General features: G+C 68.5%; 51 protein-coding genes and 7 pseudogenes (2 of these 58 running past the window's edge). 33 read left to right on the top strand and 25 right to left on the bottom strand.

Features of this window, described 5'->3' with window-relative positions:
* Positions 1 to 57, bottom strand: the beginning of a protein-coding gene (locus FGL25_RS11945; protein ID WP_252970157.1) for a vWA domain-containing protein. The gene continues 1,758 nt to the left of window position 1, outside the view; 57 of the gene's 1,815 nt are visible here — the first part of the coding sequence; the start codon lies at positions 55 to 57; its stop codon lies off the left edge, out of view.
* 181 nt (positions 58 to 238) lie between these two features.
* Between FGL25_RS11945 and FGL25_RS11940 the strand changes: the two genes are divergently transcribed.
* From FGL25_RS11940 to FGL25_RS11930, 3 genes are all read left to right on the top strand, one after another.
* Positions 239 to 2,104, top strand: coding sequence for a monovalent cation:proton antiporter-2 (CPA2) family protein (locus tag FGL25_RS11940; RefSeq protein WP_138141782.1), 1,866 nt, complete (start codon positions 239 to 241; stop codon positions 2,102 to 2,104).
* A gap of 6 nt (positions 2,105 to 2,110) precedes the next feature.
* The gene (locus FGL25_RS11935) at positions 2,111 to 3,436 is read left to right on the top strand and encodes a nicotinate phosphoribosyltransferase (RefSeq protein ID WP_252970156.1); all 1,326 of its coding nucleotides are present in this window, start codon (positions 2,111 to 2,113) and stop codon (positions 3,434 to 3,436) included.
* Positions 3,437 to 3,503: 67 nt separating this feature from the next.
* Positions 3,504 to 4,076, top strand: a complete 573-nt coding sequence (locus FGL25_RS11930; RefSeq protein WP_003163623.1) for an NADPH-dependent FMN reductase — start codon at positions 3,504 to 3,506, stop codon at positions 4,074 to 4,076.
* A 7-nt stretch (positions 4,077 to 4,083) separates the two neighbouring features.
* Here the strand turns inward: FGL25_RS11930 and FGL25_RS11925 are convergent, their stop codons facing one another.
* A complete protein-coding gene (locus FGL25_RS11925; protein ID WP_095045988.1) occupies positions 4,084 to 4,749 on the bottom strand; it encodes a class I SAM-dependent methyltransferase in 666 nt (221 codons plus the stop codon).
* A complete protein-coding gene (locus tag FGL25_RS11920) occupies positions 4,736 to 5,311 on the bottom strand; it encodes a hypothetical protein (RefSeq protein ID WP_088411225.1) in 576 nt (191 codons plus the stop codon). Before FGL25_RS11920 ends, FGL25_RS11925 begins: the two co-directional genes overlap by 14 nt.
* A 124-nt stretch (positions 5,312 to 5,435) precedes the next feature.
* On the opposite strand from FGL25_RS11920, the gene FGL25_RS11915 reads away from it, so the two are divergent.
* From FGL25_RS11915 to FGL25_RS11905, 3 genes are all read left to right on the top strand, one after another.
* Positions 5,436 to 5,843, top strand: coding sequence for a hypothetical protein (locus FGL25_RS11915; protein WP_138141781.1), 408 nt, complete (start codon positions 5,436 to 5,438; stop codon positions 5,841 to 5,843).
* On the top strand, positions 5,843 to 6,040 hold the full coding sequence (locus FGL25_RS11910; protein ID WP_003163619.1) for a helix-turn-helix transcriptional regulator: 198 nt from the start codon (positions 5,843 to 5,845) through the stop codon (positions 6,038 to 6,040). Before FGL25_RS11915 ends, FGL25_RS11910 begins: the two co-directional genes overlap by 1 nt.
* Before the next feature lie 126 nt (positions 6,041 to 6,166).
* Entirely contained in the window at positions 6,167 to 7,096 is a 930-nt protein-coding gene (locus FGL25_RS11905) for an alpha/beta fold hydrolase (RefSeq protein WP_138141780.1), read from the top strand.
* Positions 7,097 to 7,103: 7 nt separating this feature from the next.
* On the opposite strand, the gene FGL25_RS11900 is transcribed toward FGL25_RS11905, so the two are convergent.
* Entirely contained in the window at positions 7,104 to 7,946 is an 843-nt protein-coding gene (locus tag FGL25_RS11900) for a DUF3298 and DUF4163 domain-containing protein (RefSeq protein ID WP_138141779.1), read from the bottom strand.
* Positions 7,947 to 7,971: 25 nt separating this feature from the next.
* Positions 7,972 to 8,991: a UbiA family prenyltransferase gene (locus FGL25_RS11895; RefSeq protein WP_138141778.1), complete on the bottom strand. Its 1,020-nt coding sequence runs from the start codon at positions 8,989 to 8,991 to the stop codon at positions 7,972 to 7,974.
* Between the two features lie 127 nt (positions 8,992 to 9,118).
* Here FGL25_RS11895 and FGL25_RS17615 point away from each other — a divergent pair, with 127 nt between their 5' ends.
* Together FGL25_RS17615 and FGL25_RS11890 are read left to right on the top strand one after the other, a co-directional pair.
* Positions 9,119 to 9,499, top strand: coding sequence for a hypothetical protein (locus FGL25_RS17615; RefSeq protein WP_252970155.1), 381 nt, complete (start codon positions 9,119 to 9,121; stop codon positions 9,497 to 9,499).
* Entirely contained in the window at positions 9,496 to 10,317 is an 822-nt protein-coding gene (locus FGL25_RS11890) for an MFS transporter (RefSeq protein WP_252970154.1), read from the top strand. The genes FGL25_RS17615 and FGL25_RS11890 overlap by 4 nt, the downstream gene beginning before the upstream one ends.
* Here FGL25_RS11890 and FGL25_RS11885 read toward each other — a convergent pair.
* Positions 10,281 to 11,207: a LytTR family DNA-binding domain-containing protein gene (locus tag FGL25_RS11885; RefSeq protein ID WP_252970153.1), complete on the bottom strand. Its 927-nt coding sequence runs from the start codon at positions 11,205 to 11,207 to the stop codon at positions 10,281 to 10,283. The two genes, FGL25_RS11890 and FGL25_RS11885, sit on opposite strands and share 37 nt — an antisense overlap.
* A gap of 51 nt (positions 11,208 to 11,258) precedes the next feature.
* On the opposite strand from FGL25_RS11885, the gene FGL25_RS11880 reads away from it, so the two are divergent.
* Both FGL25_RS11880 and FGL25_RS11875 read left to right on the top strand, forming a co-directional pair.
* Positions 11,259 to 12,500: an acyltransferase family protein gene (locus FGL25_RS11880; RefSeq protein WP_138141777.1), complete on the top strand. Its 1,242-nt coding sequence runs from the start codon at positions 11,259 to 11,261 to the stop codon at positions 12,498 to 12,500.
* On the top strand, positions 12,497 to 13,135 hold the full coding sequence (locus FGL25_RS11875) for a hypothetical protein (RefSeq protein WP_252970152.1): 639 nt from the start codon (positions 12,497 to 12,499) through the stop codon (positions 13,133 to 13,135). The genes FGL25_RS11880 and FGL25_RS11875 overlap by 4 nt, the downstream gene beginning before the upstream one ends.
* Positions 13,136 to 13,141: 6 nt before the next feature.
* Here the strand turns inward: FGL25_RS11875 and ppk2 are convergent, their stop codons facing one another.
* On the bottom strand, positions 13,142 to 13,885 hold the full coding sequence (ppk2, locus tag FGL25_RS11870) for a polyphosphate kinase 2 (RefSeq protein ID WP_138141776.1): 744 nt from the start codon (positions 13,883 to 13,885) through the stop codon (positions 13,142 to 13,144).
* A gap of 95 nt (positions 13,886 to 13,980) precedes the next feature.
* On the opposite strand from ppk2, the gene FGL25_RS11865 reads away from it, so the two are divergent.
* The 3 genes from FGL25_RS11865 (at position 13,981) to FGL25_RS11855 (ending at position 16,163) form a co-directional block, all read left to right on the top strand.
* Positions 13,981 to 15,078, top strand: a complete 1,098-nt coding sequence (locus FGL25_RS11865; RefSeq protein WP_138141775.1) for a serine hydrolase domain-containing protein — start codon at positions 13,981 to 13,983, stop codon at positions 15,076 to 15,078.
* A gap of 368 nt (positions 15,079 to 15,446) precedes the next feature.
* Entirely contained in the window at positions 15,447 to 15,650 is a 204-nt protein-coding gene (locus tag FGL25_RS11860; protein WP_003163611.1) for a cold-shock protein, read from the top strand.
* 129 nt (positions 15,651 to 15,779) lie between these two features.
* Positions 15,780 to 16,163, top strand: coding sequence for a VOC family protein (locus FGL25_RS11855; RefSeq protein WP_003163610.1), 384 nt, complete (start codon positions 15,780 to 15,782; stop codon positions 16,161 to 16,163).
* Here the strand turns inward: FGL25_RS11855 and FGL25_RS11850 are convergent.
* The 3 genes from FGL25_RS11850 to FGL25_RS11840 form a co-directional block, all read right to left on the bottom strand.
* Positions 16,160 to 17,260 (bottom strand): acyltransferase family protein, encoded by a 1,101-nt coding sequence (locus tag FGL25_RS11850; protein WP_252970151.1) that lies wholly within the window; start codon positions 17,258 to 17,260, stop codon positions 16,160 to 16,162. The genes FGL25_RS11855 and FGL25_RS11850 overlap by 4 nt on opposite strands.
* 127 nt (positions 17,261 to 17,387) lie before the next feature.
* Positions 17,388 to 17,978 carry a GTP cyclohydrolase I FolE gene (folE, locus tag FGL25_RS11845; protein ID WP_138141773.1) on the bottom strand — a complete coding sequence of 197 codons (591 nt, stop codon included), beginning with the start codon at positions 17,976 to 17,978 and terminating at the stop codon, positions 17,388 to 17,390.
* A gap of 70 nt (positions 17,979 to 18,048) precedes the next feature.
* Positions 18,049 to 19,041: an OmpA family protein gene (locus FGL25_RS11840; RefSeq protein WP_138141772.1), complete on the bottom strand. Its 993-nt coding sequence runs from the start codon at positions 19,039 to 19,041 to the stop codon at positions 18,049 to 18,051.
* Between the two features lie 192 nt (positions 19,042 to 19,233).
* On the opposite strand from FGL25_RS11840, the gene fliQ reads away from it, so the two are divergent.
* From fliQ to cckA, 4 genes are read left to right on the top strand one after another with little or no spacing between them, the layout of a single operon-like run.
* Complete coding sequence (gene fliQ / locus FGL25_RS11835) at positions 19,234 to 19,497, top strand: flagellar biosynthesis protein FliQ (protein ID WP_003163604.1); 264 nt, start codon at positions 19,234 to 19,236, stop codon at positions 19,495 to 19,497.
* Between the two features lie 22 nt (positions 19,498 to 19,519).
* A complete protein-coding gene (gene fliR / locus FGL25_RS11830) occupies positions 19,520 to 20,290 on the top strand; it encodes a flagellar biosynthetic protein FliR (protein WP_003163603.1) in 771 nt (256 codons plus the stop codon).
* The gene (flhB, locus tag FGL25_RS11825) at positions 20,283 to 21,359 is read left to right on the top strand and encodes a flagellar biosynthesis protein FlhB (RefSeq protein ID WP_003163602.1); all 1,077 of its coding nucleotides are present in this window, start codon (positions 20,283 to 20,285) and stop codon (positions 21,357 to 21,359) included. Before fliR ends, flhB begins: the two co-directional genes overlap by 8 nt.
* Before the next feature lie 59 nt (positions 21,360 to 21,418).
* A complete protein-coding gene (cckA, locus tag FGL25_RS11820; RefSeq protein WP_290125520.1) occupies positions 21,419 to 23,503 on the top strand; it encodes a cell cycle histidine kinase CckA in 2,085 nt (694 codons plus the stop codon).
* A 15-nt stretch (positions 23,504 to 23,518) separates the two neighbouring features.
* Here cckA and FGL25_RS11815 read toward each other — a convergent pair whose 3' ends face one another.
* Positions 23,519 to 23,707 carry a hypothetical protein gene (locus FGL25_RS11815; protein WP_138141771.1) on the bottom strand — a complete coding sequence of 63 codons (189 nt, stop codon included), beginning with the start codon at positions 23,705 to 23,707 and terminating at the stop codon, positions 23,519 to 23,521.
* A gap of 194 nt (positions 23,708 to 23,901) precedes the next feature.
* On the opposite strand from FGL25_RS11815, the gene FGL25_RS11810 reads away from it, so the two are divergent.
* Positions 23,902 to 24,516 carry a superoxide dismutase gene (locus tag FGL25_RS11810; RefSeq protein WP_003163596.1) on the top strand — a complete coding sequence of 205 codons (615 nt, stop codon included), beginning with the start codon at positions 23,902 to 23,904 and terminating at the stop codon, positions 24,514 to 24,516.
* Positions 24,517 to 24,584: 68 nt separating this feature from the next.
* Positions 24,585 to 25,529: an MBL fold metallo-hydrolase gene (locus FGL25_RS11805; protein ID WP_252970150.1), complete on the top strand. Its 945-nt coding sequence runs from the start codon at positions 24,585 to 24,587 to the stop codon at positions 25,527 to 25,529.
* A 7-nt stretch (positions 25,530 to 25,536) separates the two neighbouring features.
* Here FGL25_RS11805 and FGL25_RS11800 read toward each other — a convergent pair whose 3' ends face one another.
* Positions 25,537 to 27,006, bottom strand: a complete 1,470-nt coding sequence (locus FGL25_RS11800; RefSeq protein WP_138141769.1) for an amidohydrolase family protein — start codon at positions 27,004 to 27,006, stop codon at positions 25,537 to 25,539.
* Positions 27,007 to 27,265: 259 nt separating this feature from the next.
* Here FGL25_RS11800 and rpsD point away from each other — a divergent pair, with 259 nt between their 5' ends.
* From rpsD to FGL25_RS11780, 5 genes are all read left to right on the top strand, one after another.
* Complete coding sequence (gene rpsD, locus FGL25_RS11795; RefSeq protein WP_003163593.1) at positions 27,266 to 27,883, top strand: 30S ribosomal protein S4; 618 nt, start codon at positions 27,266 to 27,268, stop codon at positions 27,881 to 27,883.
* Positions 27,884 to 28,046: 163 nt separating this feature from the next.
* A complete protein-coding gene (locus FGL25_RS11790; protein WP_252970149.1) occupies positions 28,047 to 28,430 on the top strand; it encodes a hypothetical protein in 384 nt (127 codons plus the stop codon).
* Positions 28,431 to 28,546: 116 nt separating this feature from the next.
* Entirely contained in the window at positions 28,547 to 30,901 is a 2,355-nt protein-coding gene (locus FGL25_RS11785; RefSeq protein WP_138141767.1) for a bifunctional diguanylate cyclase/phosphodiesterase, read from the top strand.
* Positions 30,902 to 30,988: 87 nt separating this feature from the next.
* Complete coding sequence (locus FGL25_RS17810) at positions 30,989 to 31,117, top strand: hypothetical protein (RefSeq protein WP_003163590.1); 129 nt, start codon at positions 30,989 to 30,991, stop codon at positions 31,115 to 31,117.
* Entirely contained in the window at positions 31,117 to 31,497 is a 381-nt protein-coding gene (locus FGL25_RS11780) for a hypothetical protein (RefSeq protein ID WP_138141766.1), read from the top strand. Before FGL25_RS17810 ends, FGL25_RS11780 begins: the two co-directional genes overlap by 1 nt.
* A gap of 90 nt (positions 31,498 to 31,587) precedes the next feature.
* On the opposite strand, the gene FGL25_RS11775 is transcribed toward FGL25_RS11780, so the two are convergent.
* From FGL25_RS11775 to fliI, 3 genes and pseudogenes are all read right to left on the bottom strand, one after another.
* A complete protein-coding gene (locus FGL25_RS11775; protein ID WP_138141765.1) occupies positions 31,588 to 32,658 on the bottom strand; it encodes an endo-1,4-beta-xylanase in 1,071 nt (356 codons plus the stop codon).
* Between the two features lie 2 nt (positions 32,659 to 32,660).
* On the bottom strand, positions 32,661 to 33,074 hold the full coding sequence (locus tag FGL25_RS11770; RefSeq protein ID WP_046651652.1) for a flagellar FliJ family protein: 414 nt from the start codon (positions 33,072 to 33,074) through the stop codon (positions 32,661 to 32,663).
* Positions 33,075 to 33,090: 16 nt separating this feature from the next.
* Positions 33,091 to 34,435: pseudogene (gene fliI / locus FGL25_RS11765) on the bottom strand (flagellar protein export ATPase FliI).
* 210 nt (positions 34,436 to 34,645) lie between these two features.
* Between fliI and FGL25_RS11760 the strand changes: the two are divergent.
* On the top strand, positions 34,646 to 36,091 hold the full coding sequence (locus FGL25_RS11760; protein WP_252970148.1) for a methyl-accepting chemotaxis protein: 1,446 nt from the start codon (positions 34,646 to 34,648) through the stop codon (positions 36,089 to 36,091).
* 151 nt (positions 36,092 to 36,242) lie between these two features.
* Here FGL25_RS11760 and FGL25_RS11755 read toward each other — a convergent pair.
* Positions 36,243 to 37,150: pseudogene (locus FGL25_RS11755) on the bottom strand (EamA family transporter).
* A 200-nt stretch (positions 37,151 to 37,350) separates the two neighbouring features.
* On the opposite strand from FGL25_RS11755, the gene FGL25_RS11750 reads away from it, so the two are divergent.
* From FGL25_RS11750 to FGL25_RS11735, 4 genes are all read left to right on the top strand, one after another.
* On the top strand, positions 37,351 to 37,716 hold the full coding sequence (locus FGL25_RS11750; RefSeq protein ID WP_252970147.1) for an Lrp/AsnC family transcriptional regulator: 366 nt from the start codon (positions 37,351 to 37,353) through the stop codon (positions 37,714 to 37,716).
* A gap of 101 nt (positions 37,717 to 37,817) precedes the next feature.
* The gene (gene cysK / locus FGL25_RS11745; RefSeq protein ID WP_138141764.1) at positions 37,818 to 38,807 is read left to right on the top strand and encodes a cysteine synthase A; all 990 of its coding nucleotides are present in this window, start codon (positions 37,818 to 37,820) and stop codon (positions 38,805 to 38,807) included.
* Between the two features lie 60 nt (positions 38,808 to 38,867).
* The gene (locus FGL25_RS11740; protein ID WP_138141763.1) at positions 38,868 to 40,085 is read left to right on the top strand and encodes a DUF2336 domain-containing protein; all 1,218 of its coding nucleotides are present in this window, start codon (positions 38,868 to 38,870) and stop codon (positions 40,083 to 40,085) included.
* Between the two features lie 164 nt (positions 40,086 to 40,249).
* Positions 40,250 to 40,672 carry a MucR family transcriptional regulator gene (locus FGL25_RS11735; RefSeq protein ID WP_040344688.1) on the top strand — a complete coding sequence of 141 codons (423 nt, stop codon included), beginning with the start codon at positions 40,250 to 40,252 and terminating at the stop codon, positions 40,670 to 40,672.
* A gap of 83 nt (positions 40,673 to 40,755) precedes the next feature.
* On the opposite strand, the gene FGL25_RS11730 is transcribed toward FGL25_RS11735, so the two are convergent.
* Entirely contained in the window at positions 40,756 to 41,208 is a 453-nt protein-coding gene (locus FGL25_RS11730; protein ID WP_003163576.1) for a surface-adhesin E family protein, read from the bottom strand.
* 89 nt (positions 41,209 to 41,297) lie between these two features.
* Here FGL25_RS11730 and FGL25_RS11725 point away from each other — a divergent pair, with 89 nt between their 5' ends.
* Entirely contained in the window at positions 41,298 to 42,158 is an 861-nt protein-coding gene (locus FGL25_RS11725) for a WecB/TagA/CpsF family glycosyltransferase (RefSeq protein ID WP_003163575.1), read from the top strand.
* Between the two features lie 225 nt (positions 42,159 to 42,383).
* On the opposite strand, the gene smc is transcribed toward FGL25_RS11725, so the two are convergent.
* The 4 genes and pseudogenes from smc to FGL25_RS11705 form a co-directional block, all read right to left on the bottom strand.
* A complete protein-coding gene (gene smc, locus FGL25_RS11720) occupies positions 42,384 to 45,824 on the bottom strand; it encodes a chromosome segregation protein SMC (RefSeq protein ID WP_138141762.1) in 3,441 nt (1,146 codons plus the stop codon).
* Between the two features lie 10 nt (positions 45,825 to 45,834).
* Positions 45,835 to 46,491, bottom strand: coding sequence for a DsbA family protein (locus tag FGL25_RS11715; protein WP_138141761.1), 657 nt, complete (start codon positions 46,489 to 46,491; stop codon positions 45,835 to 45,837).
* 4 nt (positions 46,492 to 46,495) lie between these two features.
* Positions 46,496 to 47,131: a thioredoxin domain-containing protein gene (locus FGL25_RS11710; RefSeq protein WP_003163571.1), complete on the bottom strand. Its 636-nt coding sequence runs from the start codon at positions 47,129 to 47,131 to the stop codon at positions 46,496 to 46,498.
* Positions 47,132 to 47,230: 99 nt separating this feature from the next.
* A pseudogene (locus FGL25_RS11705) lies at positions 47,231 to 47,795 on the bottom strand (DUF721 domain-containing protein).
* A 21-nt stretch (positions 47,796 to 47,816) separates the two neighbouring features.
* On the opposite strand from FGL25_RS11705, the gene mutY reads away from it, so the two are divergent.
* Positions 47,817 to 48,839, top strand: coding sequence for an A/G-specific adenine glycosylase (mutY, locus tag FGL25_RS11700; protein WP_138141760.1), 1,023 nt, complete (start codon positions 47,817 to 47,819; stop codon positions 48,837 to 48,839).
* Here mutY and FGL25_RS18130 read toward each other — a convergent pair.
* From FGL25_RS18130 to FGL25_RS11685, 4 genes and pseudogenes are all read right to left on the bottom strand, one after another.
* Positions 48,836 to 49,588, bottom strand: coding sequence for an amylo-alpha-1,6-glucosidase (locus tag FGL25_RS18130; RefSeq protein ID WP_436835253.1), 753 nt, complete (start codon positions 49,586 to 49,588; stop codon positions 48,836 to 48,838). The genes mutY and FGL25_RS18130 overlap by 4 nt on opposite strands.
* Positions 49,589 to 50,396: 808 nt before the next feature.
* Positions 50,397 to 50,915 (bottom strand): annotated as a pseudogene (locus FGL25_RS18125) (glycogen debranching N-terminal domain-containing protein); the annotation flags it as partial.
* A gap of 175 nt (positions 50,916 to 51,090) precedes the next feature.
* Positions 51,091 to 52,182, bottom strand: coding sequence for a glycosyltransferase family 4 protein (locus FGL25_RS11690; protein WP_138141759.1), 1,092 nt, complete (start codon positions 52,180 to 52,182; stop codon positions 51,091 to 51,093).
* 132 nt (positions 52,183 to 52,314) lie between these two features.
* Positions 52,315 to 53,395 (bottom strand): annotated as a pseudogene (locus FGL25_RS11685) (DNA methyltransferase).
* A gap of 150 nt (positions 53,396 to 53,545) precedes the next feature.
* On the opposite strand from FGL25_RS11685, the pseudogene murC reads away from it, so the two are divergent.
* A pseudogene (gene murC / locus FGL25_RS11680) lies at positions 53,546 to 54,992 on the top strand (UDP-N-acetylmuramate--L-alanine ligase).
* Between the two features lie 154 nt (positions 54,993 to 55,146).
* Positions 55,147 to 55,185: pseudogene (gene murB / locus FGL25_RS11675) on the top strand (UDP-N-acetylmuramate dehydrogenase) (its annotated part continues 885 nt past the right edge of the window); the annotation flags it as partial.

Genomic DNA, 55,185 nt, shown 5'->3' with positions numbered 1-55,185 from the left:
CAGGCTCGCCGGGCGACGCTGAAATCCGGCGGCGCGGCGCCGTGGATGCTGGGGCATTGTTCGGTCTCCTCCAACCCTGTCGCGACCATGAAGAATGACGATGTTCGGCGGAACTAAGGCGAAGGTTCTTCGCGAAGTCGCATCACCGTCGCCCTGTGGCGCAGAGGTTGTGGTGATGAAGCCCTCGCTATTGAGGTCTTTCGCCCCCACTATGAAGGCTCAAGCACAAGGGTGAGCGATGGCCGAGGCTGCGACGGGACTGGAACTGGGCCATGTGGCGGCCCTGCTGGCGGCGGGCGTGGTGGCCGTGCCGATCTTCCGCAAGCTGGGGTTGGGCTCGGTGCTCGGCTATCTGGCGGCGGGCGTCGCCATCGGTCCTTTCGGCCTGGCCCTGTTCCGTGAGCCGCAGACCATCCTGCACGTCGCCGAGTTCGGCGTGGTCATCTTCCTGTTCATCATCGGTCTGGAGATGCGGCCCAAGCGGCTGTGGGGGATGCGCAGGGAGATCTTCGGCCTGGGGTCGGCCCAGGTCGGTCTGGCGGGCCTGGCCCTGACGCTGGCGGCTATGGCGGCGGGCGTGTCGGCGCCGGTGGCCTTCGTCGGGGCCATGGGCTTCGTAATGTCCTCGACCGCCGTCATCGTGCAGATGCTGGAAGAGCGCGGCGACCTGCCGACGCCCAGCGGCCAGCGGGCCGTGTCCATCCTGCTGTTCGAGGATCTGGCCATCGTGCCCCTGCTGGCCATCGTCGCCCTGCTGGGCGCGTCGATGGGCCATTCGGCCGAGAGCACGACGCCCCTGTGGCAGTCGATCAGCCTGGCGCTGGCGGCCCTGGCGGGCGTGCTGGCGGTGGGGATCTACGCCATCAATCCGGTGTTCCGCTTCCTGGCCCGCAACGGCGGGCGCGAGGTGATGACGGCCGCCGCCCTGCTGGTGGTGGCGGGCACGGCCTGGATCATGGACGGGGTCGGCCTGTCGATGGCCATGGGCGCCTTCCTGGCCGGGGTGCTGCTGTCCGACTCGACCTTCCGGCATCAGCTGGAAGCGGACGTCGAGCCGTTCCGCGCCATTCTGCTGGGCCTGTTCTTCCTGTCGGTCGGCATGGCGCTGGACATCGGCGTGGTGATCAACGACTGGCGCATCGTCGTGGCCGGCCTAGCGGCCTTCATGGTGGTCAAGGCCCTGGTCATCTATGTCGTCGCCCGCCTGTTCAAGGCGCGTCACCATGAGGCGATCGAGCGCGCGGCCCTGTTCGCGCAAGGGGGCGAGTTCGCCTTCGTCCTGTATAGCGCCGCCGCTACGGCGGGGGTGATAGACGCCCAGGCGAGCGCGGCCCTGACGGCCATCGTCATCCTGTCGATGGCGCTGACGCCGCTGACGACCCTGGCGTTGAAGCGCTTCCTGCCTAAGGAGGCGGGCCTGTCGCCGGAAGACGCCGAGGGCGTGGACGCCGCCGACGGCCTGCGCGGCCAGGTGCTGATCATCGGCTTCGGCCGTTTCGCCCAGGTGGTGTCGCAGCCGCTGCTGGCGCGCGACGTGGACGTGTCGATCATCGAGAACGATGTGGAGATGATCCAGGCGGCCGGCAACTTCGGCTTCAAGGTCTACTACGGCGACGGCACGCGCCTCGACACGCTTCGGGCCTCGGGCGCGGGCAAGGCCGAGGCGGTGCTGGTCTGCGTCGACAAGCCGGAGGCCGCCGACAAGATCGTGCAACTGGTCAAGTCCGAGTTCCCCGGCGTGAAGCTGATGGTGCGGGCCTTCGATCGCGGCCATTCGTTGCGTCTGATCCAGGCGGGGGTCGATTATCAGGTGCGCGAGACCTTTGAGTCCGCCCTCCGGTTCGGCCAGGCCGTTCTGGAGGAGCTGGGCCTGCCGGAAGACGAGATCGCCGACGTCATCGCCGACGTGCGCCGTCGCGACGAGGCGCGCCTGGACCTGGACCTGACCGGCGGGCTGAAGGCCGGGGCCGCCCTGATGCGCGGCAATATGCCGACGCCGCAGCCGACGCCCTACATCAAGCCGCACCGCGAAGGGCGTCTGGTCAATGAGGACGAGGCTCCGCCCGAGGCTGTCATCGAGCCGGCTGCACAGAAGGCGGACTGATCCGGCATGGCGAGCATCGACCTAGCCAAGCGGGCCTATGACCACGGCTGGCGCCTGGACCCCATCGTCCGCAGCCTGCTGGACACCGACTTCTACAAGCTGCTGATGCTGCAACTGATCTGGCGCCGGTTCCGCGACGCGCCCGTGACCTTCTCGGTCATCAACCGCACGACTTCGGTGCGGCTGGCCGAGGAAGTGGACGAGGCCGAACTGCGCGCTCAACTGGACCATGCCCGGTCCCTGCGCTTCACCAATCGCGAGCTGATCTGGCTGGGCGGCAACACCTTCTACGGCGTGAAGTCGATCTTCAGCCCGGACTTCCTGGCCTGGCTGGCTGACTATCGCCTGCCGGACTACGACCTGTCGCGCGGCGCCGACGGCCAGTTCAGGCTCGAGTTCTCGGGAAGCTGGGCCGACGTCACCCTGTGGGAAATTCCCGCCCTGTCGATCCTGAACGAGCTGCGTAGCCGCCGGGCCCTGCGCCGCATGGGCCGCTTCGAACTGGACATTCTCTATTCACGCGCCAAGACCAAGCTGTGGAGCAAGATCGAGCGGCTGCGACAGCTGGAGCCGTTGGCACTGTCGGACTTCGGCACGCGCCGTCGCCACGGCTTCCTGTGGCAGGGCTGGTGCGTCGAGGCGCTGAAGGAGGGGCTGGGCGGCGCCTTCATCGGCACCTCCAACGTGCTGCTGGCCATGAACAACGACCTTGAGGCCATCGGCACCAACGGTCACGAACTGCCCATGGTGCTGGCCGCCATGGCGGGCGAGGACAAGGCGGCCCTGCGCGCCGCGCCCTATCGGGTGCTGGAGGAATGGCGGGCGGCCTATGACGGCAATCTGCTGATCGCCCTGCCGGACGCCTTCGGCACGCAAGCCTTCCTCGACGACGCGCCCGACTGGCTGGCCGACTGGAAGGGTTTCCGTCCCGATTCCGCCCCGCCGATCGAGGGCGGCGAGATCATCATGAAGTGGTGGGCGTCCAAGGGCCGCGACCCGCGCGAGCGCCTGCTGGTCCTGGCTGACGGGCTGGACGTGGACGGCATCGAGGCGGCCCACGCCCACTTCAAGGGCCGGGTGCGCACCAGCTTCGGCTGGGGCACCAATCTGACCAACGACTTCCGCGACTGCGCTCCGGTCGAGGCGCCGGGAACTGCTGCCCCTGTCGCTGGTCTGCAAGGTGACGCAGGCGGCGGGTCGCCCGGCGGTGAAACTGTCGGACAACGTCGAAAAGGCCACCGGCGACCGGGCCGAGATCGAACGCTATCTGCGGGTGTTCGGCGAGGCGGGCCGGGGACGTCAGGCCGTGCGTGTCTGATACGGAACCGCTAAGCTTGGTTGGACATTTGGCTATCAGCGGCGCCGGGCGCCGCCCATAATTTCAGCGGGACACGCTTCCATGACCACCTACAACGTCGGCTACATCATCGGCAGCCTGGCCAAGGGCTCGATCAACCGCAAGCTGGCCAAGGCTCTGGTCAAGCTGGCGCCGGACAAGCTGAACATGAGCGAGATCAGCTTCGCCGACCTGCCGCTCTATTCCTACGACTACGACGCCGACTATCCGGCCGTGGCCCAGGATTTCAAGGCGGCGATCAAGCGCTCTGACGCCATCCTGATCGTCACGCCGGAGTATAATCGCTCTGTTCCCGGCGGCTTGAAGAACGCCCTGGACTGGGCCAGCCGTCCCTACGGGACCAATGTCTTCAAGAACAAGCCGACGGCGGTGATCGGCGCCTCGCCCGGCGCCATCGGCACGGCGGTGGGGCAACAAACCCTGCGCCCCATCCTCGGCTTTCTTCAGGCCCCGCAGATGAATGCGGTCGAGGCCTATATCCAGTTCAAACCGGACCTGATCGACGACGACGGAAACGTCAGCGTCCCCGGCACCGAGCAGTTCCTGCGCGACTATATGGAAGCCTTCCATCAGCACATGGCGCGGGTGCTGACCGTCCTGCCGCGCGACGCCTGAGGCGGCGTCAGGCGTCCAGCGACCAGACGCGCGTGCGCTTGACCTCCTGGTCCTCCAGTTCGCGCGTCGTCGGCACGCGGTATTCGGCCAGCAGGCTGAGGCCCTCTTTCGGGAAGTAGGTGCGGCCCGGATCGCCGACCAGCACGCTAGACCCGGCCGCGCGCGCCTGCTTCAGCCAGGCCAGCATCGCCGCGGCCATCGGCCCTTCATAGAAGACGTCCCCGGCGCAGATCAGATCGAAGGCCTGGGGCGGGGCCTCCAGCAGATTGTCGGCGGTGAAGGCGATCTCGACGCCGTTGGCCTCAGCGTTCGCCGCCACCGCCGCCGCGCAGAAGGGATCGATGTCGGCGGCCAGCGCCGAGGCCGCGCCCGCCTTCATCGCCGCGATGCCGACGAGACCCGAGCCCGTCGCCAGATCCAGCACGCGACGCCCCTCAACCGCCTGCGGATGGTCCAGCAGCCAGCGCGCCAGCGCCTGTCCGCCGGCCCAGGCGAAGGCCCAGAACGGCGGCGGCAGGCCCATTTCGCCCAGTTCCTCCTCGGTCAGCCGCCAGATGGGCGTGACCTCATCGGCCAGCCACAGCGAAACCTCCGGCGTGTGCGAGACGGGCTGAAGACGGGTGTTGTCGCGGATGAAACGGGCGGGGTCGGCGATCCGTCTAGTCGAGTTCACGGGCGCCCTCGATCACGGCCTGATAGACCAGCGACCGATCCGGTCCGCGCGTCATGTGCAGCAGCACCCAGGTCGAACCCTTGCGCGCCACGACCACCCGCAACTGATCGTTGAACACGCCGTCGGCGAACCCGGCGGGCGCCACGGCGTCGCTGAGCAGGATCAGCGCCCCCATGCCCGAGCCGCAGCGGGCGATGCCGGTGCAGGAAAAGACGGTCTCATAGCCGCCCTCGCGCAACGCTTCCTCATAGTGGCGCGCCATGTCGATCGGCGCGACGGCGGGGCGGATGGCGTAGTCCAGGTGGCTGATCTGGCCCTGCAGGCGCAGGGCGTTTTCCGGGGCGCCGCCTTCAGCCACCGCGCCGGTCGGCAGGGTGATCTCAGCCACCGACAACTGGCGCCAGGCGCGGATGCGCGCGCCGTCCATGCGCGGCAGGTCTTCATAGTCGCGCGCGCCCCGGACATCCTGCTCGACGGCGGGCGGGGCAGGCGAGGCGGCCGGGGCCGCAAGGGGCGCGGCGGCCGTCAGGACGGCCAGGACGAAGGCGGGAAGGCTACGCATGACGACAAGCTAGGGGCCGCCGAAGGCGCTGGCAAGAAAGTCAGGACAGGCTGATAAAAAGTCAGGTTGACATGACATGAAGGCGGTGTAAGGTTGGCCTTACACAAAGTCAGGAGCGCCTGCCATGTTGACCCTCTCCAAACAACAGACCCCCGCCGGACGTCGCTACGTCCTGCGGACCTTCGCCTTTATGGTCCCTTATGTGGCGATCTGCGTGGCGATGATGACCACCGACGCCTTCGACGGCGTGATGGGGCGGCCTGCGGGGTGGGTTCTGGCGGCGGCCGTGGCGGCTCCGGTCATCGGCCAGATCTGGGCGACGCTGTCGCTGATGCGGGAAAGCGATGAGTTCGTGCGCATGGTCACGGCCAAGCAGTTCATCATCGCCTCCGGCCTGGCGATGGCGGCCGCGACCTTCTGGGGCTTCGGCGAGAGCTTCGCCGGGGCGCCGCATCTGCCGGCCTGGCTGATCTATCCGTTGTTCTGGGCGGCCTTCGGCCTGGTTTCGCCCTTCATCCGGTCGTCGAACTGATGAAGAACCGGCTGAAATTGCTGCGCGTCGAGCGCAACTGGACCCAGGAGCAACTGGGTCAGGCGCTGGGGGTGTCGCGCCAGGCGGTCAACGCCCTGGAGACCGAGAAACACGACCCCTCGCTCGATCTGGCCTATCGCATCGCCGCTCTGTTCGAGCGGCCGGTCGAGGACATCTTCGAGAACCCGCACGCCTGACGCGTAAAGTCAGGAAAACCTTACTCTCCTGTCTCGCTTCATCGCCGTCATCTTCGGGGCCGCCTCGAGGGACGAACCCTGCTGCGCGCTGAACAGCGGGCAGGGCCAACACACCAAGGAAACGCCATGAACAAGATCTCCGCACCCGCCAAGACCCTGCGCGCCTTCATCCTGGCCGCCGCCCTCGGCTTCAGTGTCGCCAGCATCGTCTCTCCCGCCCAGGCCGAGCCGACCCGCGCCGAGGCGCCCGCCTTCGTCTCTGATCGGCTGTCGGTCGAGGTGATGGGGCAGGGGCCGGACGTGATCCTGATCCCCGGCTTCGCCTCATCGCGCGAGGTGTGGCGGCCGCTGGCCCGGCGTCTGTCGGCGACGCATCGCGTCCATCTGGTGCAACTGGCCGGTTTCGCGGGCGAGGCGTGGACGCACGGCGACGGCGCCTTCGTCCAGCCTGTCGTGGATGAACTGGCGCGCTATGCGGCGACGCTGAACAAACCCGCCGTCATCGGCCATTCGATGGGCGGGCTCAGCGGTCTTCTGTTGGCGCAGCAGCGTCCCGAGACGGTCAGCCGCGTGATGAGCGTCGACAGCCTGCCCTTCTTCAGCGCCATGTTCGGCCCGCAGGTCACGCCGCAGACGGCTAAGCCCTTCGCCGATCAGGCCGCCGCCTCCATCCTGAACGCGGACGAAGCGGCCTTTCGCATTCAGCAGGAACGCACCGCTGTCGGCATGATGCGCGACGAGGCCGGGCGCGCCGCCATGGTCGACTGGTCGATGGCCTCGAACCGTCAGGCGATGGCCTCGGCGATCCGCGAAGTGATGACGACCGACGCGCGGCTCGGCCTGGCGGCCATGACCACGCCGGTCTGGGCGGTCTACGCCTCGGACGTGGACGGCGGTGCGCCCGCCGCCATGGCCGACGCTCTGTGGAGTCGCGAATACGCCGCCCTGCCGGGCGTGACGCTGAAGCGCGTCGACGGCGCCCGGCACTTCATCATGATCGATCAGCCCGAACGGCTGGACGCCCTGGTCGACGCCTTCCTGAAGCGCGAGGACTGATCGCGGATCAGGCGGCGGGCGCCTTCAGCCGCAGGTCGTCGGTGACGTCGCCCGCCTTGGTCGGGGCGCCCGCGAACTCGCCCGCGTATTCCGGCGACAGGGCGCTCTGGAAGGCCGACAGCGGCAGGGTCAGGTAATAGGCGCCCTCGACATAGGGACCGACCGCATAGGCGTCGAGCAGGAAGGTCAGGCCGCCCGCCTTACCCGGAACCGAGCCGGGCGCCAGGGTCACGGCCACGTCCTTCAGCTTGGGGCAGGCCCACATCTCGCCGCTGGTCGAGACCGGCTCGGCGCCGGGACGCTTGGTCTTGGCGGTGTTCACTGCCTGGCACAGGGCGCGCTCCAGGCCGGTCTTGTCGGCCTTGTCGGCGAACAGGTCGGCGGCGGCGATGCGGCGGCCTTCGGTCTTGTCCCACAGCAGGCCGGTGGCGACCGTGTTTGGGTGGGCGCCGCCCGAATAGTCGAAGTCGGTCCGCATCAGGCTGAACAGGCGGCCGGTCTCGATCGGGGCGCCGTAGACGATGGTCTTCTCATAGGGCGGCATCCCTTCCGGCGAACCGGCTTCGGTGCGGTCGGCCTGGGCGCCCTCGGCGTATTCCTTCAGCTTGGCCACCTCGTCGCGGTACAGCGGGGTGTAGAGCGCCGGATAGGACAGCACGTTTTCCGGCAGGCTCAGGCTGACCTTGGCGTAGGGCGTGGCGCTGTCGTACTTCAGCGGCCCTTCGACGGCGTGGGCGGAGGCGGCCGGCGCGGCGGGCGTCTCCTTCTTCTCATTGCGTTGGCACGCGGCGAGCGAGGCCGAGACGGCGGCGGCGACGAGAAGGACGCGAAGGGGGCGCGAAGGGATCATGCCGGGCTCCTTTGGAACGGTTCGATCAGAAAGCTAGGCCGTTGAACGCGATGGCGGCCAGAAGGATCAACCCCGCATCGCGATTTGATTTGAAAAGACGCAAGGAAAGTTTCGGGTCGTCCGGCTGCAACCGCCGCACCTGCCAGACGAAATGCAGGGCGTAGAGCGCCAGACCGACATAGAAGACAGGCCCCAGGCCCGCGACGTAGCCCGCCGCGCCCGCCAGGGCCACGGCCAGGACGTAAAAGACGACCACGCCTTCCCTGACCTTGCCGCCCAACGCCCGCGCCGAGGACTTCACCCCGGCCATGACGTCGTCCTCGATGTCCTGAAGCGCGTAGATGGTGTCGTAGCCCAGGGTCCAGAAGATCCCGCCCGCATAGAGCAGCCCCGCCGACAGGGCGAGGTTCCCCATGCGGTTCAGGCCCTCGGCCATCCAGTAGCTGTCCCCGCTGACCTTCACGCTTAGGACGTAGAGCCAGCCGAGCGCGAACAGGCCTCCTGTCGCCGCCGCGAAGCCCAACAGGGCGCCCCAGTTGAAGGTCAGGCCCAGCCACGCCTGCGGCCACCAGGTGATGCGCTTCATGAAGGGATAAGCCGCCACCAGCCCCAGCGACAGGGCGCCCAGCAGCACCGACGTCAGGTTCATCGTCAGCAGGATGCACAGGCTGATGAGGCTGAGGCCGCCGACGAAGGCCCAGGCCTGTTTGACGCTGATCTGGCCCGCCGGAATGGGGCGCAGGGCCGTGCGGGCCACCTGAGCGTCGAAGTCGCGGTCGACGATGTCGTTCACCGCACAGCCCGCCCCGCGCATCAGGGCCGCGCCGACGGCGAAGCCGACGACCAGCCACAGCTCATAGCCGCCGAACGGTCGGTCATACTGGTTCAGCGCCAGCATGATCCCTTGCCAGCCGGGCAGCAGCAGCAGCCACGTCCCGATCGGCCGGTCGAAGCGGCCCAGCTTCAGCCACGGCTTCAGCCGCTCGGGCGCATGGCGGTCGACCCAGTTCTGGCCGGCGGCGTCGGGAAGCGGGGCTGTGTTCATGCGCACCGTCTTAGCCCTCCATGCGGCGCCGGGTGAAGGGGGCGCGTCGGATCGCAGTTTCATGAAGTTTCTCGCCGGAGCCGGACCGGGGGTGGACAGGGGGCGCCCTATCCGTCACTTGGCGCGAATGGCTCGCAGCTCCATCCCCCGCAGCGTCTGGATTCTGGGCCTCGTCAGCCTGCTGATGGATGTCTCGTCGGAGATGATCCAGACGCTTCTGCCCATCTATCTGGTGGTGGGGCTGGGCGCTTCGGCGGTGATGATCGGTCTGGTCGAAGGCTTCTCTGTCGTCGTGGCGACGGGGGTGAAGTTCCTGTCGGGCTTCTGGTCCGACCGCATTGCGCGGCCCAAGTGGCTGGCGGTGGGCGGGCTATGGGCTGGCGGCCCTGTCCAAGCCGATCTTCCCTCTGGCGGCCTCGGTCGAGGGGGTGCTGCTGGCCAAGGGGGTGGACCGGATCGGCAAGGGCGTCCGCACCGCCCCGCGCGACGCCCTGGTCGGCCGCCGTGACGCCGCCGGACATTCGCGGCCGCGCCTTCGGCCTGAGAAAGTCGCTGGATACGGTGGGCGGCTTCGTCGGCCCGCTGCTGGCGATCGGGCTGATGGTGGTGCTGGCGAACGATATCAAGGCGGTGTTCTGGCTGGCCTCCATCCCAGCCTTCCTGGCCGTGGCCCTGCTGGTCGGCGGCGTGTCCGACCCGCCGCGTCCGGACGAGGGCGCCAAGAAGCCGCCCAGCCTGAAGGGTGCGCTGCGTCTGGACGCCGCCACTTGGACCATGATCGCCCTGACGGCGGTGATCGGTCTGGCGCGGTTCAGCGAGTCCTTCCTGCTGATGAAGGGGCTGGACGTCGGCGTCCCCGCCGCCTTCGCGCCGGCGGCCATCGTCCTGCTGCACCTGGTGTTCGGCCTGGCCGCCTTCCCGGTGGGGGCGCTGTCGGACCGCATCGGCCGTACCTCCCTGCTGCTGCTTAGCCTGATCTTCCTGGCCGCCGCCGACGTGGCGCTGGCGCTGGCGAGCGATCAGGTCGTCTTCTATCTGGGCGTGGCGCTGTGGGGCCTGCACATGGGCTTTTCCCAGGGCCTGCTGATGACCCTGATCGCTGATGCGGCGCCCGCCCATCTGCGCGGCTCGGCGTTCGGCCTGTTCGCCCTGATCTCGGGCCTGATCGCCTTGGCGGGCAATGTCGCGGCGGGCCTGTTGTGGGACGGCTTCGGGCCGCAGGCGACCTTCGCCGTCGGCGCAGTGTTGAGCCTCGTCTGCGCTCTGGGCGTCGCCGGGTGGATGCGGCGTCAGGCGGCGCACAGCCGCTCCAGCGCCTCGGAGTAACGACGCGACAGCGGGGCCTCCAGCGCGCCCAGCTCCACGGTCCAGTCGCCTGACCCTTCAGGCCGCAGGCCGGTCATTCGCGCGGCGTTGACCAGCCAGCCCCGGTGCGTCCGCACGAAGCCGAAGCGCGCCAGCTCGCCCTCGACCGCCGACAGGGTGACGCGCATCAGGGGCCTGCGCCCGTCGGCCAGGACGAACTCGACGTAGTTGCCCGCCGAGGTCGCGGCCAGAATGTCGTCCAGCGGCGCCCGGATCAGCCGCGTCCCGTCGCGGATGTCGAAGCTGACGGGCCGCAGCGGCGTCTCGCGCGCCTCGCGCAGGCTGCGCACGCCCCAGAAGACGCCGATGAACAGGGCGTAGCTCAGCATGTCCTTACGCAGTTCATAGACGAAGCGCTCGATAGGCGGGCCATAGTCATAGACCTCGCCCAGCAGGGCGTAGACGCCGTGCCGCATCGCCACCATCAGCACGACGTGCAGCAGGCTGTAGAGGCAGGCGGCGCCCAGATGCACGGCCAGAAACCGCCCTCGCGCCCGCCAGCCTTCGTGCAGCAGGGACGACGGCGCCGCGCCCGCCGCCCGCCACGGCAGCCAGATCAACAGCATCAGCGCCAGCGCGCTGGACCCCTCCCACAGCCACGGCGCCCAGGGGCGCAGGCCTGGCCAGTCGGCCAGCACGGTCAGGGCGTTGACCACCAGAAACGCCAGGGTGACGGCGAGCAGGATCGAACCCCCGGCCAGCAGGTCGCGCCGGTCCGCCCCGTTCGTCCCGACAGGCGCGCCGCTCGTCCCCGCCGGCGGCGATCCGGCCCCCGGACCCGACCGAACGGCCCCAACGCCTTGTCGGGGATGCGGCGCACGCGGCACGGCCGATGGCGTCGTTTCCGTCATTTCAGGTCGCCCATGTCGTCAGAACCCCTCGCACCCGAACCCCTCGCAGCGATGCGCCGCCATGACCTGGACTGGATCCGGGTCGGGGCCTTCATGCTGCTGATCCTCTATCACGTCGGCATGTTCTACGTGCCTTGGGACTGGCATGTGAACAGCCCGCAGCCGGTCGAATGGCTGGAGCCGGTGATGCAACTGACCAATCCCTGGCGGCTGACCCTGCTGTTTCTGGTCTCGGGCGCCGCGACCCGGTTCCTGTTCGACAGCTTCCAACGCGAAGGGAAGGGCGCCGCACGCCGTTTCGCGGGGTCGCGCAGTTGGCGCCTGCTGCCGCCGCTGCTGTTCGCCATGTTCGTGATCGTGCCGCCGCAGTCCTATTACGAAGTGGTCCAGGCGGCGCAGGGACTGGGCGTGGTCGATCCGGCGCGCTCGCCCTGGCTGGCGGACTTCTGGCTGAAGTACGCTACAGCGTCCGGCGGCTGGTGCGACGCCGACGGCTGCCTGATCACGCCGACGTGGAACCACATGTGGTTCGTGGCCTATCTGTTCATCTACAGCTTGGTGCTGGCGGGGCTGCTGGCGTTCGGACGCGGCTGGCTGCCTGTGATCCAGTCCGGGCTGGAGCGCGCCTTGAAGGGCTGGGGCCTGCTGATCTGGCCGGTGTTGTGGCTGTTCCTGCTGCGCTGGACCCTGGCTCGCCTCTTCCCGACGACCCACGCCCTGACCGACGACTGGTACAACCACGCGGTGTCGTTCAGCGCCTTCCTGTTCGGCTTTCTCAGCATGCGCTCGGCGGTGCTGAAGGCGGCCTATGAGCGGCTGCGGCGACCGGCGCTGATCCTGGCCCTGTGCGCCTGGGCGGGATGGGCGGCCTATGCCTGGACCTATCGCGACGCGGGAACCCCGCCTGAGGCGTTGAGGGCCGCCATGCGACTGATCTACGCCATCGACCAATGGGCCTTCATCGCCGCCGTGCTGGGCTATGGCGCGCGCTATCTGAACCGGGGCGGGCCGTGGCTGCGCTATCTGACGGGCGGCGTCTTCTGCTTCTACATCGTGCACCAGACGATCACCGTGGTCGCGGCCTACCACCTGTCGAAGCTGGCTCTGCCGCAGGGGCTGGAGGCGGGGCTGCTGATCGCCGTCACCTTCAGCGGCTGCTGGGCCGCCTATGAGGTCGCGCGCCGCCTGGGACCGCTGGGCCTGCTGCTGGGCGTGAAGACCCCGCTTGCGCGCCGGGATCGTCCCGCTAGGCTCGATCGCCAGAAACAGCAGCCGGTCGGACAAGACGGATGACGATACGCACGAAGCCCCCATTTCCCTGGTTGCTGGCCCTGACCTGGCTGGTGCTGCTGGGCGCGGCCGTCGGGGGCTTCCTGACCGGGGAGTTCAGCGTCACCTTCGTCGGCGCCGGGACGTTTCTGCTGACCCTGATTCCGTTCTGGCTGGCGCCGCGCATCGGGCTGAACCTGCCGATCGGCTTCGTCACCGCGATCGCCGTCTTCCTGTGCGCCACCCTGTTTCTGGGCGAGATGGGCGACTTCTACGAGCGCTATTGGTGGTGGGACGTGGTGCTGCACGGCGGCTCGGCCGTGGCCTTCGGCCTGGTCGGCGCCCTGTTAATGCTGATGCTGGTGCAGGGCCGCCAGTTGAAGGCCGCGCCCCTGACGGTGGCCTTCTTCGCCTTCTGCTTCGCCGTGACCATCGGCGCCCTGTGGGAGATCTGGGAGTTCATGCTGGACCAGGTGTTCGGCCTCAACACCCAGAAGTCCGGCCTGGTCGACACCATGTGGGATCTGATCGTGGATTCCATCGGCGCCCTGATCGGGGCGGGCGCCGGTTGGGCCTATCTGAAAGGGCGCCAGGGCGGGCCGCTGGTGCGGGCCATGCGCGCTTTCATCGACAAGAATCGGCGGCTGTTCGGCGGCTGAAGAGGCCTATTCCGCCAGCCGCCCTTTCGCCTCATCGGCGGAGAAGACCACCGACGGGTCCGGCTCGCTGCACTCAAGGCCGGGGCGGTTCAGGCGGCGCAGGACATGGCGCAGGATGTTCAGCCGCGCCGTCTTTTTCTGATCCGTCGCCACCACGGTCCAGGGCGCATAGTCCAGATGCGTGCGCTTCAGCATCTCGTCGCGGGCGGCGGAATAGGCGCTCCAGCGGGCCTGGGCCTCGGCGTCCAGGGACGAGACCTTGAACCGTTTCAGCGGGTGGTCGACGCGCTCCTCCAGGCGGCGGGCCTGTTCGTCGCGGCTGATGTCCAGCCACAGCTTGATCAGGATGACGCCCGACTGGGTCAGCATCCGCTCGAAATGCGGGGCGTCGTGCAGGAAGCGCTCATGCTGCTCGGGCGTGCAGAAGCCCATGACCGCCTCGACCCCGGCCCGATTGTACCAGGAGCGGTTGAAGATCACGATCTCGCCCGCCGCCGGCAGATGGGCGGCGTAGCGCTGGAAATACCATTGCGTCGTTTCGCGCTCGGTCGGCTTGGGCAGGGCGACGACGCGCGTCTGCCGCGGGGCCATGTATTCGGTCATCCGCTTGATCGCCCCGTCCTTGCCGGCGGCGTCGCGCCCCTCGAAGACGATGACGACCTTCAGCCCCTGTTCGATGGCCCAGGCCTGGGTCTCGACCATCTGGATCTGCAGGGCTTCCAGGATGTCGGCGTAGTCGTCCTTGGCCATGGGCGTGTCCTTGTGTCGCGATCGACCAACCTTGCGGCGAATTCACTGGCGTCGCCAGCCTTGCCGTTCAGGGTGCAACGCAAAAGGAGCCGAAAATGATCAATCGTCGTCATGTCCTGGCCGTCGGCGCCGCGGCCGCAGTCGCGCCATCGGCGGCGCGCGCCCAAGGCGAAGGAGCGTTCGACGCCGCCCTGACGACGGCCTTCGACGGGGTCAAGCCGATCGCCCTGGCGGGCGGGGTCGTGACGGCCCAAGGACTGACCTGGTCCGGTGTGCGCGGCGTGCGGCGCGCGGGAGGGGACGATCCGGCGACGACGGACGACTGTTGGCACCTGGGCTCCAACACCAAGGCGATGACGGCGGCGCTGTTCGCCCGCCTGGTCGAGCAGGGACGGGCGCGCCGGGCCATGCCGCTGGCTGAAGCCTTTCCCGACCTGACGATCGACGCGGGCTGGGACGGCGCGACGCTGGACGACTTCATGACCCACACGGCGGGGCTGAAGGACGAGGCGGTCATGGGCATGGCCTGGCTGATGACCGCCCGCGCCGACCCTCAATCCCTGCCCGCACAGCGCCGCGCCATCGTCGAGAAGGCGCTGGCCGCTCCGCCGTCCGGCGCGCGCGGGGCGTTCGCCTATGGCAACGCCAACTATGTGCTGGTCGGAGCGGCGATCGAGGCCGTCACCGGCGGCTCGTGGGAAGAGGCCATGCAGGCCGAGGTGTTCGGCCCTCTAGGCCTGGCCTCGGCGGGGTTCGGCGCGCCGGCTGGAAGCGACAACGCCTGGGGGCACCGCCGCATGGGCGAGACGGCCGTGTCGATGGACCCGGTCGATCCGGGTTCGGACAATCCTCTGGCGCTCGGCCCGGCGGGCACGGTTCACATGACGGCGGCCGACTACGCCCGCTTTCTACAGGTCTTCCTGACCGAAGGCGGCGGCTGGCTGAAACCGGAGACGGTGCGGCGTCTCGTCACGCCGGGCGAAGGGCGCAACTACGCCCATGGCTGGATCGTCCTGCCGCCCCAGCCGTGGGCCAAGGGGCTCGTAATCGCGCATGAGGGCTCGAACACCCTGTGGCACGCCATCGCCCTGGTCGATCCGGCGGGCGGCCGGGCCGTCTTCGGCCTGTCCAACGACGGCGGGCGCGGCGGCCCGGCCTGTCAGGCCATGGCTATGGAAATGCTGGGTATCTGAGCCCGCTATAGCCGCTTCTGCGCTTCAGGAGCGGCGTTTCTTCGGTGTTTGCACGGGGCGGAACGTCGTCTGTTCGGCCATGTGCAGTCGTCGGACCTCATCACTGCGCGTCGGTGCGTGGTCGGTTGGGCGCCAAGAAGCGCAAGCTGCGCGCGTCGCGGCGAAATTAACTGTAAAGCCTGTCGGCTCGGTTTCGCTTTACAGTTGACCGCTGTGGATAGTCGGGTGACAACATCGCCGCAGTCCGGATTTCACGTGGGGTCCAAACCCGCGTCTTGCTCCTTCGCCTGAACGAGCTTGTCCAGATGGGCTGACGGGCGATCCTGCTAGGACGTCCGCCTGGAAAAGCGCGTTTACGGAGACGCAATATGGCGACCGGCACGGTCAAGTGGTTCAACCCCACGAAGGGCTTCGGCTTCATTCAACCCGACACGGGCGGCGCGGACGTTTTCGTCCACATCACCGCCGTGCAAAAGGCGGGTCTGGTGGGTCTCGATGACAACGCCAAGGTCGAGTACGAGCTGGAAACCCAGCGCGGCAAGACTTCGGCCGTGGATCTCAAGCTCCTCTAAGGCCTTACGGACCTTCTGGTTCGTGAAAAGAAGAAGACGCGGAGGGCGACCTCCGCGTCTTTTTTTGTCGCGCCTCGCAGGGATCGACCCTGGGCGCCGATGGTTGTCTCTCGGAACGGGAGAAACACCATGCTCAAGGACAAGAACTCTTCGGCCATCGTTGCGGTTAAGGATCTGGAGCGCGCCAGGGCCTTCTATTCCGACGTGCTGGGTCTGAACCTGGCGGACACCGGCATGGACGGGGTGCTGGGCTATCGCACCGGGAACACCTGGCTGACGGTCTACCGCTCGGACTTCGCCGGGACGAACCAGGCCAACGCCGTGACCTGGGACGTGGGCGTCGAGGTGGACGACATCGTCGCCGATCTCAAGACCAAGGGCGTCGTCTTTGAACGCTATGACGGCATGGCGCATGACGGCGATGTCCATGTCGCCGGGCCGCTGCGTCTGGCCTGGTTCAAGGATCCGGACGGCAACATCCTGCACCTGGTCGGCGGCGCGGGCGGGGCCTAGCCCTCCAGAGAGACGACCGGCTGGCTGACGGCGGCGCCCTTGCCGCGCGCCTTCAGCCAGGCGCGGATGCGGTTCTGGATCGGCTGGTCGATCAGATAGTGCAGGCCGAAGGCGAAGACGAAGGCCGCCAGCACGCCCAGAGCCCACAGGCCCCAGCGCCAGGCCTCGCCCAGCGCCAGCTTGTCGGCGAAGGCCTCGGCCAGGCCGAACCAGGCGATGCGCACCACTTCGTTCGAGATGAACATGGAGAAGGAGACCATGGCCGCCGCCTCGACCAGCTTCGACGGCCGCTTGGTCGGCACGGCGCCCGCCGCCAGGATGATGACGGAGATGAAGACCAGCGACAGAAGGGCGTTCTTGTCGAAATACTGGGCCACAGCCAGGCCGACGGCGGCCAGCACCCCGGCCCAGCCGGCGATGCGGGCGTTGATCCACACGCCTTGCGCGAACCAGGCCAGTCCCATGCCCAGGATGAACAGGGGCAGGGCGCGCCAGATGCCCAGGTTCAGCGGCATCTGATAGACGGGATATTTCAGGATCGCCCAGCTCAGTTCATTGGCGGCCAGATAGCCGACGATGACCAGGATCAGCGCCGTCCACGGCCCGATCCGGCTGAGACCTCGCAGCACGAAGGGGAAGGCGACGTAGCAGCCCAGCAGGGCCGAGATCGACCAGGTCGGGGCGTTCCAGCCCAGGCCGCCGTGCACGCCGAACGACTGCAACAGGGCCGCCTGGGCGGGAAGCTGATCCCAGGCGAACCACTCGGGATGGCTGGGCGGCATGCCCGCGGCGGTCGCCGCCAGCACCAGCGCCACCAGCAGGCCCAGCACGATCAGATGCGCCGGATAGACCCTCAAGGCCCGCTTGATGAAGAAGTCGGTCTTGGACATTCGGCCCGAGCCGACCGCGCGGCCATAGACCCGCATCAGCACGTATCCGCTGTCGATCAGGAAGAAGTTGGTCAGCAGGAAGCCGCCGCGCTCGAACACGGGATGCAGCCCTTCGGCCAGGGGGACGGGCGCCGACATCTGGAAGTGATGCAGGATGATCAGGGCGGCCACGATGAAACGCAGCGCGTCCAGCCAGCCTCCGCGCATGATTGGCGGCGGTTCATTCCGGGACGAAAATACAGCCTGCAGCATCACGACCCCCTTGTTCGAATGCTGTTACGCAAGAACGGGGCCGTTGCCCTCCTTCTCACGGGGAGAAGGAGGGCAGGATCTCTTATCCTCGCACCAGACGCAGGAATTCCTCGCGTGTGCGCGGGTCTTCGCGAACGGCGCCCAGCAGGCAGCTGGTCGACAGGCTGGCGCCGGGGACGTCGACGCCGCGCATGGTCATGCAGCTGTGCTCGGCTTCGATGACCACGCCGACGCCGTGGGGGCGCAGCACGTCCTGGATGGCGTTGGCGATCTCGGACGTCATCTTCTCCTGAATCTGCAGGCGCCGGGCGTAGCCGCGCACCACGCGGGCCAGCTTGGAGATGCCGACGACCCGGTCGGTCGGCAGATAGGCGACGTGCGCCTTACCCACCACCGGCAGCATGTGATGCTCGCAGAAGCTGATGAAGCGGATGTCCTTCAGGACCACCAGCTCGTCATAGCCGCCGACCTCCTCGAAGGTCTTCTCCAGATAGTCGCGCGGTTCGACTTCATAGCCCTGGAACAGCTCGCGATAGGACTTGGCCACGCGCTTGGGCGTCTCGATCAGGCCTTCGCGTGCAGGATTGTCGCCGGCCCAGCGGATCAGGGTGCGGACGGCGGCTTCGGCTTCTTCCTGGGAAACGGCGGGGGAGGAGGGGGTCTGGTCGCTCATGACAGGCTGCATACCTCCCCTGCACAGGTTTTGGAAACGGCGCCGCTGTTTAAAACGGCTTCTGCCCCGATCAGGGCAGGCGGACCAGTTCGACGCGGCGATTGCGGGCGCGGCCTTCGTCGCTGGCGTTGTCGGCCACAGGCTTGTCGGCGCCGAAGCCCTTGGCCTCCAGCCGCTTGGCGTCGATCCCCTGCTGCGTCAGGGCGGCGACCACGGCGCGGGCGCGTTCTTCGGACAGCGGACGGTTGCGGGCGGGCGCGCCGGTGTTGTCGGTGTGGCCCTCGACGGACAGGCGCAGGCCAGCTTCGTCCTTCAGCATCTGGGCCATGGCGTCGATCTGAGGACGCGAGGCGTCCAGGATGTCGGCCTTGTCCAGCGCGAACTCGACCGGCACCGCGACGCGGCCGTCGGCGGCGATCTTGCGCGCCAGTTCGCTGGCGGGCAGCAGGCCGGCGGTCGGCGCCAGGGCCTTGGCCTCGACCACCGCCATCGAGCCTTGCGCGCTGCCGACATACAGGTGGACCCAGACCGTGCGGTCCGCCTGGCGGATCACCCAGGTCTGCGACGGGCCGTTATAGATGTCGCCGATGCCGTTCAGGGACGCCATCTGCACCGCCTCGGGCAGGGCGTGGGCGGCTTCATTAGGAATTTGGCCGTCAAAGATGCGAACGGCGCCCGCCTCTTTCAGCGCGTGCTCCATGTTCCGCAGCAGCTCCAGCCGCGAGAAGCTCTTGCCGGTGTCATTGGTGATCTGGGTCTGATGAACGCGGCCTTCGATCATTTCGAACCGGGCGCCGGTCCAGAAGGGGAAGTTGGCGAAGTCGTGCGCCTCGCTGTTCTGCGGCTTGTAGCCGTCGGGCAGGCGCAGATAGGGGAAGTCGCCCAGGCTGGCGCTCGACAGGGCCACGCTGTTCACGTCGAAGGGACCGGCGGCGGCCGGGGCGCCCTCGGCCGGAGCCGTCGCCGCTTCAGTCTGTTCCGGCGCCTTGTTGTCGCACGCGGCGACCAGCAAGGCCGAGGTCGCGATCGTCAGGACGGAGGCGAGACGCAGGAACGGTTTCATGAGGCATCCTTCAGGCGTTGATCGGGGGGAGGGTGAAACCGTTCGTCTAGTCGCCGCCGTTGTCAATCGCATGAAGGGGCATCGACCGGAACATCGGTCTCATTTCATCGTCCTAACGTCGCGTTAACCATCCTGTCGGCATTTTCTGCCCACTGTCCCGTGCTTGTGTTCGGGGCGCTTCGGGGATCGGCGATGAGCGGCGCGGAAGTTCTGGATGTGGGTCGCGACGCCCTGTGGCTGACGATCCAGCTGTGCCTGCCGGCCCTGATCGTGGCCCTGGTGGTCGGCGTGGCCATCGGCCTGTTCCAGGCCCTGACCCAGATCCAGGAGCAGACCCTGGTCTATGCGCCCAAGATCATCGCCATCTTCGTGTCCCTGCTGCTGTTCCTGCCGCTGATGGGCGCGCTGCTGGGCGGTTTCATGCGCGAGATCGCCGCCCGCATCGCGGGCATGTAGGGCGAGGCTGTAGGGCAGGGACATGGAGCCTTACGCCACGGCGGAACAGGTCTGGGCCGGGGGGCTGATCTTCGCGCGCGTCGGCGCGATCCTGATGCTGTTGCCGGGCTTCGGCGAATCCTATGTGCCGCCGCGGGTGCGCCTGTCGCTGGCGCTGGTGCTGTCGCTGGCGCTGTGGCCCATCGTGGGCGCCAGCCTGCCGGCCCTGCCCGCGACCCTGGGCGCCACCGTCGGCTGGGTGATGCGCGAGGTGCTGACCGGCCTGGCCATCGGCGCCATCCTGCGCAGCTTCATGACCGCCTTGACCACGGCGGGCGAGATTGTCTCCCTGCAGACGACGCTGGGCTTCTCCCAGACCGCCAACCCCCTGCAGGCCCAGCCGGGGACGACCCTGTCGGCCTTCCTGATGCTGCTGGGCGTGACCCTGGTGTTCGCCACCAACACCCATCACCTGTTCATCGGCGGCATGGTCGGCTCGTATGAGGCCATCGCCCCTGCCAAGCCGCTGATCGTGTCGGACTTCACCCAGATGGCGGTGAAGACCCTGAGCCAGAGCTTCATGCTCGGGGTGCAACTGGCGGCGCCGGTTCTGGTCTTCGCCCTGATCTTCAACCTGGCCTCGGGCCTAGTGGCGCGGGTCATGCCCAGCTTCCAGGTCTATTTCGCCGCCGCGCCCCTGAGCGTCATCCTGGGCCTGTCGGTGTTCACGCTCAGCCTGGGCGTGGTGGGGACCGTCTTCATCGACCGCTACCGTTCGGTGGCGGCCTTCTTCACGGGAGGCGCCGTTGGCTGACGGCCCCGATCCCGAGTCGAAAACAGAAGACGCCACCCCGCGAAAACTCGAAGAGGCGCGGAAAAAGGGCGATGTCGCCAAGTCGCCGGACGTGGCGGCGGCCCTGTCTCTGGCCGGGGCGGCCGGCGTGCTGCTGGCGGGCGGCGGCTGGTTCTCGACTCGGATCGCCGAGGCGCTGACGCCCTTCCTGGCCCAGCCGCACGCCATGATCGGCGGGCTGGAGGCGGGCGGAGGCGTCGAGATCGGCATGCACGCCGTCTGGGCGGCGGCGCCGTTCCTGGCGGCCCTGATGTTTGCGGTCATCCTGGGCGGGGTCGGCGGCAATCTGGCTCAGTCGGGCCTCATCTTCACCGCCGACAAGGTCAAGCCGAAGTGGTCCAAGGTGAACCCGCTGGAGGGCTTCAAGCGCATCTTCGGCCCGGACGGCCTGGTGCAGTTCCTCAAGACCTTCATCAAGCTGGTCGCCATCGGCGCCGTCTGCTGGTGGGTGCTGAAGCCTCACGCGCGCGAGCTCGAGAACCTGGCCGCCATGAGCCCGGCGATGATCCTGCCGTTCGCGCGCGATCTGGCGCTGGCGCTGATGCTGTCGGCCCTGGTCTTCCTGTCGCTGACGGCGGGGGCTGACTATCTGTGGCAGCGGATGCGCTTCGCCAAGCGGATGCGGATGACCAAGGAAGAGCTGAAGGAAGACTTCAAACAGTCCGACGGCGACCCGCACGTCAAAGCCAAGCTGCGTCAGATCCGCATGCAGCGCGGCCGCCAGCGGATGATGCAGGCTGTACCCGACGCCACCGTCATCATCACCAACCCGACCCACTATTCGGTCGCCCTGCGTTATGAGCCGGACAAGGGCGACGGCGCGCCGGTCTGCGTCGCCAAGGGCGTGGACGCCCTGGCCTTGCGCATCCGCGAGGTGGCCAGGGAGCACAAGGTGCCCATCGTCGAGAACGTGCCCCTGGCCCGCGCCCTCTATGCGGCGGTCGAGGTGGACGGCGTCATCCCGCGCGAACATTTCGAGGCGGCCGCCAAGGTCATCGGCTTCGTCATGCAGCAAAGGAAGCGGCGATGAAGGCGACGGCGGAGGAACGGCGTATGCTGACGAACCCTGATTCGCGCGGGCGAGACGCCATGACCATTTCCCGACCGCAAGACCGCCAGAAGACCAGCATCGCCGGCCGCCCGCGCTTCGATCCGTGGCTGGCCGCGATGGCGGTCGGCTTCGCCCTGGCCATCGCGGCCATCGCCTATCCGGCGTTCCGGGCCAGCGCCTTCACCGCGCCGGGGCTGATCCTGATCTTCGCAGCGGGGGCGACGGCGCTGATCTGGCTGTCGGCGTTCGGCCGGTCCGAGCGGCGGCCCGCCTCGGGCGATGCGGCGGTCGAGATGCTGGACGCCATGGCCGAACCCGCCGCCCTGGTGCAGCCGTCGGGGCAGGTGCTGGCCTATAACGCCGCCTGGGCCGAGGAGAACGGGACCGTCACCACCCTGCCCAGAGCCGGCAAGGGGGGCGGTAAGTCCGCTCAGGCCCTCTACATGGCCTTCGCCCAGGCGCGCGAGGGGCATCAGGGCCGCGCCATCGTCCAGATCGGCGCGCGCGAGATCGAGGTGCTGATCGGCCAGGCGGGGCAGGGGCGCTTCCTCGTCCGCGCCGCGCCGGAGGCCGTCCTGCCGCTGGCGCCGTCCGCGCCCGCCGCGCCCCAGCCCGCCGCCCCGACCGGCGAGGCGCGGGCCATGGCCGCCGGCGCGCCGTTCGGCTCAGCCGTCATCGGCGGCGAAGACCTGTTCGCGGGCCGGGTCGAGGAGCCGAACGCGGCCCTGGCCCTGCTGACCGGCCCGGCGGCCTCGGGCGACGCCGCCTTCGGCCATCTGTTCGACCCGGCGGGCGTGGCCGAGGCCAGAACCAAGCTGGAGGCCGGGTCGTCCGGCCCGATCGAGCTGATCGCCCGCGCCCACCCGGATCGCCAGCTGCACCTCTATGTCGCGCCCGAAGGCGATCGGCGCCGCGTCTGGCTGTTCGACGTGGCGGCGCAGAAGTCGATGGAGCTGCAGCTGTCGCAGGCCCAGAAGATGCAGGCCGTGGGCCAGCTGGCGGGCGGGGTCGCGCACGACTTCAACAACCTGCTGACGGCGATCCAACTGCAACTGTCGGGCCTGCTGGAGCGCCACCCGGTCGGCGATCCCTCTTATGAGGGGCTGAACGAGATCCGCCAGACGGCCATCCGCGCCGCTGATCTGGTGCGCAAGCTGCTGGCCTTCTCGCGCAAGTCGACGGTGCGACGCGAGCGGCTGGACCTGGGCGAACTGGTCGGCGAGTTCGCCGTCCTGCTGCGCCGCCTGCTGCGCGAGGACGTGCGGCTGGAGACCGACTACGGCCGCGACCTGCCGCTGGTGCTGGCCGACAAGAGCCAGTTGGAGACGGCGGTGATGAACCTGGCCGTCAACGCCCGCGACGCCATGCGCGGCGTGGTCGAACCCGGCGCCGGCGTGGTCACGATCAAGACCCGCCGTCTGACCGGCGCTCAGGCCCGCGACATGGGCTGGCGCGAGGCGACGGACGAGGTCGCCCTGATCGAGGTGTCGGACACCGGCCCAGGCGTGCCGACGGCCCTGCTGGATAAGATCTTCGAGCCCTTCTTCACCACCAAGGCGGTGAATGAGGGGACGGGCATGGGTCTGGCCACCGTCTACGGCATCGCCCAGCAGGCGGGCGGCCACATCACCGTCGCCAATCTGGACGGCGCCGGCGCCGCCTTCCGCATCTTCCTGCCCGCCGCCACGGCTGAGGAACTGGTCGAGGCGCCCGCGGTCGAGAAGGTCGTCAAGGCGCCGCGCGACCTGTCAGGCGCGGGCCGCATTCTGTTCGTGGAGGACGAGGCCGCCGTGCGCGGCATCGCCGCTCGCCTGCTGCGCCAGCGCGGCTATGAGGTGATCGAGGCCGCCGATGGCGAGGAGGCCCTGATCCTGGCCGAGGAATGGGCGGGCCAGATCGACATGCTGATTTCGGACGTCATCATGCCGGGGCTGGACGGGCCTTCGCTGCTCAGGAAGGCGCGGCCCTTCCTGGGCGACGCCCCTGTCATGTTCATCTCGGGCTATGCCGAGAGCGACTTCTCGGATCTGTTGCAGGACGAGGTCGGGGTGTCCTTCCTGCCCAAGCCGTTGGACATCAAGACCCTGGCCGAACGGGTGAAGCAGGAACTGCACGCGGGCTGACGACGGGCGAGGGCGTCAGGCCCTCATGTCCAGCCGTTCCTCCGGCGACCAACGGCGTTCCCGCGCGGCCTCATGCAGGGTGTCGGCGAGGTCCAGCAGGTGATGGCGGCGAAGGCGCGGAATCACTTCCAGCAGTTGCAAGCGCAGGCTTTCGGCTTCGACGTCCGACAGCAGGGCGTTTCGCGAAGAGGCGCGATCAGGCATGACGCATCCCCCTGAGTAAGCGACCTGAAAAGAGGGTCTGGGGCGTTCGGGAAACGGCTGTTTCGCTCTTTCGGTTCCGAAAAGCGGTTTCGCCTCAAGAATTGTGAACAAAGGCGACGTTCAAGGCTTGGGTCTGGCGCGCGCGGCCCTAGATAGGGTCCAGAGGAATCAAACGCCGTAAAGAGGAGTCTCCCATGGCCTTCACCCTGCCCCCGCTGCCCTACGCCTATGACGCGCTGGAGCCGGCCATCGACAAGGAGACGATGACCTTCCACCACGACAAGCACCATCAGACCTATGTCGACAACCTGAACAAGTTCGTCGACGCCACGCCGGAGGCGCAGGGCAAGTCGCTGGAAGACATCTTCGCGATCATGTCCAAGCTGCCGAAGCCGATCCGCAACAACGGCGGCGGCGTGTGGAACCACAGCCTGTTCTGGGAGCTGCTGGCCCCAGTCGGCGCGGGCGGCGAGCCCTCGGCCGAACTGGCCGCCAAGATTGACGCCGAACTGGGCGGCATGGACAAGTTCAAGGCTGACTTCGACGCCGCCGGCGCCGGTCAGTTCGGTTCGGGCTGGGCCTGGCTGATCCTTCAGGACGGCAAGTTGAAGGTCACCTCGACCCCGAACCAGGACAACCCGCTGATGGACGACGCGGCCGAGAAGGGCGCCGTCCTGCTGGCCGCCGACGTGTGGGAGCACGCCTACTACCTCAAGTACCAGAACCGCCGGGTCGACTACCTGAAGGCCTTCTGGTCGGTGGTGAACTGGAACAAGGTCAACGAACTGTACGAAGCCGCCAAGGGCTGATGCAGACCAGACGCCCCGCCGATCCCGGCGGGGCGTTTTTCTTTCGGGGGGCGAGGATGACTCCATATTTGAAACTGGCCGCTTCGGGGCTTGTGCTGGGTCTTCTGATCGGCGCCGGCGCCTGCCAGCAGCAGCCCAAGTCCGACGAACAGGGGCAAGGACAGGCGGTCGTCGCCGCGGCCTCGCCCGACGTGCGTCCCTTTACGGTGGGCGAGCTGAAGCTGGCGGCTCTGCGGGACGGCGAGATCGTCGTGCCGGTGGCGCAAACCCCATGGGTCGAAGCCGGGGCCAAGGCTGAAGAGATCACCGCCCTTCTGACGGCGGGCGGCGCGCCGACGGACGCGGTCCATCTGCCGGTGCAGCCGTTGCTGGTGCGCGACGGCGATCGCGTGGTGCTGATCGACGCCGGGGCGGGCGGTCAGATGGGGACGGCCAATTTGCTGGTCGGTTCGCTGCGGGCTGCGGGCGTCGAACCGGCGCAGGTGACGGATATTCTGATCTCCCACGCCCACGGCGACCATGTCGGCGGCCTGGTCGACGCCGAGGGCACCCTGGTCTTTCCTAATGCGGTGATCCGCATGAGCGCGCCGGAATGGGGCGCGGCCCAGGCCAGCGCCGAAGCGCACGGCGCCGGGCCTCTGGTGGCGGCCATTAAGTCGAAGGTCGAAACCTTCCAGCCGGGCGCGCAGGTCACGCCCTCGATCCGCGCCGTGCCGTTGAAGGGGCACACGCCGGGCCACTCCGGCTATGAAATCGCCTCCGGCTCCGAGCGTCTGCTCTATCTCGGCGACGCCCTGCACAGCTCCATCATTTCGGTTCCTCGTCCCGACCTGGCCCTGGTCTGGGACAGCGACCGCGCTGCGGGGGCCGCGACACGGCGTGAGATCCTTGAGCGCGGCGCGACCGAACGGCTGCGTCTGTACGGCGTTCACTTCCCCTTCCCGGGCCTGGGTCGGATCGAGCGCCGGGGCGAGGGCTACGTCTGGGTCGCGGAGGCGGGGCCCGCCGTCTGATCGGCGCTCAGTCGCCTTCTTCCGCCAGAAGCGCCGCCAGCCGCGCCTCGCCGTCCGTGATCGCCTGACGCTTCAGGGCGTCCGGCGCATAGGCGCGGCCGTCCAGAACGATGTGGCGCAGGCGGCGCGTGTCGCGAATATCGCGCGATGGGTCGCCCTCGACGATCAGCAGGTCGGCGCGGCGGCCCACGGCGATGCGGCCGATGTCGTCGCGCTTCAGGATGTCGGCCGCCGTTCCCGTCGCGGCCGACAGCGCCTGCAGGGGGCTGAGGCCCGCGCGGGTCATCAGCTCCATCTCCAGGTGCAGGCCTCCGCCGGGCAGGTTGTAGGCGCCGGCGGGCGTGTCCGAACCGGCGCCGATGCGGCCGCCCAGTTGGGCCAGACGCAGGGCCACGGCCGCGCCGACGCGGGCGTCCTGCCTCGCCTTGCTGTTGCTCTCGGCATCGGCGTGGAAATGCTGATGCACGCCGCGCCATTGCTGATCCAGACCGTCGCGGACCGTCCCTGCCGCATCGCCCAGCGGCAGATCGGTCAGCACCGGATCGGGCGACTGCGTCTCGGCGGTGAAATGGAAGACGGACAGGGTGGGGATCAGCGCCGTATCCGCCGCCAGCAGGGCGCGCGCCATCTGATCGATCAGCGCCGGATCCAGGCTTTCCGCCTCCAGATCGCCGCCCAGCCGGCGATAGGCCAGGGCCGCGCCGCTGGCGTGTTCAAGACTGTCCAGCCCCAGGGCGGCGGCCTGGAGCAGGTCGACTTCGGCGCCGCTGAGGCCGCGGGTCGAGGCCATGCCCAGGTCGGCCATCGTCGGCAGCCCCAGGTCTTTCGCGCGTCGGGCGGCGGCGGCGAAGGCGTCGGGCGGCGTTTGCTCGTACAGCTTGACCCAGTCGGCGCCTTCTGCGGCCAGGGCGTCGACGGCGGCGACGGCCTGCGCGGGCGTCGCGGCGATGAGCAGTTCTATCCCTTCCAGCGAGGGGCCGTCGGCGGCGCGCGCGGGCGAGGGCGCGTCCGGCGTCGCCTCGGGATAGAAGCGTTTGATGATGCTGTTCTCGCCGTCCAGCATCGGCCCGGCCCAGACCAGCCGCGCGTGCGGCGCGGGCAGGTCGTTCAGGGCGCGGGCCATCTCCGTTGTGGTGTTGGCCGACCGCACCGTGGTCACGCCCGAAGCCAGGAACCAGCCGTAGTAGTGCGGACGCGGGTGGACGTGCAGGTCGATCAGGCCGGGGATGATGCTGCCGTCGCCGGCGTCGATGACGGCTGCGCCGGGCGGCGTCGGGCAGTCGGCCGCGCGGCCGACGCAGGTGATGACGCCGTCCACGGCCACCACCCGCCCTCCGATAATCGGCGCCGCGCCCGAGCCGTCGATGACCCGCCCGGAGACCACCAGGGCGGCGGGCCGGTTCGCGTCGTGCGCCTGCGCCGCCGTCGCCGCCAGAACGGCCAGGGTCGCCGCCGTGAGCCAGGGTTTGCGTGTCATGCCGAGGGCCTCCCGAGTCGTTTCTTCTTATCGGCGGCAACTGCACGAACAGCGGCTTCAGGCTCAAGTTTCCTTTCTGTCATCTAGGAGGAGAGGCCGCCGACATTGACTCCAGGGGCCGTCGCCTTCATAAGCCCGGCCTTCTCGCACCGGGTTTCGCCCGAGGCGCGATGTCCATTACGGACGATGCGTGGACCGCCGTTGAGATCGCCGCTCCAATCGGGGAGCAGCCGGGCCGCATCATGATGAAGAGTGACACATGTCCAAGCGCCATAGCGCCAAGTACAAACTCGACCGGGCCATGGGTGAAAACCTGTGGGGTCGCGCCAAGTCTCCCGTCAACAAGCGTTCCTACGGCCCCGGCCAGCACGGCCAGCGCCGCAAGTCCAAGGTCTCGGACTTTGGTCTGCAGCTGAAGGCCAAGCAGAAGCTGAAGGGCTACTACGGCAACATCACCGAGAAGCAATTCGCGGCGACCTACGCTGAAGCCGCCCGTCGCAAGGGCAACACCTCGGAAAACCTGATCGGTCTGCTGGAATCGCGTCTGGACGCCATCGTCTACCGCGCCAAGTTCGTGCCGACCGTCTGGGCCGCCCGTCAGTTCGTCTCGCACGGCCACGTCACCGTCAACGGCAAGAAGGTCGACATCGGTTCGTACCGCGTGAAGGTTGGCGACGTCGTCGAGGTCAAGGAAAAGTCGCGCAACATGGCGCTGGTGCTCGAAGCCCAGCAGTCGAGCGAGCGTGATCTGCCTGACTATCTGGAACTGGGCGATCGTGGTTTCTCGGTCCGTTACGGCCGCGTGCCGGAACTGTCCGATGTGCCCTATCCGGTGAAGATGGAGCCGAACCTGGTCGTCGAATACTACTCCTCGTAAGTTCGACGATCCCGCCCGATCCGTCGGGTCGTGGTTCAAGACAAGAAAAGAGGCTCCGGCTCGCCGGGGCCTCTTTTTTAATCAGACGCAGCGGCGGTTCCCTTTTGGGCCAAACCAAGGCATGTTGCCCCTCGCTGTCAGGATCGAGCCGCAGGAGGCCGAGATGAGATATCGGATCGCTTTCTGCGTTGCCGTCGCGGCCCTGGCCGGGTGCGCCTCGAAGCCGGGCACCCTGGTGCGGACCGAGGGCATGCCGGGGCAGTTGGAGCCGATCCACGCCGCCGCCTTCACCCGCGATCTGGCCGTGTTCCGCGTCAGCTCGAACGGCTGCACCGACAAGAGCGACGTCAAGCCCTTCATCACCCAGCTCAAGGATTCGGCGGTCATCACCCTGCGTCGTCTGGACGAGGATCGCTGCAGCCGTCCGGTCCGGGGCGGGGTGCAGATGGAATGGACCTTCCAGGAACTGGGCCTGCCGCCCGGCGCCAACGTTCTGGTCAACAATCCTTACATGATGGACGGCGAGGCCGCGGCCGTCAGCCAGTAGAGGCTGAAGCGGCTTAAGGGCCGCTTTTTTCAATTTTCGTTATTCATATCGAGACAGCCAGGGTTAACGCCTTGGCTTTTAGGACATCAGACTCCCTATTCCCTACGGCGTCTTCCATGCGTGTCCTGACCTGTCTGACTGACGAGCACCATCTGGGGCTCGTCGCCCTGGCTGCCTTGATCTGCCTGCTGGGCAGCTTCATCACAACAGGACTGTTGCGGCGCGTTCGCGAAAACGGGGGATTGTCGCGTGTGTCGTGGCTGTTCCTGGGCGCCGTCGCGGGCGGGGCGACCATCTGGTGCACCCATTTCGTGGCCATGATCGCCTATCGACCGGGCGTCGAGACGGCCTATGAGCCGATGCTGACGGGCGTCTCCCTGGCGGTGGCGATCCTGGGCGTCGGCCTGGCCCTGGCGACGGCCTCCATGCGCCGCCGTTTCGCCGTCGAGGCGGGCGGCGCCCTGTTCGGCATGGCTGTGGCCGGGATGCACTTCGTCGGCATGGCCGCCCTGTCGGTCGAGGGCGTGGTGCATTGGTCGGCCGTCTATCTGGCGGTCTCCATTATCGGTTCGGTGGCGTTCGGCGCCCTGGCCTTCCGCCTGGCCTCGACCGAAGAACGCTTCGCGCGGCTGAAGGGCGGGGCGGCCATGGTGCTGGGCATCGTCTGCCTGCACTTCACGGCCATGGCGGCGATGACCGTCATTCCGCTGGGACCGCTGGACGGCATGCTGACGGGCGAGGACGCGCGCCATGTGCTGGCGCTGGGCGTCGCCGGCGTCGGTCTGCTGGTGCTGGGCGCCGGCGCCGCCAGCCACGCCCTGGATCGGGAAGCCCTGGCGCTGAACCGCGAGCGGCTGCAGTACCTGCTCGAGACCGGCGTCGACGGCATGGCGATCGAGCGCGACGGCGTCATCGTGGCCGTCAACGAAGTCCTGGCCGAGTTGGCCGGAACCGACCGTGACAGCCTGATCGGCGCCGATCTGGGGGATTGGGTGCAGGACGCCCACCGTCTCGACGACGGCGCTGTGACCCAGACCATTCTGATGGCCGGCGGTCAGGAGATTCCCGTCGAACTGTCGGCCCGTCGCGACCTGACGGCGCGCGGCCGCACCATGATCTACGCCGTGCGCGACCTGCGCGCCCGCATGGCCCAGGAACGTCGCATCGCCCACCTGGCCCGCAACGACAGCCTGACCGGCCTGCCCAACCGAGCCTCCTTCCTGGAGCGGCTGACGCGCCAGAAGCAGACGGCGGCCGAGGGCGAGAGCCTGGCTCTGTTCGCCCTGGACCTGGATCGGTTCAAGGAGGTCAACGACCTGTACGGGCACGCGGTCGGCGACCAGCTTTTGTGCATCATCGCCGAACGCATGAAGGGCGCCCTGCGCGAGGGGGAGTTCATCGCGCGCCAGGGCGGCGACGAGTTCCTGGCCCTGGCCTCGGTCGCGACCCGCGACGAAGCCCGCGCGGTGGCCGAGCGCCTGCGCCAGGCCGTGATCCAGACCGTGACGCTCGACCATGCCGACGTGTCGTGCGGCGCCAGCATCGGCGTCTCGCTGTGGCCGGAAGACGCCCAGGACGTGTCCACCCTGATCAACAACGCCGACCTGGCCATGTACCGGGCCAAGGCGTCGCTGACCCAGGACGTCTGCTTCTATGAGGCGGACATGGACCAGGCGGTCCGCGCCCGTCGCCGCGTGACCCAGGCCCTGCGCGAGGCGCTCGAGAACGAGCGGTTCGAACTGCACTATCAGGTCCAGGCCTCGGTCGAGACCGGCAAGGCCACCGGCTATGAAGTCCTGCTGCGCTGGAAGAACGATGAAGGCCGCTACATCTCGCCGGCCGACTTCATCCCCGTGGCCGAGGAGAACGGCCTGATCCTGCCGATCGGCGAGTGGGTGCTGCGTCAGGCCTGCCGCCAGGCCGCCGCCTGGGAGGAGCCGCATCGCATCGCGGTCAACCTGTCGCCGGTGCAGTTGAGCCACGTCGATCTGCCTCGTCTGGTGCATCAGATCCTGCTGGAGACCGGCCTTGCGCCGTCGCGCCTGGAGCTGGAGATCACCGAGACGGCCATGATCACCGACATGGCGCGCACCACCCATGTGCTGCGTCAGCTGAAGGCGCTGGGCGTGACCATCGCCATGGACGACTTCGGCACGGGCTATTCCTCGCTGTCGACGCTGAAGGCCTTCCCCTTCGACAAGATCAAGCTGGACCGCTCCTTCATGACCGAACTGGACGGCGAGGCGCCGCAGTCGCGGGCCATCATCCGCGCCGTTCTGACCATCGGCGAAAGCCTGTCGATCCCGGTCCTGGCCGAAGGCGTCGAGACCGCCGAGCAGTTGGCCTTCCTGCGCGCCCAGGGTTGCAATGAGGTGCAGGGCTACCTGCTCGGCCGCCCCCAACCCGAAGCCGACGCCCTGCACCACGGCGCGGCCTGGATCGACCTGGAGGAGACGGCGACAGCCGCGTGACGGGCGGCGATCCTTGCCGATTATTCACATGACCCTGCGACCCGGCGCTGGCAGGGTGCGGCCAAGTTAAAAAAAGGGACGCGTCTCATGCGCCGCATCATCATCGCCCTGGCCTTGGCGGCTGTCGCCGCGCCGGCTCTGTCGGGCTGCATCATCATCGCCACTGAGAAGCCGACCACGCGCGTCATACACACGCCGCCGGCGGAAGGCGCCTGATGCGCGGCGCTCTGCTGGCCGTCGGCGCCCTGCTGCCCTTGCTGGGCGGTTGCGTCATCTATTCCAATGGGGGCGGCGAGAAGGTTTCGGTCGTCACGGAGCCCAATATGGCCAAGACGGAAGTCGTGGAGGCGGTGCGCCGCGTCGACTTCGACGGCCAGCGCCTGAACGTCGTGGTCGGGTCCAACGGCTGCACCGAGGCGTCCAGTTTCGAAGTGCAGATCAAGGACTCTGATCCGGCTGAGCTGAAGTTGGTGCGTCGTACGCCCGACGTGTGCCGCGCCCTCGCGCCCGAGGGCGTGACGGTCAGCTGGACCTATGCCGAACTGGGCCTGGAAGCGGGCCAGCCGGTCCGGGTGATCAACCCGATCAGCCTGTAGGCGTCGCCTTCTCTTCGAGGGGGGACCGTTCTTCGGTCGAGACATATAGGGGGTGCGGGACTTGCGTTCCGCACCCCTTTTCCTTCGTCGTCAGGCGTCGAACGCGCCGGACAGGACGCCGAACAGCGGGTTCGGCTGCCCCTCGTCATTGAACAGCAGGGGGCTGTCCCGGCCGTCGTCGTTCTCGCCGCGACGCAGCCAGGAATCGCTGTCGCGCACGCCCCAGACGGTGAAGGCGAAGCGTTGTGCGGGGGGCAGGTTCATGAAGGCCTCGGCCAGTTCCGCCACGCGCGCCGTCTGCTGCTCGCGGCGCTGGGCGCGGGAACGCAGGTCCGGCATCCGGCCGCCGCGCTTCAGCGACGCATCCAGTTCGGAGACATGGATGGGCAGACCGAACTGGCGGGCCTCATTCATGAAGGCGGTGATCTGGCCCTTGGGGATTTCGATATCGAGGTGGGACTGGATGCCGATGCCCTGAACCGGGGCGCCCGCCTTCAGCAGCCGCTCGACCAGACGCAGGAAGGCCGCGCCCTTCTTGGGCGTGTTCTCCAGGTTGTAGTCGTTCAGGAACAGGGTCGCCTCAGGCGCGGCGATGCGCGCCTGTTCGAAGGCGCGGATGATATAGGCGTCCACGCCGCCCAGGCCCCGGCTCCAGACGCAGTCGCGATAGCCGCTTCCATCATCCTCGACCGGTTCGTTGACCACGTCCCAGCCGACGATCTGACTGCGCCAGCGCCCGGCCACCTCGGCGATATAGCGGTCATGCTCGGCGATGAAGCGCGGGCGGTCGTCGACAAGGGCGGTGAACCACGGGTGGTCCTGCGCGTACCAGATCAGGGCGTGGCCGAAGAGGCGGATGTCCAGATCGCGCGCGAAATAGGCGATGCGGTCCGGCGCGTCGAAGCGCAGGGAGCCGTCCTTCTGGAGGATGTACTCCATCTTCATCTCCCACTCGGGCGTGAGCTGGGAGAAGTGGGTGGAGACCAGCCGGAACCAGTCCTGATCCGACAGCTGGCCCGACATGGCGACGGTGCCGACCGGGAAGGGGGCGACGGCTTTCAGCGGCCGAACAGGGCCGGTCGGCGGCGTGGCGGGCGCCTCGCCCGCGCCGCAGGAGGCGAGCGCGAGGGTCGAGGCCAGCAGGGCGCGACGGTCGATCACGTCTAGCCCTCGGCGCGGCGACGCAGGCCCATTTCGTCATAGGCGGCGGCCTCGCGCTTGGCGGCGGCCGTCAGCTTGTTCAGCCGGGTGGTTTCGGCGACGTGCTCGAACTTCTTCAGCTCCTCGAAGGCGCCGGTCAGGGCGTCACGGGCGCCTTCCTCTTCGGCGGCGACGGCGGCGACCTCGGCCTCGGCGTCGGCGCGGCGCTGCTTCCAGCCGTTGAGATAGGCCTGCAGCATCATCCCGGAGGACGGATCGTGCCGCGCGTTCTCACGCTCGACCTCGGCCTCGGCGTCCAGCACGGCGACGCGCATCTCGGCCTCGGCCCTGCGGGCGCTGATCTCGGCCAGACGCTTCTGCAGCGTCTCGACCTCATAGTTGGAGATGCGGATCAGGGATTGGGCCCAGGTCGTCATGCGTCGTCTCCCGTGATCATTGGTCCACCATGCCCTGGTTCAGGATGGTTTCAAGTCTGTCGAAACTTTCGTTCAGGCGCGTCACGTCGTCCTTGTCCTGGGTCAAGAAACCTTCCAGGGCCGGATTCAGGGCGATGGCGCGGTCGACGATGGGGTCGGCCCCGGTGCGATAGGCCCCGATGCGGATCAGCTCTTCCATGTTGGAATAGGCGCTCAGGCACTGGCGCGCGCGGCGGTTCAGTTCGCGCTCGGGCGGGGACTGGTTGCCGGGCATGGTGCGGCTGACCGACTTCAGCACGTCGATGGCGGGGAAGCGGCCGCGTTCGGCGATCTTGCGGTCCATGACGATGTGGCCGTCCAGAATGCCGCGCACGGCGTCGGCGATCGGCTCGTCATGGTCGCCCCCGTCCACCAGCACGGTGAACAGGGCGGTGATCGGTCCCGCCTCGGTCCCGTCCGGCCGGATCGGCCCCGGCCCGGCGCGCTCCAGCAGCTTGGGCAGTTCGGTGAAGACGGTGGGGGTATAGCCCTTGGTCGTCGGCGGTTCGCCCGCCGCCAGGCCGATCTCGCGCTGGGCCATGGCGAAGCGGGTGACGCTGTCCATCAGGCACAGCACCTCCAGCCCCTGATCGCGGAAGAACTCGGCCACGGCCATGGTCATGTATGCCGCCTGACGCCGCTTCAGCGCCGGTTCGTCGCTAGTGGCGACCACGACGACGGCGCGTTTCAGGCCTTCTTCGCCGAGGGTCTCCTCGATGAACTCACGGACCTCGCGGCCCCGTTCGCCGATCAGGCCGACGACGACCACGTCGCAGGTGGCCTGACGCGCCAGCATGGACAGCAGCACCGACTTGCCCACGCCCGAACCGGCGAAGATGCCCAGACGCTGGCCCCGGCTGGTGGTGGTGAAGACGTCCATCGCCCGCACGCCCAGATCCAGCCGCTCGCCCACCCGGCCGCGCGAATGGGCGGGCGGCGGCGGCCGCGCGCAGGGGGTAGGGGACGAGGCCCGGCGTCAACGGCCCCAGGCCGTCGATCGCCTCGCCGAAGGAATCGATGATGCGGCCCAACCACGCCGTTGTCGGGCGCACGCTGGCGGCGGCGTCGATGATGCGGATGTCGGCGCCCGGCGCCACGCCCTCGACCGGGCCGAAGGGCATCAGCAGGGCCTTGGCCTCGCGAAAGCCGACCACCTCGGCGGGCAGAGGGGGCTGGCCGCGCCGCTCGATCTCGGCGCGCGCGCCGACGGCGAGGCGGGACAGTCCGCCGCGCGACTCGATCAACAGGCCGCTGACGCCCGCCACCTTGCCGGTGACGACCAGCGGGTCGATCGCTTCGACGGCGGCGACGAGATTGCGCAAAGAGGGCCCCTTGGCCGCAAGAGGCGCAGCCGATCCACACGCTCATGCCCCATCATGGTTAACGGGCGATGAAATGCGGCCGGAATATCAACCTATGCGTGTTTTATAATGATTATGAAACCATTGGTGTCGCTACTATCCGCAGGCGGGTCTGGGTCATCACCGTTGTTCTGAAGGGGAGCGGTTCGGATGTTCAGTGGAAGTCGTCGCGTGAAACAGGCTGCGGACCAGCTGCGGCTTGAGGAGCTGGACCGCCGCATGGCGGCGATCGAACGATCCCAGGCGGTGATCGAGTTCGACCTGGACGGCATGATCCGGGACGCCAACGACAATCTGCTGCAGACTATGGGCTATGGCTTGGACGAGATCCGGGGCCAGCATCACCGGATGTTCATGGACCCGGCCGAGGCGGCGACGCCGGACTATGCCGCCTTCTGGCGCGAGCTGAACGAGGGCCGCTTCGTCGCCCGCAAGTTCCGGCGCATGGCCAAGGGCGGGCGCGAGGTCTGGCTTGAGGCCTCCTACAACCCTGTGCTGGACGACGCGGGGCGGCCGCTGAAGGTGGTCAAGCTGGCCGTCGACATCACTGAGACCGAACAGGCCTCGCGGCGCGCCGAGCGGGATCGTCTCGCGGTCGAGGCGGCGCAGGCGGAACTGGTCGGCGCCCTGGCGGAACAGCTTTCGCGTCTGTCGGACGGCGATCTGCGCGCCGCCATCGAACAGGAGATGGAAGGCGCCCATCAGGCCGTGAAGACGGATTTCAACGGTGCTGTGGCCAGTCTCAGGACGGCGTTGGAGCAGGTGCTGGCGGCGGTGACGACGCTGCGCGGCGGTTCGGACGAAATCAGCCGGGCGTCGGACGACCTGTCGCGCCGCACCGAACAGCAGGCGGCCAGTCTGGAAGAGACGGCGGCGGCGCTGGATCAGATCACCGCCACCGTTCAGCGCAGCGCCGAGGGCGCTCGTCAGGCGGCGTCCGTCGCCTCTCAGGCCCACGCCGAGGCGGATCGCTCGGGCGAGGTCGTGCGCCGGGCGGTCGCCGCCATGGACGGCATCAGCCGCCGCTCGGCTGAGATCAGCGACATCGTCGGCGTGATCGACGCGATCGCCTTCCAGACCAATCTTCTGGCCCTGAACGCCGGGGTCGAGGCGGCGCGGGCGGGCGACAGCGGGCGCGGCTTCGCCGTGGTCGCCTCCGAGGTGCGCGCCCTGGCCCAGCGTTCGGCCGAGGCCGCCAAGGAGATCAAGACCCTGATCGCCGCTTCGGGCGCCGAGGTGGCGCAGGGCGTGGAACTGGTCGCCGAGACCGGCCGCGCCCTGGAGACGATCGCGGAACAGGTCGATGAGATGGACGCCCTGGTCGCCGCGATCGCCGCCTCGGCTCAAGAACAGGCCTCGGGCCTGGGCCAGGTCAATCAGGCGGTGAACCAGATGGATCAGGTCACCCAGCAGAACGCCGCCATGGTCGAGCAGACGACGGCGGCGGCGGCCAATCTGAAGACCGAGGCCGAGCATCTGGCCGAACTGGTCGGTCGCTTCCGCACGGGCGCCGACGACGGCGTGGTGCGCGGGGCTGGCGAAGCGCGGCGGTCCGCCCCCGGCGCTGGAGGCGCAACGCGCTCGCCTGCGCGCCGTGGTCAACGGCCCGGCGGTTGAGGAATGGACGGAGTTCTAGAGTTTAGAACAGCAGCTTCACCGCGCCCCGCATCAACAGGGCAAGCACGGCGCCGAACACCAGGCAGGGATCAGGTTGGGGACCGGCCGTTGCAGCCGGGACAGCAGGAACTTCATGGGCGCGCGTCTGTCGTCAGGCGGGGGCGGCCGGATCTTGCAGCGGCTGAGCCTCATCGGAAGGCGAGGTCAGCACCGCGCCGACCGAAGCGGTGATGATGGCGGCGATGGCCAGCCATTGCAGGGTGCTGAGGTGCTCCCCAGGACGAACAGCCCGGCCAGGGCGCCGATGGCCGGATCGCCGCTGACCGCCACGCCGAAGGTGCGCTTGGGAATGTGGCGCAGGGCGATCATGTCCAGCGTATAGGGCAGGGCGCTGGACACCAGGGCGACCACCAGGCCCAGGACCAGGATCCTCGGGTCGAACAGGGCCAGGCCCGCGCCGGCGATGCCGAACGGCACCACCGTCATGGCCGCCACGGACATGCCGATGGCGACCGTCGCGCCGCTGGGCAGGTGGCTGACGCGCTTGCCGAAGACGATGTAGCCCGCCCAGAACACCGCCGCCGCCGCCGCATAGGCGCAGCCGACCGGGTCCAGCGTCGCCACGCTGCCGTCCAGCGGCAACAGCAGGCCCAGGCCCAGGATCGCCAGTCCGACCCAGACGAAATGGATCAGGCGGCGCGAGTTGAACAGGGCGACCGACAACGGTCCCATGAACTCGATCGCCAGCGCCACGCCCAGCGGAATGGTGTTCAGCGCCATGTAGAAGCTAAGGTTCATCAGCCCATGACGCCGCCGTAGACGGCCAGAGCGCGCAGGTCGCTGCGCGTGAAGGCGCTGCGCCAGGGGCGGAAGACCAGCAGAAGGAACAGGGCCGACAGTCCACGCGCAGGGCCGCCGTCCCGGCCGGTCCGACCATGGGGTACAGCGTCTTGGCGAAGGAGGTGCCGGCCGAAGCGACACCATCCCGCCGATCAGGGCGAGATAGGGCAGGATGGCCGCGATGCGCGGCGTGCGAAGGGCGAGCGTCAGGGAGGACATGGCGCGGAACCTAGCCAAAACCCGTCTGTGTTTCTCGCTGATTTCACCTGCCGCGACGCAAGAAACAGGCGTATGTTTGTATCAAATGCAAGAAAACATCGATCTCGATTCCTTCGATCGCCGACTGCTGGCCCTAGTCCGGCGCGACAATCTTCAGCCCGCGGCGTGTTGGCGGAAAAGGTCGGCCTGTCCGAATCGGCGTGTCGCGGCGGCTGCGGCGGCTGCGCGACGAGGGCGTCATCATCGCCGACGTCTCCGTGGTCGATCCCGCCCGACTGGGTCGCGCCCTGACCATGCACGTCCTGGTCGAGATGGAGCGCGAGGGCACCGCCGTTCTGGATGCCCTGATCGACAAGCTGACCGCCCGACCGGAGGTCCAGGCCGCCTGGTATGTGACGGGCGACACCGACCTGATCCTCTATGTCGTCGTGCCGACGATGGAGGCCTATGAGGTCTTCACCCGCGAGATGCTGAACGACGACGCGCGCGTCCGCGCCTTCAAGACCCTGATCTCGATCCGCGAAGTTCTGCCCTTCGATCCCGCCCGTCGCGCCCTGGTGCGATGAGATCATCTAAAGCCTGCGTCAGAATTCCTGCGCGGGCCTGCTTTGCTCGCGGCGTATAAGGCCTATCTGTTGAGCCGACATCGCCGCACGGAGACCTTCCCATGTCCGACGCTTCTCAAGCCGCCTATGACGCCAGCCGCCACAAGAAGGCGGGCCGGGGTCGGGTCTATGACAGCATCGTCGACACCATCGGCGACACCCCCCTGGTGCGGCTGCCCAATCTGACGGCGGCGCTGCAGCCCAAGGCTACGGTTCTGGCCAAGCTGGAGTTCTTCAACCCGATCGCCTCGGTCAAGGACCGCATCGGCGTGGCCATGGTCGAGGCGCTGGAGCAGCTGGGCAAGGTCAAGCCGGGCGCCACCCTGATCGAGCCGACCAGCGGCAACACCGGCATCGCCCTGGCCTTCGTGGCGGCGTCCAAGGGCTACAAGCTGATCCTGGTCATGCCCGAGAGCATGTCGATCGAGCGGCGCAAGATGTTGGCCCTGCTGGGCGCGCGGCTGGAACTGACGCCCGCCGAAAAGGGCATGAAGGGCGCCATCGCCCGCGCCGAGGAACTGCTGGCGGAAATCCCCGGCTCGGTCAGCCCGGCCCAGTTCGAGAACCTGGCCAACCCCGCCATCCATGAAGCCACGACGGCCGAGGAGATCTGGAACGACACGGCGGGCGCCGTGGACGTGGTGGTGTCCGGCGTCGGCACCGGCGGCACCATCACCGGCGTCGGCCATGCGCTGAAGGCGAAGAAGCCCTCGGTGAAGATGATCGCGGTCGAGCCGACGGCCTCGCCCGTGCTGTCGGGCGGCGCCCCCGGCCCGCACAAGATTCAGGGCATCGGCGCGGGCTTCATCCCCGCGGTGGTCGACCGCGCGGTCATCGACGGCGTCGAGCAGGTCACGAACGAGGACGCCTTCGACATGGCCCGCCGCGCCGCGCGCGAGGAAGGCATTCCGGTCGGCATCAGCTCGGGCGCGGCCCTGACGGCGGCCTTCCGCCTTGGGGCCCAGGATGAGTATGCGGGCCGGACCATCGTGGCCATCATCCCCAGCTTCGCCGAACGCTATCTGTCGACGGCCCTGTTCGAAGGGTTGTAACGGCGCGTCCGGGCCCCGCAACTGCACTGCTGGTTAACCGCTGGCGTCTAGGCTGCGGGCATGGGCGAGATCCAGGCCAGTTTGGAAGAGACGCACGCGCCGCGCGGCCGTACGGCGCGGCAGGTGCTGCTGCGCCGGCTGGCCGATGTCGTCAGCCTGCCGGCCAGCCGGATCAATGCGTTCGAACGGGCGGTGGCCGGCGACTTGCTGGTCGATGTCCTGCGCCCGGCGCCGCTGGAGGAACGTCGTCGCGTGTCCCTGCGCCTGGCCTCCTTGGGCGAGTTGCCGGATGCGCTGAAGCGCCTGCTCATTCGTGACGAGCCTCAGGTGGCGGCGCCCTTGCTGGAAGACTGCGCCGCCTTGTCGGATGCGGACCTGATCGGCTGCGCGCGAGACGCCACGATCCAGCATCGACTGATGATGGCGACGCGGCGCGACCTGTCCGAGGCCGTGACGGACACCCTTCTGAGCTGGGGCGAGGAGGCGGTGATCGCCGCCGTACTGGCCAACGCCTCCGCCCGTCTGACCCAGACCAGCCTTGAGGGCGTGATCGCCCTCAGCCGCTCGTCGCGCGACCTTTGCGCGGCCTTGCTGAAGCGACACGAGTTAAGACCCTCCGGCGCCTATGTCATGTTCTGGTGGTGCGGACCGGACGAGCGACGCGTCATCCTGCAACGGTTCGCCGTCTCGCGCGAAGTGATGCAGACCAGCGTCGAGGACGTCTTCGCCATGGCGGCGGCCGAGGGCTGGGATGATCCCGTGGCGCGCAAGGCCCTTCAGTTCATCGAACGGCGCCAGAGAAACCGCGCCGCGATTGAGAAGAGCCCCTTTGCTGATCTTGAAGCCGCCGTGGCGGCGGCCGCGGCGCAGGGCCTGTCGCGCGAACTGGTCAGCGAGATCGGCTATCTGTCAGGCGTCAAACCGCTGACCGCCGCCAAGATCATGAGCGATCCTGGCGGAGAACCCGTGGCTATACTGTGTAAGGCGACAGGGCTGACGCGGCCAAATCTTCGGGCCTTGTGGCGATCCATGCGGCGGCCTGAGACGACCGCCGACGGCGCGGCGCATCCCGACTGGGATCGTGTTCAACTGACCTATGAAATGCTGGCGGTCGATCGCGCTCAGACAGTGCTGCGTTACTGGAACTGGTCGCTGTCATCGGCCCTGACGCCGGCCTTGTTGCGTGCGATCCGTGACGGGGAAGACCAGGTGGTCGACGAATACTCGGCGCCAGAGCGTGCGGCGGCTCTCGCCTTGGCGGATAACTTCGGTCGTTGAAATCGCCATTCCTGTGCGAGCTGAATTCAGGCGTTGATTTCGCTTCATAAGCGAGCAACGCGCGTTGCATTGCTTTCAATGTGAAACATAAGTATGAAACTGATCGACGGCAGGTCGATTCAGATCAGTCGATTGAAAATGGGGCATGCAAGAGGCTGATGCAGATGGAAGAAAAACCCGAACTGCTCGAGATGACCGCTGACATCGTGTCGGCCTATGTCAGCAACAACACCGTTTCGGCGGACGCCGTGCCGGGTCTGATCGCTCAGATCCACGCCGCTCTGTCGGGCGTTTCGGTGGCTCCGGTCGAGCCCGAGCCCGAGCCCCAGGAACCGGCGGTCCCGGTTCGCAAGTCGATCACGCCTGACTTCCTGATCTGCCTGGAAGACGGCCGCAAGTTCAAGTCGCTGAAGCGTCACCTGCGCACCAAATACAACATGAGCCCCGAGGAATACCGCGCCAAGTGGGGTCTGCCGAAAGACTATCCCATGGTCGCCCCGAACTATGCCAAGGCGCGTTCGGAACTGGCCAAGCAGATGGGTCTGGGCCAAGGCGGTCGTAAGCCGGCCCGCGCGTCGCGTAAGTAATTCTACTCAGCGACCAAGACATGAAGCGCCCGCTCTTCGGTCGAAGGGCGGGCGTTTTGCTGTCAGAAGGTCAATGCAGAGGGTCAGTCTTCCGTCATTCGCGCCCGGCCGATGAGCACGGCCTCCGCCGCGCTGGAGGCGAAGGTCTCGGGCCGAACTGAGCCGCAGGCGACGGCGGCCAGTTCGTCCGCGTCGCCGCCGGGGGCGATGGCGTAGGGCGGGGCGGTTTCGGCGGTGCGCGGTCCTTCCGTCCCGTCGGCGCGCAGGGAGGCGAAGTCGAGACGGTCAGCCGTGCGCGCGGCGCAGTCGAACCGCCACCAGGACCAGCCCCCGACATAGGCGACGCCGCCGATCATCATGTCTTCTTCGCTGACCTGCAGGGACCGCATCCGCACGCCGTCGCCGTCGGGCGTGATCGAGGCCCGATCCGCGAAGACCGCGAACCGGCCCACGCCGGTCAGGGCCAACTCCATCACGGGCGTCTCCTGGGCGGACGCGGCGGCGAGGGCGGCGGTCAACAGCAGGGCGAGGGGCAAGATGACATCCTTTTACATGACCGAACGAGCGGCGGCGGTTAACCCTGTCCGCATACCCGCCGTTGAAACGGCTGCGCTAGACAGACGTCATGTACCACGCGCCTTCCGGTTTCGATCCTTCCGGCCCTCCGCCTGATCGGCGGCGACGGGTTCGTGCGCCGTTTCGTCAGACGCGCCGTCCGGAAGAACGCATCACCCTGCTGGGCGAGCCGGTCGACCTGGTGCGTCCTGAAGAGGTGCTGCTGCACGTCGAACGCAGCGTGGAGGCGGGCGTCCAGAGCGTCGTCGCCAACCACAATCTGCACAGCCTCTATCTGATCCGGCGCACGCCGGGGATGCGGCGCCTGTACGACGCGGCCGACCTCATCGAACTGGACTCGACGCCGCTGATCCATTTCGCCCGCCTTCTGGGCCATCCGGCGCGTCCGCAGCACCGCTGCACCTATCTGGACTGGCGCGATCATTTCTGGAGTCTGGCCGACCGCAAGGGCTGGCGCGTCCTCTATGTCGGCGGCGAGGACGGCGTGGCCGAAGAGGCGGCGCGGCGACTGACGACCCGCTATCCGGGCGCGATGGTGAAGGGGCTCAGCGGCTATTTCGACGCCACGCCGGGGTCGTTGGGCAATACGGCGGTTCTGGCGGCGATCAAGGACTTCGCCCCGCACGTGCTGTTCGTCGGCATGGGCATGCCGCGCCAGGAGCTGTGGATCGCGGATAATCTGGCCTCCTTGCCGCCGGTTCCGATCCTGCCAGTCGGCGCCGCCTTCGACTATGAGGCCGGGGTTCAGAAGGCCGCCCCGCGCTGGATGGGACGGCTGGGCGTCGAATGGCTGTTCCGCCTGTTCGCCGATCCCAAGCGGCTGTTCACCCGCTACTGCATCGAGCCCTGGTTCCTGATCGGCCCGGCGTTGGCGGATGTGCGAGAGGCCATGCGGCGCAGGAAACGCTGAACCGCGCCTCTCGTCAGCCATCGCAATGACGCTGGTCGAGGCTTTGAATTCCTAAGCCTTTGTCTCGACTGGACGGGATCGACCGGCCGTCTTCTAGTCATCCCGCATACTCCTCAGCGCGCCGACGACGGCGCGGGCTGACAAGGAGACGACCGGGCCGATTTCAGACGATTCAGACGAATTGGACTCTGTTTTTTCCATCCGTCTCGACCCTGCGCCTCCAGGTCAGGCCGTGACGATCTCTTCGGCCTGTTGCAGGTCGACGCTGACCAGCTGGCTCATGCCGCGTTCGGGCATGGTGACGCCGTAGAGGCGGTCCATCCGGCTCATGGTCACCGGGTTGTGGGTGATGACGATGAAGCGGGTGTCGGTGCGGCTGCGCATCTCGTGCAGCATCCGGCAGAAGCGGTCGACATTGGCGTCGTCCAGCGGAGCGTCCACCTCGTCCAGCACGCAGACCGGCGCCGGATTGGCCAGGAAGACGCCGAAGATCAGCGCCGCCGCCGTCAGAGCCTGCTCGCCGCCCGACATCAGGCTCATCACCGACAGCCGCTTGCCGGGCGGACAGGCGTAGATCTCCAGACCCGCCTCCAGCGGATCGTCGCTCTCGACCAGCTTCAACTCGGCCTGACCGCCGCCGAACAGGGCCTCGAACAGGGTCTTGAAGTTGGTGTTGATGACGTCGAAGGCGGCGATCAGCCGCTCGCGCCCCTCGGCGTTCAGTTCGTCGATGCCGTCGCGCAGTTTGGCGATCGCCTGCGTCAGGTCGATGCGCTCGGTCTTCATGGCGCTGAGCCGGTCGCCGTATTCGGCCGCCTCTTCCTCGGCGCGCAGGTTGACGGCGCCCAGCGCCTCGCGCTCGCGTTCAAGGCCGTAAAGCAGGCTCTCGGCGCCTGCCGCGTCGGGCGGGCGGGCGATGGCGTCGTCGGTCAGCTTCCTGCCCAGTTCCTCGGGCGACATCTGCGCCGTTTCGCGGATGTTGGAGGCGCTTTCGGCCAGCTTCTCGGCGGCGGCCTCGGCGCGGGCGGACAGGCCGGCCCGGCTCTCGCGGGCCTGAGAGGCGGCGGTTTCGGCGGCGCGCGCGGCGCGGTCTGCCTCCTGCGCGCCCGCCTCGGCGACGGCGACGGCGTCGGTCGCCGCCTGCTTGCGCTTCTCGGCCTCGGCCAGAGAGTCCATCAGGGCGTTGCGCTGCTCGGCGAAACCGGCGGGCGCGGCCTCGGCCTTGGTCAGGGCGAGTTGCGCCTTCTCGGCGTCGCGCTCCAGCGTCTTGAGGCGCGCGGCGCTGTCGCCGGATCGCGTGACCCAGCCCTCGCGGGCGCGGGTCAGACTGCCCAGCCTTTGCTCGCGCATGGCGCGATCGCGGGCCTCCTCATCGCTGGTCGAGCGCGCGGCCTGCGCCGCCAGCCGGGCGCGTTCGGCCCCGCCGCGCGCCTCGGTCAGCTCCTGCCGCAGGCGGACCACGACGTCAGAGGACGATTCCACCGAACTGGCCTCGGCGAAGGCGGCCTCGGCCTCCTGCACTTCGCCGTCCAGTCGGGCGACGGTCTCGTCCAGCGACTGGGCGCGGGCCTCCTTGCGGGCCTGATCGCGCATCAGGGATTCCAGCCGGTCGCGGGCGGAGACCACCTGTTTGTCCAGGGTGAAGGGGCGCAGGCGCGCGGCCTTCACTGCTTCCTCGGCGGCGCGGAAGGCTTCGCCCGCCGCCTTCAGCGCGCCTTGCGCCGTCTCCAGCGCGGGCTTGCCGAGGTCGATCTCGGCTTCCAGTTCTGACAGGCGGGTGCGCTGGGCCAGACGCACGGCGGCGGGGCGGGGCGCCTCGGCCCGGCTGACGAAGCCGTCCCAGCGATAGAGGTCGCCCTCCACCGTCGTCAGGCGCGCGCCGCGCGGCAGGGCGGGGGCCAGTTCGGCGATCCGCTCGCGCGCGGCGACGCCGCAGAAAGCCAGACGCGCCGCCAGCTGATCCGGCGCCGTCACATGGGCGGACAGGGGCGCGACGCCCTGCGGCCAGTCCGGCGGCGCCGCGTCGGCGCCCGCCCAGTGCGCCGGGGCGCGGGCGTCCAGCGCGGCGTCCAAATCATCGCCCAGCGCCGCCGCCAGCGCGGCCTCATAGCCCTTGGCCGCCGACACCTGATCCAGCGCCGGGGGATGCTCCCGCTTGCCCGTGACCAGCAGTTGCGCCAGCCCGCGCGCCTCGGTCTGCAGGCGGCCCAGCCGGTCCTCGGCGGCGCGGGCGGCGGTGCGGGCCTCGTGCTCGGCGCGGGCGATGTCGCTGCGCTTCGCCTCGGCGGCCTCGACGGCCTCGCGCGCGGCGGCGAGGTCGGTTTGCGCCGTCTCCAGCGCCGCCCTGGCCGTTTCGATCTCGGGCGTCTCTAGCGGGCCGAGCGCCTCGCGTTCGCGGCGGGCCTGTTCGTGCTGGCCCTTCACGCGCGCCAGCCGGGCCTCGGCGTCGCGCTTCCGAGCGCTTTCGGCGTTGGCGCGGGCCTCGACGGCGGCCAGCGTCCCGGCCAGCCGTTCGACCTCGGCGTCGGCGGCCTTGCGCGCGTCTTCGGCCTCCAGCAGAGCGCGTTCCAGTTCGGGGCCGCGTTCGGGGGCGGCGGCGATCTCGGCTTTCAGCTTCTCAAGCTCGCGGTCCAGCCGTTCCAGTTCGCGCCCGGCGTCGGCGGCCATGCCGTCCTCGCGCGCGCGGTCGGCCTCTATGCGGGCGACCTCGGCTTTCAGGCGGTCGACCTCGGCGCGGGCGGCCTGTTCGGCCATGTCCAGCCGGTCGCGCTCGATGATGGCCCGGTTCAGCAGGGCGGTGGCGACCGCGTCTTCCTCGCGCGCAGGTTTCAGCCCCTCCTGAGCGTTCAGGGCCGCCGTCTGGGCCGCCGCCGCCGCCGTGGTCGTCTCGGCGACCAGCCGGTCGGCCTCGCGCAGTTCGGCCGCCGCCGTCTCGGCCGCCGTCTTGGCGTCGGTCCAGCGGACATAGAGCAGCGCAGCCTGAAGCGCGCGGATCTCGGCCGAGATCTTCTTGTACTTCTCCGCCTGACGCGCCTCGCGCTTCAGCCGGTTCAGCGTCGACTCCAGCTCCTTGCCGATGTCGTCCAGCCGGTCGAGGTTGGTCTCCGCCGCCCTCAGACGCAGCTCCGCCTCATGGCGGCGGGTGTGCAGGCCCGCCACGCCCCCGGCTTCTTCAAGGATGCGGCGGCGGTTCTGGGGCTTGGCGGCGATCAGTTCGCTGATCTGGCCCTGACGCACCAGGGCCGGGCTGTTGGCGCCGGTCGAGGCGTCGGCGAACAGCAGTTGCACGTCTCGCGCCCGCACCTCCTTGCCGTTGATGCGATAGGTCGAGCCGCGCCCGCGCTCGATCCGGCGCGAGACCTCCAGCATGGGGCTGTCGGTGAAGGGCTGGGGCGCGCGCTTCTGGGCGTTGTCGATGGTCAGCTGGACTTCGGCGTGGTTGCGCGGCGGACGGCCCGCAGCGCCGGCGAAGATCACGTCCTCCATGCCCTGACCGCGCATGGCCTTGGCCGAGTTGGCGCCCATGACCCAGCGCAGGCTTTCCAGCACGTTCGACTTGCCGCAGCCGTTCGGCCCGACAATGCCGGTCAGCCCGGCCTCGATCTGCACCTCGGCCGGGTCGACGAAAGATTTGAAGCCGACGAGCCGGAGGCGCTGGAACTGCATCGCGTCTCGATCAGCGCGCCCGGATCAGCGGGTCGATGGCCGCCGACAGGGCTTCCAGCGAATGGTCGCTGACCCGCCTGCCGTTGACGAAGAAGGACGGCGTGCCCGTTACGCCCGCCGCCACGGCCCCGTCGACCTCGGCCTGCAGGGCCTGGCTGGTCGCGGGGTTCTTCATGCAGGTCTCGATCTGCTCCTGAGTGCGGCCGCTGGCGGCGATGGCGGCGGCGAACCAGTCGCGGGCGTCGCCTTTTTCAAAGGCGGCGGCCTGACCGCTCATCAGGCTGTGGGCCACGTCGAAGAAGCGGTTCGGGGCGGCGCAGCGCGCGATGCCCGCCGCCGTCGCCGCGATCTGGGCCGGAGGCGTCGGCATGTCGCGGAACACCAGCCGCACCTTGCCGGTGTCGATATAGCGGGCCTTGAACTGCGGCAGGACGTCGTTGGTCCAATGGGCGCAATGGCTGCAGGTGAAGGAGGCGTATTCGATCACCGTCACCGGCGCATCGGCCCGGCCCAGCACACGGTCCGCCGCCGTGACGGCGGGCACGGCCGCCGTCGCAGAGGCGCGCGTCACGGCAGGATCGAGCGCCGCCGAGGGGCTGGCGACGGCGACCGCCGCCAGGGCGGCTGCGCCTAACAGGGCTTTGAACGTCAGGCGCGACCGCAGCATCGACTTACTTCGCCAGCTCGGCGTCGATGACTTCCGACAGGCCGGACAGGGAGCTGTCCGCCACCTTCACGCCGTTGACGGTGAAGTAGGGCGTGCCGGTCACGCCGGCGCTGATGCCGGCCTGGATGCGCTTCTCCATGGCCTCGATGGCGGCCTTGTCGCGGATGCAGTCGTTGATCTGCTGCTCGCTGAGGCCCGCCGCCTGGCCGGCGCGGAACAGGGTGGTGCGCGGCGCGACGCCCGCCTGCCATTCCTTCTGGCTGGCCATGATGTCGCTGACGACGTCGAAATACTTGTCCGGACCGGCGCAGCGGGCGATCAGGAAGCCGGCGACGGCGATGTCCTGGGGCGGGGTCGGGAATTCGCGGAAGACGAAGCGGACCTTGTTGTTGTCGACGTACTTCGTCTTGAACTCGGGCCAGACCTCTTCATTCCACACCGCGCAGTGGCCGCAGGTGACCGAGGCGTACTCCACGACCGTGACCTTGGCGCCTTCGGGGGCGCCCTTGGCCATGTCGCCTTCGACCTCGCCGCCAGCGCCGCCGGCCGAGCAGCCCGCCAGCACGGCCATCGAGGCCAGGGCTGCGGCGGACAGGGCCGCGCGGCGGCTCATGGCGGCGTATTTGAAGATCGGGGCCATCGGCTGGTCCTTGTCAGAAATGAGATTCAGAAACGTCGCGCGATTCGTGCGCGCAGGCGAAATCGTCTGAATGTCGAGAACGCCGATGGCGAAGGTTTGTCAACGCCCCTCGTCGCGTGGAGGCTGCGACAGCACGGCGCGGCCCAGCTTGCCCAGGGCTGCTTTCAGACTGTCGGGCGCCGCCTCGACCGAGGCGTTCAGTTCGGCTTCCGTCGCGGCGGGCAGGGGCGGCAGGACGGCGCGGCCGCGCGGGCGGGGCTTGGCGCCCGAAGCGGGCAGAGGCTTCACCGGCCCTTGGGCGATGCGCAGTTTCTCGACCGAGCCTGCGCCCAGGAACAGGTTCACCCGCTGAATGATGTCGGCCGACTGGTGCTGGACCAGCAGGGCCGCGGGGGCCGACGACGCGCAGCTCCAGCACGCCGCCTGCATTGCCGCGCCCCTTGGTCAGCTTCTGGGGGCGGGTGACGCGGGCTAGACGTTCGCCCACGATCTCGACCCAGCGCGGCTCCAGCGCCGAGGCGCCGCGCCCGAACTGGGCGTCCAGCTTCTTGATCAGCGGCGCCAGCGACCGACCAGCCGGAGGCGGCGGGCGCGGAGCGGGACGCGTGCGCCGTTGCGCCAGGATCTGGCGCGCTTCGCTTTCGGTGGGCAGGGGACGACGCATTCATCCTATATAGCCTGACCGATGACCGACGTCCCCTCTCTCCGCGCCGCCCTGCTCGATTGGTATGACGCCCATGCGCGCAGCCTGCCGTGGCGCGCGCCGCCGGGGTCTGAGGCGAAGACCGACCCCTATCGCGTCTGGCTGTCCGAAGTGATGTTGCAGCAGACGACGGTGCCGCACGCCGCCCCCTATTTCGAGCGGTTCACCACGCGCTGGCCGACGGTGGGCGACCTGGCCGCCGTCGAGGACGCCGAACTGATGGCCGCCTGGGCGGGGCTGGGCTACTACGCCCGCGCGCGCAATCTGCTGGCCTGCGCCCGCGCCGTGGCGGCGGATCACGGCGGCGCCTTCCCGCAGACCGAGGCCGAGCTGCTGGCCCTGCCGGGAGTGGGCGCCTACACCGCCGCCGCCGTGGCCGCCATCGCCTTCGACCGGCCCGCCAACGTCGTCGACGGCAATGTCGAGCGGGTGATGAGCCGTCTGTTCGCGGTCGAGACTCCGCTGCCCGCCGCGCGGCCCGAGCTGCGCCGCCTGGCCGCCCTGTTCGTCGACGACCACCGACCCGGCGACTGGGCGCAGGCGCTGATGGATCTCGGCTCGGGCGTCTGTCGGCCTCGGTCGCCGCTGTGCGATCAGTGCCCGCTGGCCTTCGGCTGCGAGGCGCTGAAGACGGGGACGCCCGAACGCTATCCCTTGAAGACGAAGAAGGCCGAACGGCCGCATCGGCGCGGCCACGCCTATGTGCTGACCGATGACGCGGGGCGCGTCGCTTTGGTGCGGCGGCCGGACAAGGGGCTGCTGGGCGGCATGGCGGGCCTGCCGACCTCGGACTGGAGCGCGGCGCCGGATTTCGCTCCGCCGATGGAAGGCGATTGGCGGGCGGCCGGATCGGTCGAACACGTCTTCACCCACTTCAGCCTGACGCTGGAGGTGCATGTGGCCGAAGGAGAGGGCGACTTTCTGTGGACCTCAGCGGCTGAGGCGGCGAAGGCCCTGCCGACCGTGTTCAGGAAGGCGCTGGAGCGCGGGTTGGGCGCGGCCTAACCCGTCGCCCTCAGGTTCACCGCGCCGCTACGTTCGCGCGGCATGACCACGACGTGGCCGTTCAGACGCTGGAAATGCAGGTCGATCACTCCGTCGCCGACCTTCAGCCGCGTGATCGACAGCCGGTCCAGCCCGGCGGGCAGGGCGGGATTGTTGACCTCGACCAGGCCCTCGGCGGCGTCGATGCTCAGGCCCAGCACCGACTGCATCATCAGGAAGACCGACCCCGCCGCCCAGGCCTGGGGCAGGCAGGCGACCGGATAGGCGATCGGCGGCTCTCCCGTCTCGCGCACGAAGCCGCAGAACAGTTCGGGCAGCCGCATCTGAAAATGAGCGGCCGAGCCGTAGATCTCGCCCAGCAGCATGGCGACCGCCCGCCGTTCGCCGTAACGGGCCATCCCCGCCGCCGCCAGGGCCGTGTCGTGCGGCCAGACCGAGCCGTTGTGATAGCTCATCGGATTGAAGCGGGCCTGTCCCTTGGCCAAGGTCCGCAGGCCCCAGCCCGAACGGAACTCGGCCGTCAGCATCCGTCGCGTCACCCGCCGCGCCCGCTCATGCGAGGGCAGGCCCATGAACAGCAGGTGCCCGGCGTTGGAGGCGACGGCGCGGCACTGCTCCCCGTCGCCGTCCAGAGCGATGGCGTAGAAGCCCTCGTCCTCCATCCAGTAGCGCTCTTCGACCAGGGCGCGCAGCGCCTCTGCCCGCGCCGCCCATTCGACGGCGCGGCCGTCGCCCAGCGCCGCGCCCATCTCGGCTAGGGCCTTCCAGGCGGCGAAGGCGTAGCCCTGGACCTCCAGCAGGGCGACCGGCCCCTTGGGAAAGCGGCCGTCGGCGTGGAAGATGGAGTCTTCGGAGTCCTTCCAGCCCTGGTTCGACAGGCCCGGTGTCCGCCGCGCGGGCGTAGTCGATCAGGCCGTCGCCGTTGCTGTCGCCGTAGTCGCTCATCCAGCCCGCCGCCGCGATCAGATGGGGCCACAGGGCGCGGATGGTCCCATAGTCGTTGGTGCGCTTGGCGTAGGCTCCGGCCAGGGCGATGAACAGACAGGTGGTGTCGACCCCGCCGTAGTAGAGGCCGAAGGGCACCTCGCCCAGCACGCTCATCTCGCCGCCGCGCGTCTCGTGCATGATCTTGCCGGGGGCGGAGTCCATGAAGGCGTTGGTCTCAGTCGCCTGACGCGAGGCCAGATAGGTCAGCACCCCCTTGGCCAGGCCGGGGTCGATCCACAGCATCTGCCAGGCGGTGATGATGCCGTCGCGCCCGAACGGGGTCGAGAACCACGGCGTCCCCGCATAGGGATAGGGGCCGGTCGGCAGGTCGGTGACGAGCAGGGCGATGTCGGCCCTCGACTGCCGCAGCCAGTCGTTGAAGCCCTGGTTGCGTCCGCCCTCGACGATGGCGCCGCGACGCAGCCGTCGTCGCATGGCCAGCCGCGCCAGAATGGCGTGCCAGCGCCAGCGCGCCTCGTCCGGCTGTTCGCAGGCGTCCAGACCGCACTCGACGAACAGGTCCAGACTGCGGCCGCGCGGCAGGCTGAACATGAACTCGGCCCGATTGGCGCTGAGGCGCGCGGGCGGCTCTGAGAACGCCAGGCAACTGGTCCGTCCCACGCCGTCCAGGCCGGTGTAGCTGAAGGTCACGCGCCGCCCGTCGATCACCGGCGGATGGATCTCGCCGCGCTGTGCCCGCACCGTGCCGCGCACCTGGAAGATGTCGGCGAAGTCGGCGTCGAACTCGAACGTCAGCGGCAGCAGGATGTCCTCGACGCCGTGGTTGACCATCCGCACCCGCTCGAACAGCCGCCGATCCCACAGGAAGCGCCGCCGTTCCAGATGCAGCACCCCCGCCGGGGCCGAGCGTCCGCCCATCGGCGGCAAGGGTCGATTGGTCGAGTGGCAGGTGAAGAAGACGTTGTCCTTGGTCACGCCTGAGCTGAGGCGCGACGGCCGCGCCCGCCCGACCGTCAGGACGAAGCGCGACAGCAGCCGCGTGTCCCGCTCGAACAGGCCGTCGGCGCCCGACTTCACGTCTCCCCAGTGATCGGCGACCAGGAAGGCGTCGCCGTCCTTCAGCGCCATCAGGGTTTCAAGCCCGTCCTGGTCGTTGGTGTCGGCGGCGGTGGTCTGGACCGAATAGGCGTCGTCCATAAGCGTCTCCGCTTGCGGTTCGTCCCCCCGGCTTGGGATCAGAAGCGAACGGTCGGCGCGCGGTTCAGTTCAGATGAAAACGGCGTTCGTCATCGGGCCGATAGGGTTAGGCGAGGGCGGCGAAGCTGCGCTCTTCCTCGATCGTCCGCATTGGGGCGGCGAACGGCCGCTGGGCCAGAAGGTCGCCGTAGACGTCCAGATACCGCCGCGCCATCGCCGTAGCCGAGAAGCGCAGGTCGAACCGCGCGCGGATCGCCTCCCGGTCCAGCCGGTGCGCCCGGGCGGCCGCGGCGACCGCTTCTTCCATGGTCGACACCAGGAAGCCGGTGGCCCCGTCCTCGATGATCTCGGGCGTCGAGCCGCAGGCGAAGGCGATGACAGGCGTGCCGCAGGCCATAGCCTCGATCATCACCAGGCCGAACGGCTCGGGCCAGTCGATGGGGAACAGCAGGGCCTCGGCCCCGCCCAGGAAGGCGGACTTCTCCGCATCGCCGATCTCGCCGACGAACTCGACCAGGGGATTGCCGCGCACCAGAGGTTCGATTTCCGTCTCCCAATAGGCGCGATCGGCGGCGTCGATCTTGGCGGCGATCTTCAGCGGCTTGTTCAGCCGGGTCGCGATCTCGATGGCGCGGTCGGGCCGCTTTTCGGGCGAGATGCGGCCCAGGAAGGCGAGGTAGCCCTGCGACTGGGGCGAGAAGCGATAGAGATCGCCCGGCATGCCGTGATGCACGGTCGCCCGCCAGTTGGCGTGGGGCAGGGGACGCCGCTGATCGTCGGAGATCGACACCAGGCCGTACTCCGTCCAGCGCTCGTAGATCGGGGCCAGATCCTTCAGGTCCAACCGCCCGTGCAGGGTCGTCACCGTCTTGTCCGCCCAGCCCTCGAAGAAGGGGAAATGGATCATGTCGGTGTGGAAATGGATGACGTCGAAGCGGTCGGCGCGGTCCAGCACCTCGGCCAGTTGGGCCATGTGGGCCGCCAGATCGGATTTCAGCGGCGCGGGGTCCAGGCGGATGGCCTGGTCACGGACCGGAATCAGGCGGGCGCGCGTACGCGCATCGGCGCTGGCGAACAGGGTGACGTCGTGACCCAGCTCGACCAGGGCGTCAGTCAGGTGGGCGACCACGCGCTCCGTGCCGCCGTAGAGCCGGGGCGGCACGGCCTCGTACAAGGGCGTGACTTGGGCGATTTTCATGGCAGGCTCCTGCGTCGCGTGACGACGCGACGCCGAAACCTCAATCCGCCCAGGATCGCCGGGTTCCAGCGTTGCCGGAACGATATTCTTCAACGCCGCCTGTAGGTTATGAGGCGGTGAGAAGCGGCCGCCTTACTGCATCCCGGCGCGGATTTCGGCGCGCAGAGCGTCGATGGGGCGCAGGCCCGTATCCGTCTTGAAGCGCCAGTAGGTCCAGCCGTTGCACGCCGGGGCGTTCTCCAGCAGGGCGCCCAGCTTGTGGATCGAGCCGGTCAGGGCGCCGGACACCAGCGAACCGTCGGCCCGCACCCGCGCCTCGCGCTCGCCCTTGGGGCAGTACAGCTTGTCGCCCGGCGCCAGCAGCCCGGCCTCGACCAGGGCGCCGAACGGCACCTTGGGCTCGGCCTTCTTGGAGCCGGTGACGACCAGGTCTTCCGGCGCGGCGGGAATAACGGCCTTGATGCGCTTCTCGGCCAGTTTGGCGTAGGTCTCGTCGCGTTCGATGCCGATGAAGCGGCGACCCAGGCGCTTGGCCGCCGCCCCCGTCGTGCCGGTGCCGAAGAAGGGGTCCAGCACCACGTCGCCGACGCGGCTGGCCGACAGCAGCACGCGGTGCAGCAGGGCCTCGGGCTTCTGGGTCGGGTGGGCCTTGTCGCCGTTCTCGTCCTTCAGCCGCTCGCCGCCGGTGCACAGGGCCAGGGTCCAGTCCGAGCGCATCTGGGTGTCTTCGTTGAAGGCCTTCAGCGCGTCGTAGTTGAAGGTGTAACGCTTCTGCTCGCGCGACTTGGCGGCCCAGATCAGGGTCTCATGGGCGTTGGTGAAGCGCGTGCCCTTGAAGTTCGGCATCGGGTTGGACTTGCGCCAGATGATGTCGTTCAGCACCCAGAAGCCCAGATCCTGCATCGCCGCGCCCAGGCGGAAGATGTTGTGATAGCTGCCGATGACCCACAGGCTGCCCTCGTCCTTCAGCACGCGGCGGCACTCGCCCAGCCAGGCGCGGGTGAAGGCGTCATAGGCGGCGAAGCTGTCGAACTTGTCCCAGTCGTCGTCGACCGCATCGACCTTGGAGTTGTCGGGACGCAGCAGGTCGCCGCCCAGTTGCAGGTTATAGGGCGGGTCGGCCGAAGACCATATCCACCGACTTGTCCGGCAGGCCCTTCAGCACCTCGATGCAGTCGCCACGCAGGATGACGTCGGTCTTCAACTCGGACATGGAAAAGCGGCCCCGGACAGATGAGACGCTTATGGTGAATCCTTACGGTTAAGGCGGAGTAACCAAGATTCAGATGCGGCCCTGTCTCTGCGAGGAGAGAACGAACGAAGGGGTATGCAAATCACATACTGTCTGGGCTATGACGCGAAGATGATCCGTCGTCTTCGCCCCGTTCCGTTCGCCCTCGGGCCTGTCCACTTCGTCGGCATCGGCGGTATCGGCATGAGCGGCATCGCCGAGATCATGCTGAAGATCGGCTATCAGGTGCAGGGTTCTGACGCCAAGGCCAGCGCCAACACCGAGCGGCTCGAGAAGCTGGGCGCCCGCATCTACATCGGCCACGACGCCGCCCATGTGACGGAGGCGTCTCGGCGGTGGTCTATTCCACGGCGGTCAAGCCGACCAACCCCGAGCTGGCGGTGGCGCGCGAACGCCGCATTCCTCTGGTGCGCCGGGCCGAGATGCTGGCCGAGCTGATGCGGCTGCAGTTTTCGATCGGCGTCGGCGGCACGCACGGCAAGACGACGACGACCTCGATGGTCGCGGCCCTGCTGGACGCCGGTTCGCTGGACCCGACGGTGGTCAACGGCGGCATCATCAACGCCTATGGCACCAACGCCAAGGTCGGCGAGGGCGACTGGATGGTGGTCGAGGCGGATGAGAGCGACGGCTCCTTCCTGCGCCTCAAATGCACCGTGGCGATCATCACCAACATCGACCCGGAGCACCTGGACCACTACGGCGATTTCGACGCGGTGAAGAAGGCGTTCGGCGACTTCATCGAAGACATTCCCTTCTACGGCTTCGGCGTGGTCTGTCTGGATCATCCCGAGGTGCAGAAGCTGGCGGCCCAGATCGACAACCGCCGTCTGGTCACCTACGGCCTGAACCCTCAGGCCATGGTCCGCGCCGACAATGTGCGCATGGACCCCGGACGGCTCGCGCTTCGACGTGGTGATCCAGGGGCAGGGCATGGCCGCCCTGGGCGAGCCTGCGCGCATCGAGAACCTGCACCTGCCGATGGCGGGCTGGCACAACGTCTCCAACGCCCTTGCCGCCATAGCCGTGGCGCGCGAGATCGGGGTGGACGACGACGCCATCCGCACGGGCTTGGCCGGGTTCGGCGGGGTCAAGCGCCGCTTCACCACCACGGGCGTGGCTCATGGGGTGCGCGTCATCGACGACTATGGCCACCATCCGGTCGAGATCGCCGCCGTGCTTAAGGCCGCGCGCCAGGTGGTGCAGAACGCCGACAACACCGGCCGCGTCATCGCCGTGGTCCAGCCGCACCGCTACACCCGCCTGCGCGATCTGATGGAGGACTTCTCCACCTGCTTCTCGGACGCCGACAGCGTTCTGGTCGCCGACGTCTATCCGGCGGCGCGAGCAGCCGATCGAAGGCGTCGACAAGCACGCCCTGTCGAGGGCGTCCGTCGCTACGGCCACCGCCCACGTCGCCGCGCTGGAGAACGCCGCCGTCCTGCCGCGCGTCATCAAGGATGAGGCCAAGCCCGGCGATCTGGTCGTCCTGCTGGGCGCCGGCGACATCACCAGCTGGGCCTACGCCCTGCCGGCGCAGCTGGAGGCGTTGGCTTAATCTCATGCCTCCCGCTCATCCCGGCGGACGCCGGGATCTAGTGAGAGCTTCACGACGAAGCCTTGCCGCCCTACATCGGATCAACGTCAAACGGGCTGAATGCAGCCAAAGCCACTGGATCCCGGCGTCCGCCGGGGATGAGCGGATTTATCGGATGGCCTGGACTGACAACCTCCCCGCCGTGGCGCGGCAA

It is taken from the genome of Brevundimonas vancanneytii (assembly GCF_901421975.1).
Taxonomy (GTDB): Bacteria; Pseudomonadota; Alphaproteobacteria; order Caulobacterales; family Caulobacteraceae; genus Brevundimonas; species Brevundimonas diminuta.
The sequence above is the reverse complement of the archived record's forward strand: the minus strand, read 5'-3'. Positions and strand labels throughout refer to the sequence as shown.

Coding starts and splice junctions, on each gene's coding strand:
- FGL25_RS11940 (WP_138141782.1), top strand. CDS start 239: ATGGCCGAGGCTGCGACGGGACTGGAACTGGGCCATGTGGCGGCCCTG.
- FGL25_RS11935 (WP_252970156.1), top strand. CDS start 2,111: ATGGCGAGCATCGACCTAGCCAAGCGGGCCTATGACCACGGCTGGCGC.
- FGL25_RS11930 (WP_003163623.1), top strand. CDS start 3,504: ATGACCACCTACAACGTCGGCTACATCATCGGCAGCCTGGCCAAGGGC.
- FGL25_RS11920 (WP_088411225.1), bottom strand. CDS start 5,311: ATGCGTAGCCTTCCCGCCTTCGTCCTGGCCGTCCTGACGGCCGCCGCG.
- FGL25_RS11915 (WP_138141781.1), top strand. CDS start 5,436: ATGTTGACCCTCTCCAAACAACAGACCCCCGCCGGACGTCGCTACGTC.
- FGL25_RS11910 (WP_003163619.1), top strand. CDS start 5,843: ATGAAGAACCGGCTGAAATTGCTGCGCGTCGAGCGCAACTGGACCCAG.
- FGL25_RS11905 (WP_138141780.1), top strand. CDS start 6,167: ATGAACAAGATCTCCGCACCCGCCAAGACCCTGCGCGCCTTCATCCTG.
- FGL25_RS11900 (WP_138141779.1), bottom strand. CDS start 7,946: ATGATCCCTTCGCGCCCCCTTCGCGTCCTTCTCGTCGCCGCCGCCGTC.
- FGL25_RS11895 (WP_138141778.1), bottom strand. CDS start 8,991: ATGAACACAGCCCCGCTTCCCGACGCCGCCGGCCAGAACTGGGTCGAC.
- FGL25_RS17615 (WP_252970155.1), top strand. CDS start 9,119: ATGGCTCGCAGCTCCATCCCCCGCAGCGTCTGGATTCTGGGCCTCGTC.
- FGL25_RS11885 (WP_252970153.1), bottom strand. CDS start 11,207: ATGACGGAAACGACGCCATCGGCCGTGCCGCGTGCGCCGCATCCCCGA.
- FGL25_RS11880 (WP_138141777.1), top strand. CDS start 11,259: ATGCGCCGCCATGACCTGGACTGGATCCGGGTCGGGGCCTTCATGCTG.
- FGL25_RS11875 (WP_252970152.1), top strand. CDS start 12,497: ATGACGATACGCACGAAGCCCCCATTTCCCTGGTTGCTGGCCCTGACC.
- ppk2 (WP_138141776.1), bottom strand. CDS start 13,885: ATGGCCAAGGACGACTACGCCGACATCCTGGAAGCCCTGCAGATCCAG.
- FGL25_RS11865 (WP_138141775.1), top strand. CDS start 13,981: ATGATCAATCGTCGTCATGTCCTGGCCGTCGGCGCCGCGGCCGCAGTC.
- FGL25_RS11860 (WP_003163611.1), top strand. CDS start 15,447: ATGGCGACCGGCACGGTCAAGTGGTTCAACCCCACGAAGGGCTTCGGC.
- FGL25_RS11855 (WP_003163610.1), top strand. CDS start 15,780: ATGCTCAAGGACAAGAACTCTTCGGCCATCGTTGCGGTTAAGGATCTG.
- FGL25_RS11850 (WP_252970151.1), bottom strand. CDS start 17,260: ATGCGCGGAGGCTGGCTGGACGCGCTGCGTTTCATCGTGGCCGCCCTG.
- folE (WP_138141773.1), bottom strand. CDS start 17,978: ATGAGCGACCAGACCCCCTCCTCCCCCGCCGTTTCCCAGGAAGAAGCC.
- FGL25_RS11840 (WP_138141772.1), bottom strand. CDS start 19,041: ATGAAACCGTTCCTGCGTCTCGCCTCCGTCCTGACGATCGCGACCTCG.
- fliQ (WP_003163604.1), top strand. CDS start 19,234: ATGAGCGGCGCGGAAGTTCTGGATGTGGGTCGCGACGCCCTGTGGCTG.
- fliR (WP_003163603.1), top strand. CDS start 19,520: ATGGAGCCTTACGCCACGGCGGAACAGGTCTGGGCCGGGGGGCTGATC.
- cckA (WP_290125520.1), top strand. CDS start 21,419: ATGACCATTTCCCGACCGCAAGACCGCCAGAAGACCAGCATCGCCGGC.
- FGL25_RS11815 (WP_138141771.1), bottom strand. CDS start 23,707: ATGCCTGATCGCGCCTCTTCGCGAAACGCCCTGCTGTCGGACGTCGAA.
- FGL25_RS11810 (WP_003163596.1), top strand. CDS start 23,902: ATGGCCTTCACCCTGCCCCCGCTGCCCTACGCCTATGACGCGCTGGAG.
- FGL25_RS11800 (WP_138141769.1), bottom strand. CDS start 27,006: ATGACACGCAAACCCTGGCTCACGGCGGCGACCCTGGCCGTTCTGGCG.
- rpsD (WP_003163593.1), top strand. CDS start 27,266: ATGTCCAAGCGCCATAGCGCCAAGTACAAACTCGACCGGGCCATGGGT.
- FGL25_RS11790 (WP_252970149.1), top strand. CDS start 28,047: ATGAGATATCGGATCGCTTTCTGCGTTGCCGTCGCGGCCCTGGCCGGG.
- FGL25_RS11785 (WP_138141767.1), top strand. CDS start 28,547: ATGCGTGTCCTGACCTGTCTGACTGACGAGCACCATCTGGGGCTCGTC.
- FGL25_RS17810 (WP_003163590.1), top strand. CDS start 30,989: ATGCGCCGCATCATCATCGCCCTGGCCTTGGCGGCTGTCGCCGCGCCG.
- FGL25_RS11780 (WP_138141766.1), top strand. CDS start 31,117: ATGCGCGGCGCTCTGCTGGCCGTCGGCGCCCTGCTGCCCTTGCTGGGC.
- FGL25_RS11770 (WP_046651652.1), bottom strand. CDS start 33,074: ATGACGACCTGGGCCCAATCCCTGATCCGCATCTCCAACTATGAGGTC.
- cysK (WP_138141764.1), top strand. CDS start 37,818: ATGTCCGACGCTTCTCAAGCCGCCTATGACGCCAGCCGCCACAAGAAG.
- FGL25_RS11740 (WP_138141763.1), top strand. CDS start 38,868: ATGGGCGAGATCCAGGCCAGTTTGGAAGAGACGCACGCGCCGCGCGGC.
- FGL25_RS11735 (WP_040344688.1), top strand. CDS start 40,250: ATGGAAGAAAAACCCGAACTGCTCGAGATGACCGCTGACATCGTGTCG.
- FGL25_RS11725 (WP_003163575.1), top strand. CDS start 41,298: ATGTACCACGCGCCTTCCGGTTTCGATCCTTCCGGCCCTCCGCCTGAT.
- smc (WP_138141762.1), bottom strand. CDS start 45,824: ATGCAGTTCCAGCGCCTCCGGCTCGTCGGCTTCAAATCTTTCGTCGAC.
- FGL25_RS11715 (WP_138141761.1), bottom strand. CDS start 46,491: ATGCTGCGGTCGCGCCTGACGTTCAAAGCCCTGTTAGGCGCAGCCGCC.
- FGL25_RS11710 (WP_003163571.1), bottom strand. CDS start 47,131: ATGGCCCCGATCTTCAAATACGCCGCCATGAGCCGCCGCGCGGCCCTG.
- mutY (WP_138141760.1), top strand. CDS start 47,817: ATGACCGACGTCCCCTCTCTCCGCGCCGCCCTGCTCGATTGGTATGAC.
- FGL25_RS18130 (WP_436835253.1), bottom strand. CDS start 49,588: ATGGGCGCGGCGCTGGGCGACGGCCGCGCCGTCGAATGGGCGGCGCGG.
- FGL25_RS11690 (WP_138141759.1), bottom strand. CDS start 52,182: ATGAAAATCGCCCAAGTCACGCCCTTGTACGAGGCCGTGCCGCCCCGG.